The sequence below is a fragment of the Sulfurimonas marina genome (genome assembly GCF_014905095.1).
GTDB lineage: Bacteria > Campylobacterota > Campylobacteria > Campylobacterales > Sulfurimonadaceae > Sulfurimonas > Sulfurimonas marina.
The window spans coordinates 1,038,086-1,095,756 of sequence record NZ_CP041165.1 but is presented as its reverse complement, the minus strand read 5'-3'; the positions used below and the strand labels follow the sequence as shown (position 1 = coordinate 1,095,756).

Annotated in this window: 55 protein-coding genes (1 of these 55 cut by a window edge); 23 read left to right on the top strand and 32 right to left on the bottom strand. The window is 36.6% G+C overall.

Features of this window, described 5'->3' with window-relative positions:
* Positions 1-248: 248 nt before the first annotated feature.
* From FJR03_RS11745 to FJR03_RS05590, 9 genes are all read right to left on the bottom strand, one after another.
* Complete coding sequence (locus tag FJR03_RS11745) at positions 249-374, bottom strand: hypothetical protein (protein ID WP_255524258.1); 126 nt, start codon at positions 372-374, stop codon at positions 249-251.
* Between the two features lie 3 nt (positions 375-377).
* Complete coding sequence (locus tag FJR03_RS05625) at positions 378-848, bottom strand: tRNA (cytidine(34)-2'-O)-methyltransferase (RefSeq protein WP_193114665.1); 471 nt, start codon at positions 846-848, stop codon at positions 378-380.
* 2 nt (positions 849-850) lie between these two features.
* On the bottom strand, positions 851-1,684 hold the full coding sequence (purU, locus tag FJR03_RS05620; RefSeq protein ID WP_193114664.1) for a formyltetrahydrofolate deformylase: 834 nt from the start codon (positions 1,682-1,684) through the stop codon (positions 851-853).
* Between the two features lies 1 nt (position 1,685).
* Positions 1,686-2,036, bottom strand: a complete 351-nt coding sequence (locus FJR03_RS05615; RefSeq protein ID WP_193114663.1) for a CiaD-like domain-containing protein — start codon at positions 2,034-2,036, stop codon at positions 1,686-1,688.
* Positions 2,027-2,275, bottom strand: coding sequence for a tetratricopeptide repeat protein (locus FJR03_RS05610; RefSeq protein ID WP_193114662.1), 249 nt, complete (start codon positions 2,273-2,275; stop codon positions 2,027-2,029). The genes FJR03_RS05615 and FJR03_RS05610 overlap by 10 nt, the downstream gene beginning before the upstream one ends.
* Before the next feature lie 7 nt (positions 2,276-2,282).
* The gene (gene leuB / locus FJR03_RS05605; RefSeq protein WP_193114661.1) at positions 2,283-3,350 is read right to left on the bottom strand and encodes a 3-isopropylmalate dehydrogenase; all 1,068 of its coding nucleotides are present in this window, start codon (positions 3,348-3,350) and stop codon (positions 2,283-2,285) included.
* The gene (locus tag FJR03_RS05600) at positions 3,350-3,856 is read right to left on the bottom strand and encodes a 3-isopropylmalate dehydratase small subunit (RefSeq protein ID WP_193114660.1); all 507 of its coding nucleotides are present in this window, start codon (positions 3,854-3,856) and stop codon (positions 3,350-3,352) included. Before FJR03_RS05600 ends, leuB begins: the two co-directional genes overlap by 1 nt.
* 135 nt (positions 3,857-3,991) lie before the next feature.
* On the bottom strand, positions 3,992-4,780 hold the full coding sequence (flgG, locus tag FJR03_RS05595) for a flagellar basal-body rod protein FlgG (RefSeq protein ID WP_193114659.1): 789 nt from the start codon (positions 4,778-4,780) through the stop codon (positions 3,992-3,994).
* 23 nt (positions 4,781-4,803) lie between these two features.
* On the bottom strand, positions 4,804-5,625 hold the full coding sequence (locus FJR03_RS05590) for a flagellar hook-basal body protein (protein WP_193114658.1): 822 nt from the start codon (positions 5,623-5,625) through the stop codon (positions 4,804-4,806).
* Positions 5,626-5,787: 162 nt separating this feature from the next.
* On the opposite strand from FJR03_RS05590, the gene rpoD reads away from it, so the two are divergent.
* Complete coding sequence (gene rpoD / locus FJR03_RS05585; RefSeq protein WP_193114657.1) at positions 5,788-7,644, top strand: RNA polymerase sigma factor RpoD; 1,857 nt, start codon at positions 5,788-5,790, stop codon at positions 7,642-7,644.
* A 6-nt stretch (positions 7,645-7,650) separates the two neighbouring features.
* Complete coding sequence (locus FJR03_RS05580; RefSeq protein ID WP_193114656.1) at positions 7,651-8,337, top strand: hypothetical protein; 687 nt, start codon at positions 7,651-7,653, stop codon at positions 8,335-8,337.
* A 9-nt stretch (positions 8,338-8,346) separates the two neighbouring features.
* Here the strand turns inward: FJR03_RS05580 and FJR03_RS05575 are convergent, their stop codons facing one another.
* From FJR03_RS05575 to hemL, 4 genes are all read right to left on the bottom strand, one after another.
* Positions 8,347-11,043 carry an HAD-IC family P-type ATPase gene (locus FJR03_RS05575; RefSeq protein ID WP_193114655.1) on the bottom strand — a complete coding sequence of 899 codons (2,697 nt, stop codon included), beginning with the start codon at positions 11,041-11,043 and terminating at the stop codon, positions 8,347-8,349.
* Positions 11,044-11,134: 91 nt separating this feature from the next.
* Entirely contained in the window at positions 11,135-11,644 is a 510-nt protein-coding gene (locus FJR03_RS05570; protein ID WP_226962189.1) for a hypothetical protein, read from the bottom strand.
* Entirely contained in the window at positions 11,628-11,957 is a 330-nt protein-coding gene (locus FJR03_RS05565; RefSeq protein ID WP_193114654.1) for an AtpZ/AtpI family protein, read from the bottom strand. The genes FJR03_RS05570 and FJR03_RS05565 overlap by 17 nt, the downstream gene beginning before the upstream one ends.
* A complete protein-coding gene (gene hemL / locus FJR03_RS05560) occupies positions 11,950-13,242 on the bottom strand; it encodes a glutamate-1-semialdehyde 2,1-aminomutase (RefSeq protein ID WP_193114653.1) in 1,293 nt (430 codons plus the stop codon). Before hemL ends, FJR03_RS05565 begins: the two co-directional genes overlap by 8 nt.
* Before the next feature lie 99 nt (positions 13,243-13,341).
* Here hemL and FJR03_RS05555 point away from each other — a divergent pair, with 99 nt between their 5' ends.
* A complete protein-coding gene (locus tag FJR03_RS05555; protein WP_193114652.1) occupies positions 13,342-14,220 on the top strand; it encodes an energy transducer TonB family protein in 879 nt (292 codons plus the stop codon).
* On the opposite strand, the gene FJR03_RS05550 is transcribed toward FJR03_RS05555, so the two are convergent.
* The 5 genes from FJR03_RS05550 to FJR03_RS05530 form a co-directional block, all read right to left on the bottom strand.
* Positions 14,217-15,140, bottom strand: a complete 924-nt coding sequence (locus FJR03_RS05550; RefSeq protein ID WP_193114766.1) for a glutaminase — start codon at positions 15,138-15,140, stop codon at positions 14,217-14,219. The two genes, FJR03_RS05555 and FJR03_RS05550, sit on opposite strands and share 4 nt — an antisense overlap.
* A gap of 3 nt (positions 15,141-15,143) precedes the next feature.
* Positions 15,144-18,692, bottom strand: a complete 3,549-nt coding sequence (gene nifJ, locus FJR03_RS05545; RefSeq protein WP_193114651.1) for a pyruvate:ferredoxin (flavodoxin) oxidoreductase — start codon at positions 18,690-18,692, stop codon at positions 15,144-15,146.
* A gap of 18 nt (positions 18,693-18,710) precedes the next feature.
* Positions 18,711-19,529 (bottom strand): thioredoxin fold domain-containing protein, encoded by an 819-nt coding sequence (locus tag FJR03_RS05540; RefSeq protein WP_193114650.1) that lies wholly within the window; start codon positions 19,527-19,529, stop codon positions 18,711-18,713.
* Positions 19,526-20,449 (bottom strand): HpcH/HpaI aldolase/citrate lyase family protein, encoded by a 924-nt coding sequence (locus FJR03_RS05535; RefSeq protein WP_193114649.1) that lies wholly within the window; start codon positions 20,447-20,449, stop codon positions 19,526-19,528. Before FJR03_RS05535 ends, FJR03_RS05540 begins: the two co-directional genes overlap by 4 nt.
* Positions 20,450-20,579: 130 nt before the next feature.
* On the bottom strand, positions 20,580-20,924 hold the full coding sequence (locus tag FJR03_RS05530) for a c-type cytochrome (protein WP_193114648.1): 345 nt from the start codon (positions 20,922-20,924) through the stop codon (positions 20,580-20,582).
* A gap of 60 nt (positions 20,925-20,984) precedes the next feature.
* Between FJR03_RS05530 and folD the strand changes: the two genes are divergently transcribed.
* The 10 genes from folD (at position 20,985) to FJR03_RS05480 (ending at position 29,621) form a co-directional block, all read left to right on the top strand.
* Entirely contained in the window at positions 20,985-21,857 is an 873-nt protein-coding gene (gene folD, locus FJR03_RS05525) for a bifunctional methylenetetrahydrofolate dehydrogenase/methenyltetrahydrofolate cyclohydrolase FolD (RefSeq protein ID WP_193114647.1), read from the top strand.
* Positions 21,857-22,735 carry a signal peptidase I gene (lepB, locus tag FJR03_RS05520; protein WP_193114646.1) on the top strand — a complete coding sequence of 293 codons (879 nt, stop codon included), beginning with the start codon at positions 21,857-21,859 and terminating at the stop codon, positions 22,733-22,735. The genes folD and lepB overlap by 1 nt, the downstream gene beginning before the upstream one ends.
* Entirely contained in the window at positions 22,722-23,399 is a 678-nt protein-coding gene (locus FJR03_RS05515) for a site-2 protease family protein (protein WP_193114645.1), read from the top strand. The genes lepB and FJR03_RS05515 overlap by 14 nt, the downstream gene beginning before the upstream one ends.
* Positions 23,400-23,412: 13 nt before the next feature.
* On the top strand, positions 23,413-23,841 hold the full coding sequence (rpiB, locus tag FJR03_RS05510) for a ribose 5-phosphate isomerase B (RefSeq protein ID WP_193114644.1): 429 nt from the start codon (positions 23,413-23,415) through the stop codon (positions 23,839-23,841).
* 146 nt (positions 23,842-23,987) lie between these two features.
* Positions 23,988-24,320, top strand: coding sequence for a hypothetical protein (locus FJR03_RS05505; RefSeq protein WP_193114643.1), 333 nt, complete (start codon positions 23,988-23,990; stop codon positions 24,318-24,320).
* Positions 24,321-24,333: 13 nt separating this feature from the next.
* On the top strand, positions 24,334-24,882 hold the full coding sequence (locus FJR03_RS05500; protein ID WP_193114765.1) for an adenine phosphoribosyltransferase: 549 nt from the start codon (positions 24,334-24,336) through the stop codon (positions 24,880-24,882).
* The gene (trpB, locus tag FJR03_RS05495; RefSeq protein ID WP_193114642.1) at positions 24,882-26,078 is read left to right on the top strand and encodes a tryptophan synthase subunit beta; all 1,197 of its coding nucleotides are present in this window, start codon (positions 24,882-24,884) and stop codon (positions 26,076-26,078) included. The genes FJR03_RS05500 and trpB overlap by 1 nt, the downstream gene beginning before the upstream one ends.
* 19 nt (positions 26,079-26,097) lie before the next feature.
* The gene (locus FJR03_RS05490; RefSeq protein ID WP_193114641.1) at positions 26,098-27,345 is read left to right on the top strand and encodes an MgtC/SapB family protein; all 1,248 of its coding nucleotides are present in this window, start codon (positions 26,098-26,100) and stop codon (positions 27,343-27,345) included.
* Between the two features lie 28 nt (positions 27,346-27,373).
* Positions 27,374-28,771 carry a leucyl aminopeptidase gene (locus FJR03_RS05485; protein WP_193114640.1) on the top strand — a complete coding sequence of 466 codons (1,398 nt, stop codon included), beginning with the start codon at positions 27,374-27,376 and terminating at the stop codon, positions 28,769-28,771.
* A gap of 52 nt (positions 28,772-28,823) precedes the next feature.
* The gene (locus tag FJR03_RS05480; RefSeq protein ID WP_193114639.1) at positions 28,824-29,621 is read left to right on the top strand and encodes a sulfite exporter TauE/SafE family protein; all 798 of its coding nucleotides are present in this window, start codon (positions 28,824-28,826) and stop codon (positions 29,619-29,621) included.
* Here FJR03_RS05480 and FJR03_RS05475 read toward each other — a convergent pair.
* The 9 genes from FJR03_RS05475 to FJR03_RS05435 form a co-directional block, all read right to left on the bottom strand.
* Entirely contained in the window at positions 29,569-31,248 is a 1,680-nt protein-coding gene (locus FJR03_RS05475; protein WP_193114638.1) for a SulP family inorganic anion transporter, read from the bottom strand. The two genes, FJR03_RS05480 and FJR03_RS05475, sit on opposite strands and share 53 nt — an antisense overlap.
* Before the next feature lie 71 nt (positions 31,249-31,319).
* Positions 31,320-31,643 carry an MTH1187 family thiamine-binding protein gene (locus FJR03_RS05470; protein ID WP_193114637.1) on the bottom strand — a complete coding sequence of 108 codons (324 nt, stop codon included), beginning with the start codon at positions 31,641-31,643 and terminating at the stop codon, positions 31,320-31,322.
* Positions 31,644-31,715: 72 nt separating this feature from the next.
* Entirely contained in the window at positions 31,716-34,028 is a 2,313-nt protein-coding gene (locus FJR03_RS05465) for a sensor domain-containing protein (protein ID WP_193114636.1), read from the bottom strand.
* Between the two features lie 113 nt (positions 34,029-34,141).
* Positions 34,142-34,882: a transporter gene (locus FJR03_RS05460; protein WP_193114635.1), complete on the bottom strand. Its 741-nt coding sequence runs from the start codon at positions 34,880-34,882 to the stop codon at positions 34,142-34,144.
* A gap of 68 nt (positions 34,883-34,950) precedes the next feature.
* A complete protein-coding gene (locus FJR03_RS05455) occupies positions 34,951-37,797 on the bottom strand; it encodes an EAL domain-containing protein (protein ID WP_193114634.1) in 2,847 nt (948 codons plus the stop codon).
* Positions 37,798-38,712, bottom strand: coding sequence for a cytochrome-c peroxidase (locus tag FJR03_RS05450; RefSeq protein WP_193114633.1), 915 nt, complete (start codon positions 38,710-38,712; stop codon positions 37,798-37,800).
* A gap of 46 nt (positions 38,713-38,758) precedes the next feature.
* Entirely contained in the window at positions 38,759-41,131 is a 2,373-nt protein-coding gene (gene ppsA / locus FJR03_RS05445; protein WP_193114632.1) for a phosphoenolpyruvate synthase, read from the bottom strand.
* A gap of 48 nt (positions 41,132-41,179) precedes the next feature.
* Positions 41,180-42,607, bottom strand: coding sequence for an FAD-dependent oxidoreductase (locus FJR03_RS05440; protein ID WP_193114631.1), 1,428 nt, complete (start codon positions 42,605-42,607; stop codon positions 41,180-41,182).
* Positions 42,607-43,290, bottom strand: a complete 684-nt coding sequence (locus FJR03_RS05435; RefSeq protein ID WP_193114630.1) for a phosphoglycolate phosphatase — start codon at positions 43,288-43,290, stop codon at positions 42,607-42,609. Before FJR03_RS05435 ends, FJR03_RS05440 begins: the two co-directional genes overlap by 1 nt.
* Before the next feature lie 94 nt (positions 43,291-43,384).
* Between FJR03_RS05435 and ychF the strand changes: the two genes are divergently transcribed.
* Positions 43,385-44,485: a redox-regulated ATPase YchF gene (ychF, locus tag FJR03_RS05430; protein WP_193114629.1), complete on the top strand. Its 1,101-nt coding sequence runs from the start codon at positions 43,385-43,387 to the stop codon at positions 44,483-44,485.
* Positions 44,486-44,536: 51 nt separating this feature from the next.
* On the opposite strand, the gene FJR03_RS05425 is transcribed toward ychF, so the two are convergent.
* Both FJR03_RS05425 and FJR03_RS05420 read right to left on the bottom strand, forming a co-directional pair.
* Complete coding sequence (locus FJR03_RS05425; RefSeq protein WP_193114628.1) at positions 44,537-45,652, bottom strand: hypothetical protein; 1,116 nt, start codon at positions 45,650-45,652, stop codon at positions 44,537-44,539.
* Between the two features lie 42 nt (positions 45,653-45,694).
* Complete coding sequence (locus tag FJR03_RS05420; protein ID WP_193114627.1) at positions 45,695-46,237, bottom strand: hypothetical protein; 543 nt, start codon at positions 46,235-46,237, stop codon at positions 45,695-45,697.
* A gap of 67 nt (positions 46,238-46,304) precedes the next feature.
* Here FJR03_RS05420 and zupT point away from each other — a divergent pair, with 67 nt between their 5' ends.
* The gene (gene zupT, locus FJR03_RS05415) at positions 46,305-47,144 is read left to right on the top strand and encodes a zinc transporter ZupT (protein WP_193114626.1); all 840 of its coding nucleotides are present in this window, start codon (positions 46,305-46,307) and stop codon (positions 47,142-47,144) included.
* An 8-nt stretch (positions 47,145-47,152) separates the two neighbouring features.
* On the opposite strand, the gene FJR03_RS05410 is transcribed toward zupT, so the two are convergent.
* Entirely contained in the window at positions 47,153-47,977 is an 825-nt protein-coding gene (locus FJR03_RS05410) for a phosphatidylserine decarboxylase (protein WP_193114625.1), read from the bottom strand.
* Positions 47,978-48,177: 200 nt separating this feature from the next.
* Here FJR03_RS05410 and FJR03_RS05405 point away from each other — a divergent pair, with 200 nt between their 5' ends.
* Entirely contained in the window at positions 48,178-49,059 is an 882-nt protein-coding gene (locus FJR03_RS05405; RefSeq protein WP_193114624.1) for a sulfurtransferase, read from the top strand.
* Between the two features lie 32 nt (positions 49,060-49,091).
* Here the strand turns inward: FJR03_RS05405 and truD are convergent, their stop codons facing one another.
* Together truD and FJR03_RS05395 are read right to left on the bottom strand one after the other, a co-directional pair.
* Positions 49,092-50,165 carry a tRNA pseudouridine(13) synthase TruD gene (gene truD, locus FJR03_RS05400; RefSeq protein WP_193114623.1) on the bottom strand — a complete coding sequence of 358 codons (1,074 nt, stop codon included), beginning with the start codon at positions 50,163-50,165 and terminating at the stop codon, positions 49,092-49,094.
* A 7-nt stretch (positions 50,166-50,172) separates the two neighbouring features.
* Positions 50,173-50,991 (bottom strand): thiamine-phosphate kinase, encoded by an 819-nt coding sequence (locus FJR03_RS05395; RefSeq protein ID WP_193114622.1) that lies wholly within the window; start codon positions 50,989-50,991, stop codon positions 50,173-50,175.
* A gap of 86 nt (positions 50,992-51,077) precedes the next feature.
* On the opposite strand from FJR03_RS05395, the gene FJR03_RS05390 reads away from it, so the two are divergent.
* From FJR03_RS05390 to FJR03_RS05360, 7 genes are all read left to right on the top strand, one after another.
* Positions 51,078-52,325 carry a diguanylate cyclase domain-containing protein gene (locus FJR03_RS05390; RefSeq protein ID WP_193114621.1) on the top strand — a complete coding sequence of 416 codons (1,248 nt, stop codon included), beginning with the start codon at positions 51,078-51,080 and terminating at the stop codon, positions 52,323-52,325.
* 132 nt (positions 52,326-52,457) lie between these two features.
* On the top strand, positions 52,458-54,170 hold the full coding sequence (sdhA, locus tag FJR03_RS05385) for a succinate dehydrogenase flavoprotein subunit (RefSeq protein ID WP_193114620.1): 1,713 nt from the start codon (positions 52,458-52,460) through the stop codon (positions 54,168-54,170).
* Between the two features lie 9 nt (positions 54,171-54,179).
* Positions 54,180-55,154, top strand: a complete 975-nt coding sequence (locus FJR03_RS05380; RefSeq protein WP_193114619.1) for a succinate dehydrogenase/fumarate reductase iron-sulfur subunit — start codon at positions 54,180-54,182, stop codon at positions 55,152-55,154.
* Between the two features lie 11 nt (positions 55,155-55,165).
* Positions 55,166-56,047: a CoB--CoM heterodisulfide reductase iron-sulfur subunit B family protein gene (locus FJR03_RS05375; RefSeq protein WP_193114618.1), complete on the top strand. Its 882-nt coding sequence runs from the start codon at positions 55,166-55,168 to the stop codon at positions 56,045-56,047.
* 87 nt (positions 56,048-56,134) lie between these two features.
* Complete coding sequence (locus tag FJR03_RS05370; RefSeq protein WP_193114617.1) at positions 56,135-56,911, top strand: exodeoxyribonuclease III; 777 nt, start codon at positions 56,135-56,137, stop codon at positions 56,909-56,911.
* A 114-nt stretch (positions 56,912-57,025) separates the two neighbouring features.
* Positions 57,026-57,508, top strand: coding sequence for a hypothetical protein (locus FJR03_RS05365; protein WP_193114616.1), 483 nt, complete (start codon positions 57,026-57,028; stop codon positions 57,506-57,508).
* A 97-nt stretch (positions 57,509-57,605) separates the two neighbouring features.
* On the top strand, positions 57,606-57,671 hold the beginning of the coding sequence (locus FJR03_RS05360; protein ID WP_193114615.1) for a universal stress protein. The gene runs 729 nt beyond the window's last position; 66 of the gene's 795 nt are visible here — the first part of the coding sequence; it begins with the start codon at positions 57,606-57,608; its stop codon lies off the right edge, out of view.

Below are 57,671 nucleotides of genomic sequence, written 5' to 3'. Positions count from 1 at the left end.
GAAAAAATCAATATTTTTATGACAAATTGACATATTTTTATATTTTTATTTCTCAGTGATGTAATATTTTTTCAATTCAGATCAAAAAATAGAGTAAACATGATTTCTTTCCGGCTAAACATTAAGTGTTTGCTCGTCAAGAATGTTTACACCAAAAAGGGGTTGAAAATGTCTATTATTATAAAAAGAGCAGAAAGTTTTTTTGAGCGTTTTGAAAATAAAATGGAAGTATGGGCAGAGAAGATATTTTAAGAATCTTTCTTTTTTTTCTCTTGTTCTTCTCTTTGTTTAAATTTTGTTTTGTGGTAACCGCCAAATATAAATACCATAAAGCCGATAAAAGCTATAACCATTATAGTATCTAAAACAGTCATCTCTTAAGCCTTAGGGAATGTGTCGTATGTTTGTCTAATAGCATCATATAAAACGATACCGGTACTAATTGCAAGATTTAAACTTCTTCCATCTTTTGTCATAGGGATAGTTACACATTGCGTCTTGTACTTGTTCAATACATCTTCAGGAATTCCTGCTGTTTCACTACCAAAAAAGATATAATCACCATCTTTGAATGTTGCTTCAAAGTAAGGCTTATCTGTTTTTGTAGTTGCAAAGTATGCATTGTCCGTAATCTCATTATTTTCAAAAAAATGCTCTAATGACTCCCAAACATGCAGATCCAGCTTATCCCAGTAATCAAGTCCGGCACGACGTACCGCTTTTTCATCTATATCAAATCCAATCGGTTTAATAAGGTGCAGGCTTGCCCCTGCATTTACACAAAGACGACCTATTGCACCCGTATTATTTGGGATCTGAGGATGTACAAGAACTAAATTAAATGCCATGACTAAAAGATAACCGTTCTATTTGCATAAATAAAGATACGATCTTCTAATGCAAGTTTTAATGCACGAGAAAGTACTACTTTTTCAACATCTCTACCGTTTTTCTGCATATCTCTCCAACTATGTGCATGGTTTACATGAATAGTATCTTGAGCGATGATCGGCCCTTCATCAAGATTATTGTTTACAAAGTGTGCCGTAGCCCCGATGATCTTAACACCGCGATCGTACGCTTGTTTATATGGGTTTGCACCGATAAACGCAGGTAAGAAAGAGTGGTGAATATTGATAATCTTATCTTCAAACGCTTCTACAAATCTTGGAGTTAAAATTCTCATATATTTTGCTAAAACAATATAGTCAACATCTTCAAAGCTATTAATTGCTTCAATGATCTTAGTCTCATGCTCAGCACGCTCTAATCCCTCGTGAGAAACAGTGATATATGGGATATTAAACTTAGATACAAAAGGCTCTAAGGCATCATAGTTCGATACTACACCTAAAATATTTGCTTCTAACTCCCCTGCTTCATGACGAACTAAAATATCACCAAGTGCATGCAGCTCTTTTGTCGCCATAATAATGATGTTTTTTTTCTTAGGCTCGATCACTTTTACACTAGAGTTTTTAGGAAGTACTTCTGCTATTGCATTTGAAAGCTCATTTTTATCTACATCGCCGTCAACAACACTACGCATAAAAAACTTGTTGCTCTCTTTGTCAACAAATTCACTGTTTGATAAAATATTTAGATCGTAATTAAAAAAGACACTCGATACTTTATGTACCAAACCTTTTTCATCGTTTGCATCTATTAAAACGCGATATTTCATTTTATATTTTATCCTTTTCTAAAACTTTTACTCTTTCATCAATTGTTGCAAGAGTGTACTCTAAAAAGTTAAGTGTCATATCTATTTTTGCTTCTAAATTGGCATTGTTTGGAGCCTGAAACCCTTCAAAAAGCACTAATAGTCTTTCTCTAATCGATTTTAAAAATAACAGCTCATTATCTACAACATTCATCTTTGTAGAGTTTGCTTCCTCTGTTTCTTTAGTGGAAATTACGTTTTCTGTAGGTTCAAAAGTTTTATAAGCAGTTTCCTCTTTTTTTAGAGCATCGATAGGTGAAACTTCTTCCTCTATCTCCTCTAAAGTTGATAATATCATATCTTTTAGTTCCATGCTTTTAGTAACCACCTTTCAAACTCTTTAAACTCAACATCAGTATCCATCTTTACAAAAAACTCTTTCATTTGAGTATTTACTTTTAAAAATTTTTTTCTTACACCAGACAATCTTCTTATAGCAATTTTTGCTTCAGAGTTGGAAGGATCTTTTTTGAGAATCTCTTTATAGATCTCTAAAGCTTCCTCCTTTAAACCCTGTAGTTCATAGATATTTGCTAAAGTTAATGTCTGCATTTACTATTTACTTTACTATATAGTTAGCGATGATAGAACCCATCTCTGAAGTTGAACAAACCTCTTTTGCATCAAACTGAGCAAGATCGCCTGTTCTATACCCTTCACTAAGAGCTCTTTTAATAGCAGCATCAACTTTATCTGCCGCTTCTTGTTCATTAAGTGCATAACGCAACATCATAGATGCAGATGCAATTGTAGCGATTGGATTTGCAATCCCTTGACCTGCGATATCTGGAGCTGAACCGTGGATCGGCTCATATACACCGATTTTAGCACCAACTGAAGCTGACGGTAATAATCCAATTGAACCAGAAAGCATTGAAGCTTCATCAGATAAAATATCTCCAAAAATGTTTCCTGTAAGCATTACGTCGAACTGTTTTGGATCACGGATAAGTTGCATAGCAGCATTATCAACATACATATGAGAAAGTTCTACTTCTGGGTACTCTTTAGCCACTTCCTCTACAGTCTCTCTCCAAAGCTGAGAAACGTCAAGTACGTTTGCTTTATCGATTGAACATACTCTTTTTTGTCTTGTCATAGCGATTTTAAATGCTTGATGAGCGATACGTACGATTTCGTCTTTAGTGTACACCATAGTGTTCCACCCTTTGTTTTCGTCACGCCCTTTAGGCTCACCGAAGTAGATACCACCGATTAGCTCACGAACAACCATAAGATCAACACCTTTTACGATCTCAGGCTTTAATGATGATGCATTTGCAAGTTCATCATATACAACTGCCGGACGTAAGTTAGCATATACCCCAAGCTCTTTTCTAAAACGTAAAAGACCGCTTTCAGGACGTTTTTCACGAGGTAAAGAATCCCATTTTTCTCCACCGATTGCACCAAAAAGTACAGCATCAGAGTTTAATGAGCCTGAAATAGTCTCTTGTGGTAACGGATCACCAGTAATATCGTAAGCTACACCACCCATTAAAAGTTCATCGTATGTTAAACTGAACCCTGAACATGAAGCTACTGCATCTAAAACTTTAACAGCCTCGTCTACGATCTCAGGACCGATACCGTCACCTTTGATTAATGCTATTTTGTAAGATTTCATTATTTTCCTTCCTCAATCTCTTTTTGTGCAAAACTCATAAGTCCACCTGCATCGATTAGCTCTTGCATGAAAGGTGGGATTGGAGTGAAGTTATATGTTTTGTTTGTTGTTTCATTTGTGATTGTCCCTTTATCCATATCGATAGAGATTTTATCACCTTCATTAATTTCACTTGCTTCTGGTAATTCAAATATAGGAAGTCCCATATTAAAAGCATTACGGTAAAAAATTCTTGCAAATGTCGGAGCAACAACTGCAGCAACTCCAGCAGCTTTTAGTGCGATTGGTGCGTGTTCACGAGAACTACCACAACCAAAGTTTTCATCAGCTACTATAACGTCGCCAACACTCATTTTATTTACAAATTCTGGATCTGCATCTTCCATAACATGTTTTGCAAGTTCTTTCGGATCTGAAGTATTTAGATAACGCGCAGCGATAATTAAATCTGTATCGATATCTTTACCAAATCTCCAAACTTTTCCATTTATGTTTGCTTTTTGCATATAAATTCCTACTATTTTAGTTAAATAATTTCGCGATTATACCGAAAATGTGATTGTAAGTTCTTTAAACTTTTGTGTTAAATTTAGGCAAGAAGCATTGATATTAAAAAGTATCAATGCTATTTTAGGGGTTTATTAACGTTTTAAATTATTTACAGTTTGCAACATTTCATCACTAGTTGTGATGATTTTTGAGTTAGCATCGTACGCTCTTTGACCTGTAATTAAGTCCGTTAACTCAACTACAAGCTCAACATTACTCAGTTCTACAAAACCTTGACGGATTACACCCAGACCATTTTGTCCCGGCGTACCATCAACAGGCTGACCCGAAGCATCAGTTTCCACATAAAGGTTATCACCCATTGAGTGAAGACCTGCAGGGTTAATAAAAGCGGTAGTATTGATTTGTCCAACTATCGTAGCCTGTGTTTGGCCTGCTTGAACAACACTTACAGTACCATCCGTACCGATACTAACATCTGTAGCATCTTCCGGAATTACAATCTCAGGGATAAGTTTATATCCGTCAGAGTTTACGATAGTACCGTTTTGATCACGTTTGAACGCACCGTTTCTAGAGTATACTTCCGTTCCGTCTGGAAGTTCCATTTTAAAGAATCCGTTTCCAGTGATCGAAATATCTAAAGGATTGTCAGTTTGTTTTAGAGAACCCTCTGTAAAGATCTTGTTTACCGCAGTTGGACGAACACCAAGCCCCACTTCAATCCCTGTCGGGCTTTGTGTCGTATCACTTGTTGCAGTACCGGCATATTCCATTGTACGATACATAAGATCAGCAAACTCTGCACGAGACTTTTTAAAACCAATTGTGTTTACATTGGCAATGTTGTTCGCTGTTGTGTCTATTTGTAGTTGCATCCCCAGCATTCCTGTAGAAGCTGTATGTAATGATTGCATCATAATCTTTTTCCCCTTACCTTAAATTAAGCTCTTTTAGCAATTTTTTCAATTGCGTCTTTGTTCATATCATTCATCTGCGTATCCATAGCTTTTTGATACATCCCAATCAGTCTGTTTGTTTCAATCAATCCCGTCATCATTTTCACGGCATTTACATTACTTTTTTCAACAAATCCCTGTGCTACGGCACCACTGTTATTAATAACATCCAAACTCTCTAAATTATCTAATTTGTAAAGATTATCACCATCTTTTTTTAATTCTTTAATACTGTCAGGCTGTACTACTAAAAGTTTTTGTCCGGCAACCATATTTAAACTGCCAGGAACACTTGTGTATATTTGACCGTTTTTATCAGCTTTTATAACAGCATCATCTTGAGCAAATCTAATCCCTTCGTTTGAAGTTTGGTAATCTTCGCCTAAAACTTCATACCCCTGTTTATTGATAAGTTTTCCTTCAGGATTTAAAGAGAAAGAACCATCACGTGTAAGTCTGATCCCCTGAGGTGTTCTTACCGCAAAAAAGAGATCATCTTTAGAGAGTGCAAAATCAAGAGTATTTGAAGTTTTTGCCAAATCACCTACAGAAAAGTCTGTAAAACTATCTACAACCTGCGGTGCTTTTGTGAGTGTACGGTTTAAAAAAGCTGCACCCTCTTTTGTCTGATTTGCATTTGGCAGTTCATCTCGCGCTTCTTTAAGTACACGCATAAAATCACCAACTACCAAAGTTTCTTCTTTATAGCCTGCCGTATTTACATTTGCCAAGTTATTTGCGATCGTATCGAGTCTGTTAAACTGCGTGACCATTCCGGCAGCAGAACTGTAATACCCTGTTTGCATACACTTTCCTCATGATTTGTTCAATATTTTCTTGGTTAAAGCAAACGGTGTTCCAATAATAAAAAGTAAATTTTTCTTATATCTTAAAAAGGTTAGATTAAAGAAATTTCGGTATAATCCACCTTTCAAAATCCTTAAACTAAAAGTGGAGCATACTCCGACATGACGGCAAAAGAACTCAATCAAGCAATAGAAACCTTTTTTGAAGAGCATAAGTCAAAAGATTGTCTTACATACGAGTCTATTATTGACCTGTTTGAAAAACAACCTACTGCAGCTCAAGCAAAAAACATATACAAACTTTTAAACAAACACAACAAATGCATCTATACTTCAAGTGAACATGCAAAAAAACTAAACGATCAAGAAGCTGAAGCTCGTAGAGAAGCTCAAAGAAAAATGATCGAAGATAGCGATGGTGATGAATTCGATATCTTAAAAGAGCATGAACTACTAGAATGGTCTCGTTCAGATTCACCTGTACGTATGTACTTACGTGAAATGGGACAAATCCCACTTTTAACTAAAGAGGAAGAAATCGATATCTCAAAACAGATAGAGATGGGTGAAAGTATCATTATCGATGCTATCTGTTCAGTTCCATATCTAATCAACTTCATTTTAGATTATAAAGAACCACTTATTAATCGTGAACGTCGTGTTAAAGAACTTTTTAAAAGTTTTGAAGACGATAAGGATGACGGTGATGATGATAATGATGATGACAATGATGATGATAGTAATGAATCAAAAACATTATCTGCAAAAGACAAGTCTCGTGTAGATAAAGTTACTACCAGCTTTAAGGCTTTAGAAAAAGCAAAAAAAGAGTGGGTAAAACTAACAGAGAAAGCTCCTGAAGATTTAGATGGAGATACAACTGAAGAGATTGTACTTTACCAACTTTCAGTTACTTTCAAAAAAGCTGTTTTAAAAGAAAAACTTTTAGATTTAGGACCAACATCTAAACTTATCAATGAGCTTGTAAAAGCTATGGAAACTGCACTAAAATCTGATGAAGGATACGACAAAGAACTTAAACGTCTTGAGTATAAACTTCCTCTATTTAATGCAACACTTCGTGCAAACCATAAAGTTCTTGTAGATAAGATTCAAGACCTTACAAAAGAAGATATCGTAAATATGGTTCCAGAAGCTACTATGGTTTCTACATATATGGAGATTAAAAAACTTGTTCAAACAAAAGAAGCAAGTAAAAACAGTTTCGATATGGAACCTGAAAAACTTGCAGATATTTTAGAACAGATCAAACGTGGTAAAAATATCTCTGAAAAAGCAAAAACAAAAATGGCAAAATCGAATCTTCGTCTTGTTGTTTCAATCGCTAAACGTTATACAAACAGAGGTTTACCGTTCCTTGACCTTATCCAGGAAGGAAATATCGGTCTTATGAAAGCGGTTGATAAATTTGAATATCAAAAAGGATACAAATTTTCAACATACGCTACATGGTGGATTCGTCAGGCAATCTCTCGTGCGATCGCAGATCAGGCAAGAACTATCCGTATCCCTATCCATATGATTGAGACTATTAACCGTATTAATAAAATTATGCGTAAACATCTCCAAGAGAATGGTAAAGAGCCGGATGTTGATACAATCGCAGCAGAAGTTGGTCTTTCAGTTGAGAAAGTTAAAAACGTTATCAAGATCACAAAAGAGCCTATCTCTCTTGAAGCGCCAATCGGTAGTGAAGAGGATGGACGTTTCGGTGACTTTATCGAAGATAAAACTTCACTTTCACCTTCTGAGGCAATACTCAAAGATGACCTTAAAATTCAGATTGAGCAAGTTCTTGAACAACTTAACGAGCGTGAAAAAGCGGTTATCAAACTTCGTTTCGGTATTATGGATGATGAGAGTGACAGAACGTTAGAAGAGATTGGTAAAGAGTTAAGTGTAACACGTGAGCGTGTTCGTCAGATCGAATCAAGTGCGATCAAGAAACTTAAACACCCTAAAGTTGGTCGTAGACTGAAAAACTATATCGAAGAGTAAAGATAAATGACATTTGAGCAAAGTTGGATTGAGTATGATTACAATCCATTTATACTATTTAATGCAAATGGTAAAATAATCTCTTTAAATGCAGAAGCTCAGTTTCTGCTAGGGATTGCAAACCCGAATGAGCTTTTTGAGCTGGCACAAACTTATGCAAGCATAAGTTTTGGCTTTAAAACTACATTTGTGCAATTAGAGTACGGAAGATACAGATTTTTCGGTATCACTGTGGGTTATGAAGATGAAGAGCAGATAGGTATAAAACTTTATCAAGCACCATCATACAAACTTGATGCTAAAAAACCGGATGGTCAGTTAACAAATATCTATACTATTTTAGATTTATGTATCTCTTCTAACTCTATAAATAGCCCTATTAACTATACAAAAACTTACGATCCAACGATCCCTGAAGTTATTTTAGAGTCAAATTCAATCATCAAACTTCTCAATAAAACATACTCATATTTTTCTGAGAGTGAGACTATAGATACAAAAGTATTTTATAGAATCGGTGAACATATCAAATTTGACGGGAAAAAGTATAGTATCTTCTCTATCGAGATAACGGGAGATCAAACAAATCCAGCAAAAGAAGCAGAGTTAAAAGCAGTTGCCGAGAACTACAACTTCTATCTTGATGCAAGTAAAACAGCAATTACTATCAATATCCCTATGATAACATCATAAAACTCTTTTTTATGATGTTTTATAGAGAGTTTTCACTCGAATATATTTCTCCAACTCCAATAGAGCGTACATTATAAACCCTACTGCTAAAATTAAAGAAATTTCTGAAAATGAAAGTGCTTTGGTTGTAAAAACAGTTTGAAAAAACGGTACATATGTCACAATCGTCTGGGCAAGAACCACTACGCTTACTGCAACCCATGCAACTGGAGTATTGACAATATCTAAGAAGCTTTTTGTAAGTGTATTCATATTTCTGACATAAAACAGATAAAATATCTCCATAAAAATAAGTGTATTAAAGGCTAATGTTTGGGCATATTCGATCTCTACCCCACTGTTTATTGCATAACTATAAATGCCAAATATTGCACTCAAAAACAAAAGTGTCACATAGAAGATCTGCCAGATAACGATTTTATTTAAAATAGCATCACTCAGTGCACGCGGAGCTCTTTTCATAATATTTTTATCCTCTTTTTCAAATGCTAAAGCAATCCCTAACGTTACGGCAGTTATCATATTTGCCCAAAGTATTTGAATAGGAGTAATTGGCATTGCCATACCAAAAACTATAGCCATCACAATAACAGAAGCTTCAGAAGCATTTGTCGGAAGTGTCCAACTGATAACCTTTTTAATATTATCATAGACTTTTCTCCCCTCCCTTACCGCATCGACAATTGAAGCAAAATTATCATCAGTAAGGACAAATTCACTCGATTCTTTTGCCGCTTCGGTGCCTTTTTTACCCATAGCAATACCGATATTGGCACGCTTTAGTGCAGGAGCATCGTTTACGCCGTCACCCGTCATTGCAACAACTTTATTATGTTCTTGCAGTGCTTTTACCAAACGCAGTTTATGCTCAGGGGTTGTACGTGCAAAGATATTTGTCTTTAAAACTGCTTCTTGCAACTCCTCATCACTTAGGTGTTCAATATCTTTTCCGCTTAATACATTTTCAGAAGATCTAAGCCCTATAGCTTTACCAATAGCTGAAGCGGTTGTCGTATGATCACCTGTAATCATTTTAACCTCAATATGTCCGTTGTAACACTCCTGTATAGCTTCTATAGCTTCAGCTCTAGGAGGATCAATGATTCCTGTAAAACCAACTAAAATAAGTCCATCATCAAGATCACTGAAACTTAGTGATGATTGCTCCTGCGGAACATTTTTATACGCTATAGCAATAATTCTTTGCCCTTTTTTTGCCATATCTTCCGCCATCTCTTCCCAAAAAGTTTCATCTAAATCTTTTTTATGAAGATCATTGACATACTGAAATTTACACATCTTTAAAATGATCTCTGCCGCCCCTTTTACTACTATCAAAGATTCATTGTCATGACCGTGGTTCAAAGTTGCCATAAACTTGTGCTTGGAATCAAAAGGGATAAAATCAGCTCTGAGATATTCTAAACGAATCTTTTCTGCATCAAATCCAACTTTGTGGGAAAATGCGACTAATGCTCCCTCTGTCGGACTTCCATCAACACTCCATTGCCCGTTATTGTTAAATAGATTCGCATCGCTACAGAGTGCCGAACATTTTGCCATCATCTTGATAAAATGATCCTCGTTTAAATCTATCTCTTCATTTTTATCTGTATGTATAACACCTGTAGGATCATACCCTGAACCACTTACTACATACTGTATCTCTGAACTTTGAATCGTTTGTACCATCATCTCGTTTTGAGTAAGAGTCCCCGTCTTATCAGAACATATCACAGAAACCGAACCTATCGTTTCAATTGCCGGTAACTGACGTACAATGGCATTTCTTTTGGCCATCGCCTGAACACCTACAGCCAAAGTAATTGTCAAAACTGCCGGTAACCCTTCAGGAATTGCGGCAACAAACAAGCCTACAACGGCGATAAATATCTCATTAAACGGCATATCTTTTATATAGTAACCTATATATAAAATAGTGATAGAAAAGAGTAATATAAACAAAGTCAGCCATTTTGCCAACTTATCCATCTGCTCAACTAAAGGTGTTGTGAGTACCTGTACACTGCTAAGCATCTTGTTAATGCGTCCAAGTTCTGTTTTATTTGCCGTGGCGACTACAACTCCGCGCCCTATTCCGCTGGTGATTGTTGTCCCTGCAAAAACCATAGAGCTTCGATCGGCGATCATCACATCTTTGTCGACACTTTTTGGATTCTTTTCAACAGTATCGGATTCACCGGTCAAAATAGCTTCCCCGGCACTGAGTCCATGAGCCTGGGTAATGCGAATATCTGCTAATACTCGGTCTCCCGCTTCAAGCTGGACAATATCACCTACAACCAGATCTTCACTGCTGCATTTTTGCTTTTTTTCATCACGAAACACTACAGCGGTATACGCAAGCATTTTTCGAATAGACTCTAAAGCATTTTGAGCCCCTCTCTCTTGAATAAACCCAATGATTGCATTGATCAGTACTACAGTTATAATAACAATGGAGTCTATTGTATGATCAAGAAAGAATGTAAGGATTGCAGCACAAATAAGTACGTAAATTAAAACATTATGAAACTGTAAAATAAAGCGTACAAACGCACTTTGTTTCTTTTGTTCTTGAAGTTTATTAGGTCCATAGAGCTCTAGCCTGGCTTTTGCTTCAGAACTGCTCAAGCCGTTTTCAGTAGTATTTGTGCTAGCATACACCGACTCTATATCCATACTATGCCATAGTTTCTTTCCCATACTAGTCTCCCAAAAGTTAAACTAAATGTTAAAATCTAACTTAGTTCCTCTTAGTATAGTATTAAAATAACAAATTATGAAATAGAGAGAATTATTTAGCTATCATCTCCTTGGAGATCAAAGAGGCGATAACTATCCCAAATGCAAGGGCTGGAAGGTAGAAAGCGAGATTAAGTATCTCATTGTTTTTTAAGGCAATAAAACCTAAAACTAAAAATATATATGGCACAAGTCTGAGTAGAGAAAAGCCCCCCTTTGTACCGTACTTCATAGAACTGAGGCTAAAAGTTTTGATCTTTGCTTTCTCCTCTTTTACGATCTCTTTAAGGTCTAACTCTTCAACAGGTGCGTCATTGATCGGCTCATCATCGTAGAGTTCATACTTGTCATCGATCTCATCAAGCAGATCACGCTTCTCTTCATATTTACCAGAAGCGATATCTTTCTTTACCATATTTTTATAGGCAAGTGAAGAGCCGATAATGATCAAAAAAGAGCTAAAAAAAGCTACCTCTACATTTATAAATGCTTCGAAAGAGAATAAAAATGTTAGTAAAATAAGACCTTGAGCAATCAGAAAAAGACTAATAGTTTTTCTCACCATAGTCCTCATCATCTTCATCTTTGTCAAAATGAGGCTTCATACGCTCACTTCTCTCTTTTGCTAACTCTTCATACTCTTTATATTGTTTTGAGTATGCTTTATACACATTTAGAATTGCCGCAGCTATACCGATAAATACACCGATAAACATTGTCCATGCTACACCCGTCCAGCGTTGAATAAGCCATCCTATACCTACACCCATAAGTACGGCAACTACAATTGAGATCCCTAAAGAGAGATGATCAGCCGCTTCTATAAGCGGTTTAAAACGAGGCTCTTCCTCTGGAGTTTTATTTTCATTAGCCATTTGTAATCTCTTTTAAAACTTTTTTACTTGCAGCGATTGTATCTTCGATCATCTCATCCGTTACTGCAGTTGAGATAAATCCTGTCTCATATAATGAACATGCGAAGTAATACCCCTCTTTTAACATCCCTGCATGAAATTTTGCAAACAGTTCAGCATCCGTTTTTGTAGCGTCATTGAAGTTTTTTACAGGGTTTTCATTGAAGAAGAAACCAAACATGCTTCCGCGTGTGTCGATCTGCATAGTTACACCGCACTCTGCCGCTGCATCTCGCATACCCTCTACAAGTCTTACAGCTCTTGTATTTAGTACATCGATCACTCTGCCGTTTTGTTTAAGTTTTGAAAGTGCCGCATATCCGGCTGCCATAGCCACAGGATTTCCTGAGAGCGTTCCTGCTTGATATACAGGACCCTCAGGTGAAAGTTGTGCCATAATCTCAGCTCTTGCACCAAAAGCACCAACAGGCATACCGCCACCGATCACTTTTCCAAGTGTTACGATGTCAGGTGTTACACCTGTAATAGATTCTGCTCCGCGTAGAGTAGCTCTAAAGCCTGACATAACTTCATCAAAGATTAGAAGTGTTCCATGCTCGTCACACAGTTTGCGAAGCTCATGTAAAAACTCTTTATCAGCCGGAACAAGTCCCATATTCCCGGCAATTGGTTCAATGATTACACATGCAATATTGTCAGAGTCTGCAAAACATTTTTTTACACTCTCAATATTGTTATACTCAGCTAAAAGCGTATGTTTTGTAAAGTCAGCAGGTACACCCGGTGAACTAGGAGATCCAAAAGTTGCCGCACCGCTTCCCGCTTCAACTAAAAGTGAGTCACTGTGCCCGTGATAACAACCCGTAAATTTTACGATGTCATCTCTGTTTGTAAAACCGCGCGCTAAACGGATAGCACTCATAACTGCTTCTGTACCGCTGCTAACAAACCTTACTTTATCGATCGAATCAAAAAGACCTACAACAAGTTTTGCAAGTTCAGTCTCTGCTTGAGTAGGAGCTCCGAAGCTTAGTCCATGTTTTACCGCCTCAATTACAGCACTCTCAATGCTCTCGTCTCTATGACCGAAAATTAACGGCCCCCAGCTTTGTACATAATCAACATACTTATTTCCATCTACATCTTTAAGATACGCACCCTCACCTTCAGTGATAAAGATTGGAGTCCCTCCAACACTTTTAAATGCACGCACGGGAGAATTTACACCGCCTGGTATAAGTTCTTGTGCTTCCTCAAATGCTTGTTTAGATGTTTGTGTACCCATTTACAATCGCCTTCTATAAATATTTTTCTTATTATATCGAACTTGTATTAATATTGATTTGTTATAATCCTGCAATAAATAAACAACTATAGGATTTTCTTGAACAGGTCTACTTTTGCACTTTTCGTTGCTATTTTAGTGCATCTTCTTATATTATTGCTTTTTTGGTTATTAGCACTCTACTCTCCTGAGCTCAAAAAGACAAAACCTGTAGAAGAAAACAAGATCAAGATCTCCTTAAAAGAACTCCCTAAAAAACATAAGGACTCAGGACTTACAAAAAAGAAACTCCCTGAACCTAAAGAGGCTCCGCCGATGCCAAAAGGTTCACAACTTGAAAAGATTGTAAAACAACCGCCTGTAAAATACGAGCCGAAACAACCTGTTAAAAAGCCAGAATTAAACAAACCTAAAAAAGTGGAAAAAGCACCGGAGGTACAAAAGCCTAAAATTGAGCTATTACCGCCGAAAAAACCATATATTCCACTTTTAGCAAAGCAAGAGGATCGTAACCAGACAAAAGAGACTAAAAAGCCTAAAGAGACAATGGATTGGCTTTATGAAGACAAATCTAAAGAGGAATCAAAACAGAAGAAAAAAAGCTATGCAAACGGCGGAAATATCTCTCAAAACATTAAAGAGCTTTACGGCGAAGAGTTTGGTAAACTCACTCCCGGACAACAGCAGTATATCTTAGATAATCAAGAGATCATGAGACGTATTACTCAACAGGTACTTAACCGTGTAGCACGCGTAAACATCAAACGCAATCTCAATGTAAACAGAAGTAACGTTGTACAGTTTTACCTCCATCCAAATGGAGATATAAGCGACTTTAAATTTTTAAGCAAGAGTGGTTATTATATTTTAGATGACACGACTAAAGAGACGATCGAGTACGCATACAGTAAGTACCCGCGCCCGAAAGAGAAGACTCTTATCCGCTACAATGTTTACTATCATTTAGCGCATTATTAAAAGATAGAGAGTCCTGTTTTTGTCGTAAAAAGCTCCAAGGCTTTTGTCCCCACCAGAGAATTACCTTGAGCATTTAATCCCGGTGACCAAACAGCAATACCCATCACATCAGGTATTACAGCAACAATACCCCCTCCGACACCACTTTTCCCGGGAAGTCCAACATGAAAAGCAAAATCACCCGAAGCATCATAATGACCGCAAGTAAGCATCACGGCATTAACCCTTTTAACCTGTTGTGGAGTTATATATGTTTTCCCATTGATCGGATCTTTCCCATAGTTTGATAGAAAAAGCATAGCACGTGAGAGCATATCGGTATTCATCTCAATAGCGCAATGTTTAAAATATGTTTTTACAACCTCTTCGACACAGTTATCAAAGTTATTAAAACTTTTCATTAGGTTCGCTAAAGCCATGTTTCTAAATCCGTGCTCCATCTCTGAAGCAGCTACTCTATCACTAAAATCGATACTCTCATCATCCGCAATAGATCGGATAAACCTTAGTACCTCAGAAATTGTTATTTCGCAACTGCCGTAGTGACTTACAAGAGCATCTGTAACATTCACGGCACCTGCATTGATAAAAGGATTACGAGGCTTGCCGTGTTCATATTCAAGTTGCACCAGCGAATTAAACGGATTACCTGAGGGCTCAACTCCAATGCGATCATACATATGTGTACCGTAAGCCTTTAATGAGAGTATAAAAGTAAAAACTTTAGAGATACTCTGTATTGAAAATAGTGTTTGCGAATCTCCGACATGGTACTGCGTACCGTCAGAGAGTGTTATAGAAAATGCGAAATGTTCAGGATCTACTTCTGAAAGTGCCGGGATATAGTCAGCTACTTTCCCTTTATGTAACAGTGGTTTTACCTCCTCGGCTATCTCCTCTAATATCTTTTGATAATCCATCATCTAATCCTCAGCCAATTTTGAATACTTTTTAAATAGGTCTTGTGCATGTTGTTCTGCTGCATTTAGAAACTCATCTGCCGCCCCTACATCTGCTTGATGTACCATGGAAAAGCGTGTTTCGTTGTACATATAATCTTTTACAGGAATTTTCGGCCCCTTATAATCTAAATGCATAGGATTTTTCCCCTCTTTTATCAGCTCAGGGTTATATCTAAACATTGGCCATAGCCCACAGTCAACTGCCAGTTTTTGCTGATCCATTCCGTACTTTAGATCATATCCGTGCGCTATACAATGGGAGTATGCAATAATAATTGAAACCCCTTCATACGCTTCTGCTTCTGCAAACGCTTTTACAGTCTGTGAATAGTTAGCACCCATCGCTACACGACTTACATACACATTCTCATACGACATAGCCATCAGGGCTAAATCTTTTGCATTTGAAGGCTTCCCGCTGGCTGCAAACTTCGCTACTGCACCCTCAGGGGTTGCTTTAGATTGTTGCCCTCCCGTATTTGAGTACACTTGTGTATCCAGAACCAGTATATTGACATTTTTTCCGCTTGCGAGTACATGGTCCAAGCCTCCATAGCCTATATCGTATGCCCAACCGTCGCCACCGATAATCCAGACAGATTTTTTTACCAGATAATCGGCCAAACTAAAAAGACTCAGAGCCGTATCATTTTGTATATTTGCAAGTTTGCTTTTTAACTCTTTAACGCGCTCACGCTGTGCAAAGATCTCTGCTTCTTCAGTCTGTTTTGCATTTAAGATAGCATTGCTTAACTCTTCACCTATCTCACCTCGAAGTCTCTCTACAAGCTCTTTTGCCTGAACCTCATGCTTATCGATCGTCAAACGAAATCCAAGTCCGAACTCTGCATTATCTTCAAAAAGCGAGTTTGACCATGCAGGCCCGAGACCATCTTTGTTTGTTGCCCAAGGGGTTGTTGGAAGATTTCCTCCGTAGATTGAAGAACATCCCGTAGCATTTGCCACAATCATGCGATCACCAAAAAGCTGAGTTGCTAGTTTAATGTACGGCGTTTCACCACATCCCGGGCATGCTCCAGAGAACTCAAAAAGAGGCTGTAAAAACTGTGAGTCTTTTACTTTGGCATGGTTTAACTGGTCTCTGTCAAACTCCGGAAGCTCTAAAAAGTACTCCCATATTTTCTCCTCTTTATCTTTGTCTATCTGAGAAGTTGGAGTCATATTGATAGCTTTTAATTCTTCACTCTCCTTGTTAAGCCCTATACACACCTCTGTACAGAGTGAACACCCCGTACAATCCTCAGCCGAGATCTGAAGCGTGAAGTTGCCGTTTTCAAGATAGCTTTTCCCTTTTGTCTTAGCAGCTTTAAAACCTTCAGGTGCATTTTCTAAATGGGTATCGTCAACTAACTTTGAGCGGATTACCGCATGTGGACATACTAATACACACTCGTTACACTGTACACAACTGCCTGGATCCCAGACAGGAATCTCTAAAGCGATATTTCGTTTTTCAAACTGTGTCGTAGAGCTTGGCCAGGTACCATCAGCAGGTATCATACTCACAGGGATAGCATCCCCCTGACCCTCTATAATATTTGCCGTAACATCGGCGACAAATTTGCTGATTTTCCCTTTTACAGGAGAGATAAACTCCCTTTTTCCTGTTGCTTCTTTAGGGAGTGGCACTTCAAAAAGATGAGAAAGTGCACTGTCAACTGCTTTAAAGTTGAGCTCTACTAATTCCTTACTCTTTTTCCCGTATGTTTTTTCTATATACTTTTTGATCTGTGCAATAGCTTCATCGGCTTCTAACACTCCAGATATCGCAAAGAAACAGGTTTGCATCACGGTATTAATGCGTCGCTTCATCCCACTCTCTTGAGCGACTTTATAACCGTCTACAACATAAAATTTAATTTGTTTTTGTATCATCTCCTCTTGAATAGATCGTGGGAGATGCTCCCATACATGATCTTTATCAAACGGAGAGTTTAGTAAAAAAACAGCACCCTCTTTCGCATGCTGCAGAATGTCAAACTTCTCCATAAATACACTTTGATGACACGCAACAAAGTCCGCTTTTTCAATCAAATAAGTTGAATGGATCGGATGAGGTCCAAAACGCAGGTGAGATGTTGTCATTGAACCCGATTTTTTAGAATCGTATACAAAATAGCCTTGGGCATAATTATCTGTCTGAGTACCGATAATCTTGATCGAATTTTTATTTGCTCCCACCGTACCGTCAGATCCTAGACCAAAAAATATAGCTTCAAATGTACCATTTTTCGGCAATGCAAAGTCTGGATCGTACTCTAGTGATGTATGTGTTACATCATCGTTAATTCCGATCGTAAAGTGGATCTTCGGTTTTTCTTTGTTTAGCTCATCATAAATTGCTTTGATCATAGCAGGTGTAAACTCTTTTGAGGAGAGCCCGTAACGTCCACCGATGATAAATGGAGTCTCGTAAGTTAAACTCCCCTCCTCTTTGGCTTCGTTAAATGCACTCACTACATCAAGATAAAGCGGTTCACCAACAGAACCTGCTTCTTTGGTACGATCAAGCACGGCAATCGATTTTACTGTATTTGGCAAGGCTGATAAAAAGTGTTTGATCGAAAACGGTCTGTAAAGTCTTACTTTAAGCACCCCTACATTCTCTCCCATCTCGTTTAAATACTCTACAGTTTCGTGTACAGCTTCGGCACCTGAACCCATTAAAATAATTACACGCTCAGCATCCTCTGCACCTACATAATCAAAGAGATGATACTCTCTTCCTGTAAGCGTTTTAAACTCCTCCATACACTCCTGGACAATTTCAGGAGTAATCTCGTAGTATCTATTGACACTCTCACGCCCTTGAAAATAAACATCGGGATTTTGCGATGTACCACGAATAAAAGGGTGGTCAGGGGTAAGTGCTCTTTCTCTGTGTGCCTGTATAAGAGTATCGTCAAGCATATACCTGATCGTTGCATCATCAAGCAACTCTATCTTATCCACTTCATGAGAGGTTCTAAAACCGTCAAAAAAGTGTAAGAAAGGAATGCGCGATTTAAGGGTTGCAGATTGGGAGATCAAAGTCATGTCATGTGCTTCTTGAACGGAATTGGAGCAAAGCATTGCAAAACCGGTTTGACGAACACTCATAACATCACTATGATCACCGAAAATAGAGAGAGCCTGTGCAGCGATCGAGCGTGCCGCTATATGAAAAACAGTAGGTGTCAACTCCCCTGCTATTTTGTACATATTTGGCATCATTAAAAGTAACCCTTGAGAGGCCGTAAATGTAGTTGTAAGTGCCCCGCTTTGAAGAGCACCGTGAACCGCTCCGCTAGCACCCCCTTCACTTTGCATCTCTATAACATCGGGGACTGTACCTAGGATGTTCTTTTCTTGATGAGAAGCATAAAGATCACACAACTCTCCCATAACAGATGCAGGAGTGATCGGATAAATTGCGATAACTTCGTTTATCTTGTAAGCAACTCGTGCCACCGCCTCATTTGCATCTATAGTGTCGTTGTGATGTTTCATAGTAAAACTCCTTAGAGTTTATTTTGAAGTAAAGTTCCTTAAAGTATACAAAAATTCATCTTTATTGTTATAACCTGCGATCATTTTTTCACTTTTTAGTGTTTTGTAATTTATAAAGTGTGTAATAGGTGTGAAAGAGATATCTAACTCTTTTGGAAATCCGCCTTTTTCTTTATTTATAATTAGCGGAACATAATTGCTTTGTATAAGGTCATTTACATCTTTTTTACGAAGTACGTTCTCTTCAAATTTTCTACACCATGGGCAGTAGTTTGCTACAAGTACAAGTAAGATCGGCTTTTTTAACTTTTGTGCTTTTTTAACAGCTGCATTATAATCTGTTTCATATCCGAGTTTGGAAAAATCGTCATTTTTAAGATCTACTTTTACGATCTTCTTATTCTCTTCAATATACTGCTCGCTAAATCTGTCTAAAAGTACCATTAAACCATCTTCAAGTTGGTCTACAATCTCTTCTTTATTACGAATATACAAACTTTCTGCACTCTCATAAGTGATAGCAAATGTCTTTTGTTTTGAATCTGCTCTTACTACCTGCTCACCGATCTCAAGCTTCATAGTAACTACTAAAGTGTTTTCGATATATCTAGAACTAATTAAAAGTGCTAAAGCTCTTTGATCATACCCTTTATAACTGATACCGAGTTCATCAAGAATAGTTCTAATCTCTTCATGTGCAGTTGTTTTAAACTCTTTTGGAAGGTCTTTACCGCTTATCTCTACCACTGGATAAACTTTTTCAATACCGCTAAGGGTAAACATCGTGCTGGCACTCAAACCACTTACTAACATTAATATTACAAATAATTTTTTCAATTTTCTTCCTCTAATAATTTTAATGCACCTTTATATATCGGTTCATCTATAAAACCGTATTCTTCATCTACAAAGCCAGTAATACCCTCTTCTTGGTGCATCTCAAAAAGTTTTACGATCACTTTGGCACGTTTGATCTCCTCTTCTTTATCGACAAATATTTTATTTGCAAGTTGTACTTGATTTGGAGATATACACCCTTTTGCATCATACCCCATCGACTTTTCAAGCTCGATCCATTTTGAAAATGTATCAAGGTCTCTAAAATCCTGGAACACAAAACTCACCGGTTTTACTCTGATAGATTTACAAGTAATGAGAAAATGACTTAACATATAATGCATTGTAGGATTCTCCAGATCGATTAGACCTTGAGAGAGCCCCATATCTGCAAAGAGATCCAATATTCCGAGATAAAAAGTATTTACCCTCTCGTTAACTGAAAGCTGCGCTAAATTAGCCCATGCTTCGGCTGTCTCAATCGAGAGGTGCAACTCAATCTCATCTTTTAAAAGAGCATGTACAGCTTTAACCTCTTCGGGCGTTTTTATCTTCGGCACGCGAATAGCATCGGGCATAAACTGATTGAGATAGGTGATCTCTTCGTATCCGCCCTCATCCAAAGCATTAACACGTACGACAAGTTTTTTATCGCACTTTTGCAGACGTGATAAGAAGATAGCACACAGCGCAAGTGCAAAAGGTTTCTCCTCTTTACTTACTCCATCTTCAAGATTAAGCATAATACAATCAGCCTCAAGCGATTCTATCTTTGAGAGGTGCTTGATATTGTTACATGAAAGCATAAGTGCCGATCGGAACTTCTTTGTTTTGTTTAACTCCCTGTATCTCGGTACGGCTAAACGGTCTAAAGCTTCCAGATCTCTTTGTTCATAACTCTTTATTATTTCATCTATCATATTCTATGGTTTCCTAAACGGTTGAAGTATATAACTTACTATTTATTATATCCAATAACAAAATCGTAAAGTAATACTTAACGTTTTTAATTATATGGAAAAATACTTAATGAAGTATTAAGAGAATTTATTATTTTTTTTCACTTTTTTTATCGTTTCTATGAAGATAAAGATAAAGTGCTTCGATCTCATTGTCTGTCAAGAAATATCTCGGCATCCCTTTTTTTCTTTTGTTCAGTGCTTTATAAAATTTTTCATACGACAGATCTTTGATTATTGGACCGTCAAAAGATTTTTTCTTCCCTTTATGGACATAATTTGCAATTAGCTTTCCTTCGCCGTTTTCTCCATGACACCTGTGACATCCGATCCCTCTTGGATTTTTATACAGAGATGATGCATACTCCATAGGAGTGATAAAATTACTCTCAGAAAATAAGGAAATTGAAAGAATTAAAAAGAGTATATACTTCATTATTAGCCTAATATTATTTTAAAAAGGTATAATAACAAAAAATTTATTTATGGGGTTTAAATGCAGTTATTAGATGGTAGAGCTCTCTCAAAAAAAATAGAACAAAAAGTTAGTGATGAAGTAAAAGAACTGAAATCTACATGTGGATGTACACCAGGATTAGCTGTTGTACTTGTTGGACAAGACCCTGCTAGTGCAGCGTATGTTAATATGAAGAAAAAAGCGTGTGACAGAGTTGGTTTTTACTCTATTTCTCACGAAATGCCTGAAACAATCTCTCAAGAAGCGATTGAAAAAACTATAATTGGACTAAATAACGATTCTAATGTAGACGGTATCCTGATTCAACTTCCACTTCCTCCACATATAGACACTACTAAACTATTAGAGTTAGTTGATCCAGCAAAAGATGTAGATGGTTTCCATCCGTATAATGTTGGCCGTCTTGTTACAAACCTTGATGGTTTTGTACCATGTACACCCCTTGGAGTTATGGAACTTTTGCACGAGTACGACATAGATGTTAAAGGGAAAAACTGTTGTGTAGTAGGAGCTTCAAACATCGTTGGAAAACCGATGGCTGCTCTACTTTTAAATGCAGATGCTACTGTTGAAATTTGTCATATCTTTACAGATGATCTTAAAAAGCACACTTTAAACGCAGACATTATTCTGTGTGGAGTTGGTGTTATAAACCTTATTACAGAAGATATGGTAAAAGATGATGTTGTTATCGTAGATATCGGTGTAAGCAGAACAAAAGAGGGAAAACTTGTCGGTGATGTTGACTTTGAAAATGTAAGTAAAAAAAGTTCATACATTACACCAAGCCCAGGTGGTGTTGGACCGATGACTATTGCTATGCTTCTTAGCAATACTCTAAAAGCAGCAAAGATAAACGCTAAAAATATGGCTGAAACAAAAGAGTCTTAATGAAAAAAGCCCTTCATAAAGCATATAAGTTCTCAAACTCATGGACAGGAACGATAATAATCGTTCTTTTCGTGATCTTTTTTATTGCTCAAGCATTTAGAATCCCAAGCGGGAGTATGAAAGACTCTCTTTTAATCGGTGATCACTTATTTGGTAAAAAGTTTGCCTACGGTGTCCCTATGCCACACATCCCGTTTTTAGAGCTTTCTATCATGCCTTGGAGCGACGACCTTAAACTGATCGACGGAGATACTCCAAAACGTGGGGATATCGTAATCTTTCGTCCCCCTCATAAAATAAAAACACACTTCGTAAAACGTTGTTTCGGTTTACCTGGAGATGAAGTTCTTTACACAGATGCAAATGAGTTATATTTAAGACCTCATGAGGGTGATGATTACATCCTTAAAAACTACCCAAAAGAGAAAATAGTAACTCTTATGAATAGACTATGGGTTAAGAGTCCGATGTCACATCAACATCCTGGAATTCATAACGATCCTAACCATAATATCTATGAAGATTTTTTATATGCATATCAAAAAAGACAAGTAAGTATGAACCCTGTATACGTTGACACTATACCGACTCACTACAGACTCCCTTTTAATGCATTTTATACAAAAGTAGAAGCAGACAAATACTATATGATCGGTGACAATAGAGATCATTCAGGTGACAGCCGTTTTTGGGGTGCTGTACCATACGAGAATATTGAAGGGACTCCTTGGTTTATCTACTTTTCAATCGATGAAAACTGGCAAATCAGATGGGATCGTATAGGTAAAACACCTACCGACTTAGAACAGTCTCCTTATATAGACAGAGCAATTAAAGAAAGAGAAGAAGTAGACAAAGATTACCATGGAATTACTTGATTTTCTGAAAATCGGTGCTGCTGTTGTAGCCTTAGCGATTGCTATTATCGGACATGAGATTATGCATGGTTGGGTTGCTTATATGTATGGTGACACAACTGCAAAAAATGCAGGTCGCCTTACAATCAACCCTATAGCTCATGTTGATTTAGTGGGAACAATTTTAGTCCCGCTAATGATGTACTTTTTACCAATGCTTATGGGAGCTGAAAGTGGCTTTTTATTTGGTTGGGCAAAACCGGTACCAATCAACACTTTAACAGTTATTAGCCGTGGTGGATACAATGCGGCGATGCAGGTAGACCTTGCCGGAATTGTATATAACTTTACATTAGCAGCTTTTGCCGCGATCGCACTTACTGCAATGCATTCGCCGACAACAGCTGATGGTATTGTATATCTATTTACTTATCTGCTTGTTTTTCAACTGCTTGTTATCAATGTGGTTTTAGGGGTATTTAACATCCTCCCTATTCCACAATTTGACGGTGCACATTTTCTAGCACACTTAGCACTGAAGTTTAGAAAAAACGAGATCGCAGAATTTTTTTATAAAAATGAAAGATATGGCATAATTGTGGTACTTATTATTTTAATGACACCGCTAAGCCACTATCTCATACTTTTACCGGTGCAAACTATTATCGGTTTACTATTATCTTAAAGGAGAAAAATATATGAAATTTTACGTAGCAACAGACCACGCTGGAATAGATCTAAAAAACTGGACAGTTGAATTTTTAAAAGAGAAAGGTCATGAAGTGATCGACCTTGGTCCATTTTCAAAAGAGAGAGTTGATTACCCTGATTATGCTCACAAAGTAGCAACAAGTGTTTTAGAAGATACAGGGAGTCAAGGTATCCTTATCTGCGGTAGCGGGATCGGTATGAGTATGGCTGCAAACCGTCACGAAGGGATCCGTGCGGCACTTTGCCACGATGCTTACACAGCTATGGTTGCTCGTGGTCACAACGATGCAAACATACTATGTTTCGGAGAGAGAATCGTGGGTCTCGGTGTTGCAGAGTCTATCATCAACTCTTGGCTGGAAAGTGGTTTTGACGGTGGTAGACACTGCCAACGTGTTGAAAAAATAGAGCTATAAAACTTTAATTTAGAAGTTTTATAATTGAGCCTCCCGCTGAGGGAAACCTAGTGTTAACGTAGGAGATGGAATTACTTCCAACTCCGTCATAAATAGATGGGAGAAGGTCCCTTCAATTTATGAAATAAATTTAAGGAAGTTTTATTATGTTTTGGGAATGGTCACTTTTAACTGTACTTTCGTTAGCTTCAATATATCTTTTTGTGAAGATGTTTTACTTCAAAAGTATTACAAATAAAGAGCAGCGTAGTAATGATTTAATGAAGTTAACACTTCAAGAAGCAGAGATACTGATCAGAAAATATCAGATCCAATTACAACGTGCTTTAGGAAATGTAGATATTTTAACTGAAGAACTGTCGAAACTAAGAAATGAGTTAAAAGTACTTAAAACAAGAAACTCAAAACATAGACAAGAGGTTGATCGCCTAAACTCTAAAATTAAAGCCCTCGAGGGTCGTATTGATGCATTACTGTAAGGAGTAATATATGATTACACTTAGTCAAACAGAAAGAAAGATTATAGAAAACTCGATTAGAGATATTAAAGATTTTCCACAGCCTGGAATAGTCTTTAAAGATATTACTACTCTTTTAAACGACAAAGAAGCGTATGGTGTCTTAATGAATCATCTCTATCACAGATATAAAGAGTATAATCTCGATTATATAGCAGGGATAGATGCTCGCGGATTTATTTTTGGTGCAGCTCTTGCACAGATGTTAGGGATCGGCTTTGTACCTATTAGAAAAAAAGGGAAGCTCCCATATACCACTATCTCTGAGAAATACTCTTTGGAGTATGGTGTTGATGAGATAGAGGTACATATAGATGCTTTTAGTGCTCAAAAAGATGCTAAAGTACTTGTAATAGATGATCTGATCGCAACAGGTGGTACTGCAAATGCAGCAGCAACACTTGTAAATCAGTCAGGTGCACAATGTGTAGAGTGTTGTTTTATTATAGGGTTATCATTTTTAGACGGTGTCAAAAATCTAAAAGAGAAAACTCAAGTTTATAGTGTAATAGAGGTTAATTAATGTATATACCAACTGCGTCAAAATTTGATCCGGATGAAAATGGTCACTTCGGTATCTTTGGTGGAAGATATGTTCCAGAAACACTTATGCCCGCACTTTTAAAGCTGCGTAAAGAGTATGATGAAATTCGTTTCAATAAAGAGTTCTGGACAGAAGTTGACTACTATTTAAAAGATTATGTAGGTCGCCCTTCTCCACTTTACTTTGCAGAAAATATCTCTAACGAGCTCGGTGCAAAGGTTTACTTTAAACGTGAAGACCTAAACCATACTGGTGCGCATAAAGTAAACAATGTTATCGCACAAGGACTTATGGCTAAACGTCTTGGTTATAAGAAAGTTATTGCAGAAACAGGTGCAGGACAACACGGTGTAGCTACAGCTACGATTGCAGCACTATTAGGTTTAGAGTGTGAGATCTTTATGGGTGCTAAAGATGTTGAGCGTCAAGAGTTAAATGTTTTTCGTATGAAACTTCTGGGTGCAAAAGTAAATGCCGTTGAAAGTGGTAGCCGCACACTTAAAGATGCTATGAATGATGCTATCCGTCACTGGGTTACAAATGCTCGTGATACTTTCTACATCATCGGTACTGTTGCAGGCCCGCACCCGTATCCTTTAATGGTAAGAGATTTTCAAGCGATTATCGGTTGGGAAGCTCGTGCACAGATACTTGAAAAAGAGAACCGTTTACCTGATCATGTAATTGCATGTATCGGAGGCGGAAGTAACGCTATCGGTATGTTCCAACACTTTTTAGAAGATGAAGAGGTAGAATGTATCGGAATTGAAGCAGGTGGTCTTGGAATTGACAGTAAAAATGGATGTTCTCTTAAAAAAGGTCGTCCTGGCGTACTTCACGGTCAAATGTCTTACCTTCTTCAAGATGGGGATGGACAAATACTTGAAGCACACTCTATCTCAGCAGGGCTAGACTATCCTGGAATTGGTCCTGAACACGCTTTTCATAATGATAATAAAAGTGTTAGTTACGACTATGTAACTGACCAAGAAGCACTGGATGCTTTCGTATGGTTAAGTCAAAAAGAGGGAATTATTCCTGCATTTGAATCATCTCATGCAGTAGCGTACCTGAAAAAACTGCCAAATATTAAAGATAAACTTATCATTATCAACCTTTCTGGTCGAGGTGATAAAGATATGATCCAAGCCAAAGATTTACTTCATTTTGACTAAGGATTAAAACGGAAATATAATGCTGGAAAATCTCTTACACGCACCTTGGGTTGAACTTATTGTTGTTGTGATTGCAGGATTTTTAATAGGTCTTGAGATCAAAGCCCATAGGATACATACTGAATCTCATCGAGAGATAGGCAGTGTAAGAACTTTCGCATTTATATCACTTATAGGCTACATCTTTGCAAAGATGAATCTATACCTCTATATGGTAGGTTATGTAGCAATACTTACCCATCTCTCCCTCTTTTACTTTTTTAAACTCAAAAGTAACCGTAGCGGGATGATACTATTTCTTCTTTCCACTCTTGTTTACAGTTTCGGTATAGTAGTTGTCAACTTTAATATCTGGTTCTTACTTATTATTTTTGTTGCTGTTGTCTTTATCTCAAATCTAGATAAAAATCTGCAACACTTTTATACTATTTTCGATGAAAGAGAGATAGAAACTTTTGCAAAACTACTCCTTTTAAGCGGTGTAATCTTACCCTTGCTTCCACAAGAGCAAATATCTGAAATAATTCCTATCTCATACTTTAAAGTGTGGTTGGCAGTGGTTATCGTTTCTCTATTCTCTTATGTGGGGTATGTGCTAAAAAAATATATCTTTAACGACAAAGGCTACCTTGTAACAGGGATACTCGGAGGGATCTATTCAAGTACAGCGACAACATTAGTACTGGCAAAAAAAGCATCTTCAAATGCTACACCATATCTTTTTGCATCATCAATCGTAGTTGCAACTACTTTAATGTACTTAAGACTTTTAGGGATTGCATTTGCGTTTAATACAGAGGTTGCATACAAACTTCTTATTCCCTTTATAATTCTTACTATCATAAGTGGTATTATTGTACTGGTGTTGTATAATAAGTCTAAGTATGAAAAAGCAGATACCTTAGGGGAAAATGAAGATAAAAACCCTCTTGAACTCGGTACTGCATTTTTATTTGCATTTTTATTTATTGTAATGGCGATACTTACCCATTTTGTACTAAACCAGTATGGAGATTTAGGACTAAACATCTTGTCATTTATTGTCGGTTTTACAGACATTGACCCTTTTGTTTTATCACTTCTCTCTTCTAAATTCGGTGTAAGTATAGAGAGTGTTGCAACAGCCATTTTAATTGCGACGGGAAGTAACAATATTTTAAAAGCACTCTATGCATATATCTTTTCAAAGAACAAAGCGGGTATGCTCAGCGGTGCTTTTCTTTTAGTATTAGGGATCTTGACTATAACAGCCGGGTTTATAGCTTAAAAATAAAATTTTAAAAAGGATAAAAATTATGAAAATAGAATTAGTAAAAGATACAAAATGCGATGTTAGCGTTTCATTTATAACAAAAGATGAAATTGCTAAACATCCTTATAAAAAGACACTTAAAAAAGCTGCTTTTGAAGCTGCTCAAGACACTACTTGTTTTTTATACGGTAAAGATCTACTTACAGTTGGGATTGAAGATAACAGTAACGACAATATCAGAACTGCTGCTGCCAGTGCTATTAAAGCGCTTAAAGCTTCTAATGCCAAATCTGCTTCTTTCGATGTAAACAAAGAAACAATTAAAGCTGTTATTGAAGGTCTTATTTTAGGCGGTTATGAGTTTAACAGATATAAATCAGAGCAAAAAAAATCTACACTTAAAAGAATCGATCTGAAATGTGATGATATCAAAGCGTTAATGAAAGATTTTGAAGAGGCGGTGATCGTAGCTGAAGCGACTTGTTTTACACGTGATATTGTAAATACTATCCCTGAAGATATCCATCCTGAGACTTTAGCAAAACTTGCACGTAACCTTGCAAAAGAGAATGAACTAGAGTGCAATATCCTAGGAGAAAAAGGGCTTAAAAAAGAGAAATGTGGAGCTATGCTTGCAGTTGGTCGTGCATCTCGTCATGAATCACAACTTATCCACCTTGCTTATAAACCGAAGAAAAAACCTAAAAAAGTAGTAACACTTGTAGGGAAAGGTTTAACATACGATTCAGGTGGACTAAGTTTAAAACCTGGTACATCTATGGTAACTATGAAAATGGATAAAGCGGGGGCTTGTGCAGTTCTTGGTATTATCAAAGCTATCAGTGAGCTAAAACTAGATGTAGAGGTACACGCTTTTGTAGGTGCAGTTGAAAATATGATCGGCGGTGATGCGTATAAACCTGATGATGTTTTAGTGAGTAGAAGCGGTAAAACGATTGAAGTACGTAATACTGATGCAGAGGGTCGTTTAGTTCTTGTTGACGTTTTAGATTATGCTCAAGAGAAGGTAAAAGCAGACTACATCTTTGACTTTGCAACACTAACGGGTGCTTGTATGGTAGCTCTTGGTCAATACACTACTGGTGTAATGGGTAACTCACATGCACTTAAACACGCTTTTTATGATGCTGCAAACAATTCAGGGGAGTTAATCGGTTCTCTTCCGTTTAACAAACATCTCAAGAAACAACTCAAAAGCGAAATCGCAGATATCTGTAACATCTCAAACAAACCATACGGTGGTGCGATCACGGCCGGACTTTTCCTAGATAACTTCATTAAAGAGGAAAACAAAGATAAATGGCTTCACTTTGACATTGCAGGAAGTGCTTATACTGAATCTCCTTGGGACGTAAATACATACGGCGGAACAGGTGCAGGTGTAAGGATGATGAGCGAGTTTATCAAATCACTTTCATAGTGTAAGATACTCCCGTTAAAAAAGGGAAAAAGAACTTTTTACAAGGGCTAGGATGAAGCGTTTTTTACAAGGATTTAGTGCAGGTGGTGCTGTTGCAACTTTAGCAGGGCTTATCGGCCTAGGTGGGGCAGAATTCCGCCTCCCTATCCTTAAAGGTCTTTTTCAACTAGATACCTTAAAAGCTGTTATCTTAAATAAAGCAACATCCCTTGTAGTTGTCTTTTTTGCATTGTTTTTTCGATCGTACGAAGTCCCTTTAGAACAAATATGGGAATATAAAACTATCATCATTAATCTTTTAGCAGGCTCTTTAGTAGGTGCTTGGATCGCCGCCGGTTATGCTATGAAAATTGATGAGAAGATACTTGATCGCATCATTTTTATTATACTCTTATTGCTTGCTGCTGTACTTCTGTTTGAACATTGGTTTTTAAGTGACCAGCAAGAGGCTTTGTTTCATTCAATATTTTTAGAGATATTAGCGGGTATATTTGCAGGATTTATCATAGGTATCGTTGCTTCACTTCTTGGTGTTGCAGGTGGAGAGCTGCTTATCCCCACTATTGTAATCCTTTACGGTATCGACGTAAAACTTGCCGGAAGTTTATCTTTAGCCATTAGTCTTCCAACAATGATAGTCGGTTTTATACGCTACAGTAAAAGTCAAGCTTTTGTTATACTCAAAGAGGAGAAAAAACTATTTCTCTCTCTATCTATCGGCTCTATTGTCGGGGCTGCCATTGGTTCCGCATTACTCGGTTTCATAGCAAGTGATATACTGATCGTATTGTTAGCGCTTATTTTAATTCTTTCTGCGTATAAAATTTTTCATCACCAGAACCATCAATAATACTGTTTGCATGCTCCACTGCACGCGGGAAGGTTTTGTGCATATTTATCTCCCCTATCATCTCTACAACATTATGTTTTGATAGGTCTTTAAACACTTCATCATTTGTTCCGGAAGTTATAATTACAGTACCATTTTCTCGCAACATCCCAATAGCTTCTTTAAAGTTGTGTAGTGCCGTTGCATCTATAAAACTTACATACCTCATGCGGATAATTAAAACACTGCAGGCGATACCGCTCTCTTGTATCTGCTGCGCATACTGTTTTGCAGAAGCAAAAAAAAGCGGGCCCCCTATCTCATACACTGATACACAGGCCGGCAGCTTTTCATAATTGTCTATATCATCTATATCATCACTCTTTTCAAAAGAGTTCCCATCAACCCTTGCCATCCTTTTCATAAAAAGAAGTGAAGAGAGTACAATCCCAACTTCAATAGCAACAGTCAGGTCTATAACAACCGTCAAAATAAAGGTAGAAAGTAAAACGATATAATCGTAATATGAACCTTTTAGTATGGAGATAAACGCTTTATACTCACTCATATTAAAAGAGACTACGATCAGTATCCCGGCAAGTGTAGCCATAGGAATAAGCTTTGCAAAATCGATAAAAAAGAGCATTATAAACAGAAGCACAACTGCATGTGTTATTCCTGCTATCGGTGTACGTCCACCGTTTTTTACATTTGTTGCCGTTCTTGCGATCGCTCCCGTTGCAGCAATCCCGCCGAAAAAAGGTGTCACAATGTTTGCTACACCCTGAGCAATTAGTTCAGTGTTTGATCTGTGTTTCGTCCCTATCATACCGTCGGCCACAACTGCCGAGAGTAATGACTCCACACCGCCTAAAAGTGCGATAATAAATGCAGGAACAATGTAAGTACTCAAACTACTCCATTCAAAGTGCGGTAAAGAGAACTCTATCTTGCCGTTTATTTCACCGAAAAAAGTCTCAATCGTAGTGACCGGAAGATCAAAAAAAACCACAACAAAAGTAAGCACTACGATAGCTATAAAAGAACCCGGTATCTTTGTCGTAATATGTCTTGCATAGATAGTAATAAGTATGGTAGCTAACGTGATTGCTAGTGCATAGATATTGATAGTCTCCAGACTCTGAAAGTAGAGTGTCCATTTCTCAAAAAAGTCTGATGGAAGATTTTGAATATCTAATCCCAGAGCATCTTTAATCTGTGTAGAGAAAATAACAACGGCTATACCGCTTGTAAAACCGACAATTAAAGGTTGCGGAAAGTAGCGTAATAGCCCGCCAAACTGTAAAAGTCCGAAAAGGATCAATATAATACCGGCCATTATAGTTGAGATCAACAGACCGTCAAAGCCATACTCCTGAACTATTGCATAGAGTATAACAATAAACGCTCCCGTAGGACCGCCGATCTGTACCCTGCTTCCACCTAGAAAAGAGATAATAAATCCGGCAACTACTGCCGTAATAATCCCTTTTTCAGGAGAAACACCTGATGCTACAGCAAAAGCTATGGCAAGCGGTAAGGCTACAATACCTACAATAATACCCGCCATGATATCTGCAAAGATCTGCTCTTTTGATATACCCTGCTTTAAAAGTGTGAAGAGTTTTGGTGCGAAAAGGTTTGACACTATAGAGTTCCCTTAAAAAATATAAGTGGAATTATATAGTATCTTAGATAATTTTAAAATATTAAAAGTGATTATTTTTTAACATCTCTGTCTAAGTGGGTTTCAACAGATTTAATTTTTGTTGTAAGACGATCGTCACTGTTATGACGAATATCAAACTTTAACGAACTATATACACGCTCACAATCTTTTACCTGCTCATATGCAAGCTCAATTACATCCAAAGCTTCACGCATTGTTTGAGTCTCTACAATCGTCCCCATAGGTGTCAATTTATAAGTCACCCCGCTTTTATCTATAGCATCTATAATTTTTGCAACTTGTTTTGAAACTGATGAACCTTCACGACAGTTATCACTTGTCGGGAACATTGCAAACTCTAAAAGTACGCTCATATTTTTCCTTCTATTTTAAATTTTGTCACTATATCTAAAGAAAAATAAATATTTTTTCAAAAAAAGAGACTACTAATCTTTTTTAATTGTAGGGACACAAGTTTCTCTATTATTAAGCAAATCTATAAACGCTTCACCGTTAACCGCTTTTGAACAATAATATCCTTGAAAAAATTCACAATCTTTTTCTGCTAAAAAGAGAGCTTGCTCATATGTTTCCACACCCTCTGCAACTACCTCAAGATTAAATCTTTTTGCAATATTTAAGATAGTTTCAATTAACTCATCATCCTCTGCATCTATATTTATATCTTTTACAAAAGATTTATCGATTTTCAATGTTGTAAAAGGCAATTGCTTTAAGTATGACAATGAGGAGTAACCTGTACCAAAGTCATCAATAGAGAGCTTTATTCCTAAAGTGCGCAGCTCCTCCATTTTCTCTTTTGCTATTTTTACATCATCTATAACAATAGACTCAACAATTTCAAGTTCTACATTCTCGGGAGCGATCATACTGCTATCTATTAATTTCTTAATGTTTGCAATAAAATCTCCCCTGTTAAATTGACGTACACTTATATTTATTGCAATTTTTTGTAACGACTCTGAACCTTTAGATTCTTTTTTCCATCTTACAAACTGTTCAAAGGCTTTTTTCATTACAAAATCTCCAATTTGTACGATCAAACCGCTCTCCTCTGCCACAGGAATGAACTCTTCTGGAGAAACAGAACCAAACTCGTTTGAGTTCCATCTGAGCAGTGCTTCTGCACCAATAATTTCTCCACTTTTAAACTCTACAATAGGTTGAAAATAAACTTGAAGTTCATCGTTATATAAACTGTCTCTCAGACCGTTTTCAAGTTCCAGTCTTCGCTTGATCCAAAGGTCCATCTGTTGTTGATAAAAACGGCTCACGCCTCTTCCATCTTTTTTTGCCTGATACATCGCTATATCTGCATGTTTTAAAATATCATCTGCATTATCATTTTCGGAATTTGCTAAAGTGATCCCTATACTTGTAGAGATATTAAGGGAATGTCCTTCTACTACAATAGGTTTTATCAAGCTCTCATATACTTTTTTAGAAACATGTTCAGCTTTATTTGCAGCAGTTTTTTGTTCTAATGACAAATCCGGTAACAAGACAACAAATTCATCACCACCTAACCTTGCTACAATATCTTCATCACGTATAATTGATCTTAACCTATGTGCTATCTCAATTAACAATTTATCGCCAATGGCATGTCCAAGAGAATCGTTAATATTTTTAAAATGGTCAAGGTCTAAAAAAAGTACTGCAAAAATAATTCGATGACGTTTATAACGGATAATTTCATGTTCTATTTGTTCGATGAGTGTCAAACGGTTTGGAATATCTGTTAAGATATCATACTTCGCTTGTCTCTCTATCTTTCTTTGATCATGCATCTTTTCTGTAACATCATTTACAATCCCTACAGCCCCAATAACTTTGCCGGAATTATCGCGCACAGGAGATGTCTGCATATTTATAAACACATCTTTGTTGGCAAATTTTGTAATATACTTTCCATCGTATGTACCATTCTTATTTTTAATGGCATCTTTAAGTGCAGGTACAATTCTTTGGTCCGGAATAGTATGCAGATCTAGCCCGATTAATAACTCTCTTGGTGCCTCTAAAAAATCTACAAGTTTTTGATTAACCTCTCTGATGATCAAGTTTTTATCGTAGAATACAAAGCCAACCGGTGCACCTTGGAAAATGATTTCAAAACGTTCTTTAGATACACTAAACTTTTCTTTTTCATGCTCATACATCATGCTGACTTTAAAGATCTCTTTATAGTTTTGGTGAAATTTATTCCCTATTATCATTAAAAGCCCTAAGTATAAACTGACCAGAAATGCCATTGCCGTATGTAATTGAGTTTGCTGTAAAAAAAGTACTATAATCAGTGGCAGTAAAAACATAACCAAGAAGACATGAAGTGTTCTAGTGAGAGAGGAAAGAGAACTTATTGCACCTGCACTAAGCCCTGCATATACAATTATGATAGCAGCCTGAACCATATAATTGTCTTTTATAAAAAATAAAAATGGAACAACAATCCATATGAGTGTTGATATAATGAGTGTCTCTACAAAACGTTTTTTCCACTTTTTTATTGAGTATTTTTGCGGAGTAGATTGATAACGTTTTGCCATAATAAATCTATATAAAGAAATGGCTAAAACAAATTCAAACCAAAGCCCAAGGTATACACCATTGACATAGGGGAAGAGAATAAAACTAAGTACTGCAGCGTTTATGACATTTGCCAAAGAAGAAAATTTCAATTGCTTATAAGCGATATCAACTAATTGAGTATAAAACATTTGCGAAAAATTTAGCATTCTATCCTCCCTCTCTTCATGATGACTTTAGATGAAGCACTATATGTATTGTACCCTATTTAAATTTTTCTATAACCTCTTCTAATAAAATTGTACAAAAAATGTGTAATTATTTAGTCAAATTCACTAAAACGTATTTCAACCCCTAGTTCACCCCAGTATTCCGTAGTATCTGCATCGCCTCTGCCTTCTAGTTCAGGTTGGATTCCAAAAAGCATTTTATACTTGAAAGTATCACTATAGTCATAACTTAGTCCATACTCCTGACTTAAGGAAGGGACATCTATATCATATTGTGTTCCCGAGTAAAAATTTGTAAATATATTATAGTTGTCAATCATATTGGCTTCTACAAATACACCCCAATGCAAACGATTGATATCCTTGTCATCTTTTACTTGAACATAACGATGCCCTAATTGTGCTTCAAAGGCTACACGCTCATTAAAAAGTGTCATAGGAAACATTGCAATTGCCAGATACGCTCTATTTGGAGAACTTAAAAAATTATGCCCAGTTGGGAAAACACCTCCAGCCATCACTGAAAATCCCGGTACTCCATCCTTTGTAGACTCTATAAAATTATATTTTGGATAAAGTGCTAAATCTTTTGCCGTTGATTTTTTTTCACCGGTGCTCTCCTCTGTCTGCATACCTAATGCACTTGCCGTAACCAGAGAAAACTTTTTAGTCCACTCCAGTTCCATAATCAGTCCCTGCATTACAACATCAAACTCTGCACCGTTTGAATACTCCGACCAAGTATCTACTGTTATTTTTTCCATTGCTAAAAGGTTTGAAGTTGTCAAAAGAGCTACTACTCCGACAACTATTCGATCTAACATTTTTTTCATCCGTTATCCATTTTATTTTTAAGCGAAATTCTAACAAATGAAAACAAAGCTAAGCTTAAACTTCTATTTTAACGAAAGCGTGCTATTAGTTCCTCTACTAAAATAGGACGTGAGAAAAGGTAACCCTGACCAATATCACATTTGATAGATTCTAAAAACTGTTCTTGAGAACCTGTTTCTATCCCTTCAGCTACAATAGAATAATTTAATTTTTTTGAAAGTGCTACAATTGCCTCTATAATTGCATTATCTGAACTATTTTCACCTATATCATCAACAAACGATTTATCTATCTTGATTGTATCGATCGGAAGTTGTTTCAGGTAAGACATAGAGGAGTACCCCGTACCAAAATCATCTATAGATATTTTAAATCCGTAATCTCTAAAACTTTGTAATGTTTTTATATTCTTATCCGTATTTTCCATTAAAAAACGCTCAGTGATCTCTATCTCAATCTCTGAAGCTTCCAGTTCATGTCTTTTAACAATAGAGATTAGAGCTTCAAGAAGGTTCGGTTCTTTAAATTGAATACTAGAAACATTAATAGCTATTCTTTGTAACTCTAAACCGGAAGCTTTCATCTGTTTGAATGCTTTACACGACTCTTCAAAAATAAAATATCCAAGTTCAATGATAAAACCGTTATCTTCAGCAATTGGTATAAACTTATCAGGAGCTACAAAACCCAGTGTATCATTTTCCCATCGTACCAATGTCTCTACAGATACAATCTTTTTTGTCTCTAAATTATACTGCGGTTGAAATACAACATAGATCTCATTTTTTTCCAGAGCACTATGCAATGCAATATCAATATTAAGTCTCTCCTCCGTTTCTAAAGAGAGCTCTGATGTATAAAAACGGAAACTATTTTTACCACTCTCTTTTGCAAGGTACATAGCAGTATCTGCATATTTTATTAAAGTTTTAGTATCACTTCCATTATCAGGGAACATAGATATACCTATACTTGCAGTGATATTAAAATTATGATACCCAATATGGATCGGCTCTTTAATACTGTCAATAATTTTTCTAGCAACCGTTGCAATTAAAGTATCCGATGGCACATCCTGAAGGATAACGACAAACTCATCGCCGCCCCATCTTGAGACATAGTCACTTTCTCTTAAAATATGTTTCAATCTTTTTGTAACACTAATAAGTACTTCATCCCCGATATCATGTCCTAATGTATCGTTAATGATCTTAAACCTGTCAAGGTCTATAAATAAAATTGCCAACTTTTTATCTTGTCTTTTAACTACGGCTAATGTTTGTGTCAAGTACTCTTCAAAACTAACTCTGTTATACAGACCTGTCAATGGATCGTGGTATGCCAAATACTCCGCTTTTGCTTCTGAATTTTCTATAGCTCTTAAATCTGTCTGAACAGAAGTATAGTTACTGATCTTTCCTGTTTTATCTCTAATAGCCTTTATAGTGACCCATACAGGTATCTCTTCTCCGCTTTTTGTCTTATTGATAATTTTTCCGCGAAAAAAGTCGTTGTGAAGAATCTTGTCCCACATATGCAGGTAATAGTTTTTATCTTGAGCACCAGAGTGTAAAATACTAAGATTAGTTCCTTTTACATCATCTATCGTATATCCATAGATATCAGTAAAAGCCTTATTTACAGATACTACATTGGCATTTTCATCTGCAATAATAATAACCTCTTCGGTATTTTCAAAAACACTTGCAGCTTGTTGTAGTCGCATATTTTGTTCTATATATTCAGTGATATCAAGTTTTATAGCAAGATAGTTAATCAACTTATCATTTGAGAATATTGGAATAATAGAAGCTCTTTCGTAAAAGAGGCTGCCATCTTTTTTCTGGTTGATAAGTTCACCTTCCCAACTTTTTCCATTTGCCAGTCGTTTTTTCATATCTACATAAACTTGTTCATCTTGTTTATTCGATTTTAAAATGCGAGGATTTTCTCCAATAACCTCATCACTACAATAACCGGTCGTTTTTTCAAAAACTTCATTTACAAAAACTATGTTTTTATCAGGATCTGTCATCACGATAGCATTATCACTATGTTGTACCGCATAATTAAATGCCAATAACTCTTTTTTTGTTTTTAACGAGCGCATATAGAAAAAGATAAGTGCTACTAAAATAATAACTGTAGAGATAAAAAAGAATGTTGCGATTACTTGCTGTTCCACAAGGTAATAACTATACTTTTCATCAAGGTTTGTTTCTAGTTCTTTTAAAAGTGAACCAAGCTTATTGGCTCTAATATCGCTGGAAATATTTCTGTATGAAGTAAGTGTATCAAGTAATACCGTAGATTGATTATAAAAATTTGTTACTAAAATTATCTTCTTTTTATCAAGCGGTTGTTGAACTTTTGCAAGTTTACTTGAAACATACGACTTATCTATATAGTCACTCTTAGTAAACTGAAACAGGTAAAAGAGTGCTTCATTAACTATACTTTTAGTATCGCTTGAGATCTCTTTTGAGTCAGAGATACTTCTTTGAAGATCAAAAAGAAAATGTGAACCGCTTATTAAAGCTGAGTTTAGTGATTTGAAATACTCAATATCATCCTCTTTTTTTTCAAAATCTGCTTGAATAATTACTAACTTTTGAGCTAAAACTTTATCGTCTGGATAATCTACTTCTATATTGTTTTTTAACTCAATAAGCAGCTTGCTGAACTTCTCAAGTTCTGCATTTACCAGATTGTAGTTACTTAGTTCACTTGAACTTAATGAAAAATCATCAAACCCCTTATTTAAAAGTTGCATATCTATAAGTTTATTATGGTTTGTATGGTAATTTTCCACACTTTGTTCTATCTTATAAAGATAATAGAATACCAATGAAAGTAAAAAGATAAAGAGCGTTAATAATACGCTTACTGAATCTATGTTGTTTGTCTTTTTCATCTACGGCTCTATATCTTGTGGAAGTTCACCGTTTAAAGATTTTAAAAACGCAACAATTTTATCTATCTCCTCCTGGGTGATTTTACGGCCTAGCTGATACTTTGCCATTAGAAGAACTGCTCTTCTTAAATCATCTGTACGGCCATCGTGAAAATAAGGTGCCGTTTTTTCGATATTTCTAAGAGAAGGCACTTTAAAATAATACTTATCACGTTCTCTATGTGTGATATTGTAGCGCCCTAAATCAGAGCTGTTACTATCACTAAAAATACCAAATTTATTATAAGTGTTACCACCAATATTAACCCCGTGATGACATGCTATACACCCTTTTGCTTTAAAGATTTCATAACCATCTTTTTGCTTTTGGGTCAGCGCAGTTTGATCCCCTTTGAGATAACGATCAAATGGAGAATTTGGAGTGATTAATGTTTTTTCAAATTCAGCTATTGCATCAGCAATATTCTCTTTTGTAATCCCATCTTCATAAATTGCATCAAACTTTGCTTTATAGTTGGTTTGATTAAGCTCAGGAATTAAAGCTTCAAAATTGTGTCCCATCTCTATAGGATTTTCAACAGGACCCATTGCTTGTTCCTTTAAAGTTTTTGCCCTTCCGTCCCAAAACTGACGAAAATTAAAAACTGCATTATAAACTGTAGGTGCATTTATTGAACCTTGTGCACCGTTAATCCCTGTAGAGACAACTAAGTTATCATCACCACCGCTAAATAATTGATGACAGTTAGCACAGCTAACCGTATTGTTTTTAGAGAGTTTTGTTTCAAAAAACAACTCTTTGCCTAATGTCGCTTTTTCCTGATTAACATCTAAAGAAGTAGGTATTGGAGTAATTAGTTCTGCTGAAAATAGAAATTCTGAAACTAATAATGTGTATAATATAAGCTTATTCATAAACGGATTATATCAATTTTTGTTTAATTACAAGCTTATTAAGTGTTTAAATTCCAGCTTGCACCTCTATCTCTGCAACATTTTGTCGTGTTTTAATCACGCTGTCAGGATTTAGACTTATTGAGTCAATTCCAAGTTTCACTAAGTATTCTGCCATTTCCGGATAATCTGAAGGGGCTTGACCACATATACCACTATGGCGATTGTTTCTCTTTGCACCCTCTACGGCCATCTCGATCATCTTCAGTACACCTTCGTCTCTCTCATCATAATCAAAAGCGACAATTTCAGAATCACGATCAACTCCTAAAGTAAGTTGTGTTAAATCATTACTCCCTATGCTAAAGCCGTCAAAGCTTTTACTAAAGCCGTCTATACTTATCACATTATTAGGGATCTCACACATTACATAGATCTCAAGTCCATTCTCACCGCGCTTAAGTCCATACTTCTCCATTGTAGCTATTACTCTCTCACCCTCTTCTACTCGTCTGCAAAAAGGGATCATAAGAATCACATTTGTAAAGCCCATCTCATCACGCACGCGCTTCATCGCCTTACACTCTAAAGCAAATCCCTCTTCGTATGCAGGATGGGAATATCTTGCCGCACCACGGAAACCTATCATAGGGTTTGCATCTAAAGGCTCAAAAAATTGTCCCCCTAGAAGGTCTGCATACTCATTTGTTTTAAAGTCACTCATACGCACTACACAAGGTTTAGGGTATACACTCGAAGCAATTGTCGCAACCCCTTCACTTAAGTGACGGATAAAGAACTCTTGCCCATCTTCATCACCCTTGATTTTCTCAATCGCTTCTGTTGTAGTAGTATCAAGCTTTTCTGGATGGATAAGTGCCATAGGATGTATTTTAATAGCCTGGTTAATAATAAACTCCATTCTAGCTAGCCCTATCCCGTCTACCGGTAATGCAGAGAGTGAAAATGCGAGATCGGGATTACCCAGATTCATCATAATTTTTGTTTTTGTATCTTTAACGTCACTCAGATCACTCTCTTCAACCTCAAAATCAAGTAGCCCTTTATAGACAAAGCCAACTTCACCCTCTGCACAACTTACCGTCACCAAATCTCCATCTTGAAGTACCTCGGTAGCATTGTCACACCCTACAACAGCAGGGATACCAAGCTCACGTGAGATAATAGCAGCATGACATGTTCGCCCCCCTCTGTTTGTTACAATGGCAGAAGCTATCTTCATAACAGGTTCCCAGTCAGGTGTAGTGGTCTCAGCTACAAGAACATCCCCTGCTTCAAACGTTGTCAGTTCAGAGAGCTCTTTTACACGTCTCACTTTTCCGGAGGCTATCTTTCTTCCAACCGCACTACCGCTTACCAGTAACTCCCCGCTCTCTTTTAGTTTATAACTCTCATATGTAAGTTTATTGTGATGTGATTCTACTGTTTCAGGGCGGGCCTGTACTATATAAATTGCACCGTCGTCCCCATCTTTCGCCCACTCTATATCCATAGGCTTTTTATATCCCGCTTTGGCAGAGTAATGTTCCTCGATCTTAATAGCATAATCGGTAAGCTGTAATATATCTTCATCACTCACACAATAGCGTTTACGATCCTCCTGTGGTACATCAACATTCTCGGAGTGTCTATTCATCTTAATTTTCTTGCTTCCGAGGGTTCTTTGTAAAACAGCTCGAAAACCTTTTTGATATGTAGGTTTATGCACATAGAAGTTATCGGGATCGACACTCCCTTGCACCACATTCTCCCCTAGTCCGTATGCACCGTTGATCAGTACCACATCTTCAAAACCGCTCTCTGTATCTATACTAAACATTACACCGCTGGCAGATATATCACTGCGAACCATTTTCATAACCGTTACACTCAGATATACCTTTAAATACTCAAAGCCGTTATCGTACTTATAGTGGATCGATCTGTCTGTAAAGTTTGATGCTATACACTGTTTGTATGCATTTAGGAGTTCTTCATCATTTGAAATATTTAAAAAAGTTTCGTTTTGTCCTGCAAAAGAGGCTTCGGGTGAGTCTTCGGCCGTAGCAGAGGAACGCACAGCTAATGTTATAGAGGTGTCGTACCTTTGTTGAAGTGTTTTATACCCTTGAAGTATCTCGGCTTGAAGCTCATCGGGTATAGAAGCGTTTAGAATTAACTCCCGACATATTTTTGCCCGCTCTTGGAGTTGGGCTACATTATCAGGCTCTAGAGTGTCAAGCTGTTCATGAAGCTTGTCCAATAAAGCGTTTGCATCTAAAAAATAGTTATAGGCATCAACTGTAATAGCAAAACCATACGGAATTTTCACTCCGCTGTTTGAGAGGTTCTGATACATCTCTCCCAGTGAGGCATTTTTCCCGCCTACACTATCTACATCATCGATCCCTATCTGATCAAAATACTTAATATACTGCATAACAAGTCACTCCTATACACGGAAATAGTGACCTATTATACTACGAATTTAATAAGAGTTACTTACATATGCAAGTGAGCTTGGATACTCTCTATCTTTACAGGTAAGTTCGGCATATCGATCGACATCCTCTTTTTTGAGGGTTTGAGCCGTTGTAAAATCTCTTTGACCGTAAAACTCCTGATCGACAAAACCAAGTCCTATCAGTTTTTTTACGATCGCATCAGCCATAGTAAGAATAGAGGATGCTTTTACGATCTCACATCTTGCATATCTCTCCCCCTCAAAGGAAACTTCAGAAGCTCTAAGGTCTGCATCATCTCCGGGTATCTGTTGCGCACCGTAAAGAGGTTTTGAAGCCACCTTTGCATCTTTAAACGCAGGAATATACTGTGCTAAGTGTTCAATAGCCGCTTGTGTACGACTCTGTGTTACTGAAAAGCACCACCCCTGATCGATCTTTTTAATAAACTTTTCATCAAGTTTCGGCTGGGCACTTAAAGCGTTACTGCGAACTAAACCGTCATCAAAGAGTGTAATATCTTTTGTCATGCCGTGTAGTTGAAAATAGCCGTCAGGATATGGAGTAAACTGAGCCATCCCCTGAGGTGTTCCGCGCTTTCCGTGAAAAATAACCTCAGGCCACAGAGTATCGTACTTATTGCATTTTGTTACATATGCTGCTTTAAACTCAACAAGTCGATCACGCTTAATTCCAAGCATATCATCGATCTCCCCACTTCTAAATCCTGCGGCATTGATGAGGTAGTCAAAATCCTCTTTAAGCACTTCATCAGCGTGTTTATAAGTGATTTTAAAAGATTCTTCATATTTCTTAATATCAATAACTTCTGTCTCAGTTTTCAGATCTACATTCTCCTGCTTTTGTAAACCTAGTGTTACGCTTGACGAGATACGAAAAACATTTAGACCATATTCTTGAACCATGATAAGGGGATACTTTACTTTCTCAAGCTCTATGTTTTTTGCAACGGGGATCATCCACTCATCTAAAGTATGAGGATTTTGTACACTCTCTTTCTCTTTAAGTAGGAGCATCTCCTCTTTTGAAAAACATTTAAAATACTCTTCACTTTTTCCAAGTACTTCATTTTGAGGATCAAGCTCTATTAGATGCTGATACTCAGCCTGTAGCATCTTTAATCGTGGGAAAAGTTCACTAGGTTCTGATTCATCAGTGGTAGGTGTTGCTATTACCGTCGGGCGAAAGTCGATCGCATAAGGATAAAATCGCAATAGTTCGATCGATTGTTGCAAAAGCATTTTACACTGATTGTCATCTATCTCTCGGTAAAGATTCCCTCCTGCATGCAAGTGACACATAGGGGGACCACTTACAAGAGACTTCTCTTTATCAAAAAGTGTAATGCTAAGACCCGTTTTTGCCAAATAAAGGGCAACAGAAGCTCCTGCTATCCCACCCCCTACAATCGCTATCTTTTTTGTTCTATCCATTACACTTCCAAGTGTTTGATAATATCTGCAAAATTTTCGATAATAATACTCGGCTGATGTACTGAAATATCCTCACCATAGTTATACCCGTAACTAACAGCAATACTATGCATATTCGCATTATTTGCAGCAATAATATCGTTTTTAGAATCCCCTACCATTACACACTCTTTCTCATTACATTCAAAGTGGTTCATTGCATGCAATAACGGTTCCGCTGAGGGTTTTTTACTAGCAAGTGAATCAGCTCCGAGTAATAACTCAAAATACTCTTCAATCCCCAATGCTTCTAAGATTGGCAATATAAACTTATAAGGCTTATTTGTTACTATCGCCATCTTATACCCTCTTTGTTTGAGATCTTCTAGCGTCTCTTTTACACCTTCATAGAGATAAGTATGTTCACAAAGTTTCTCTTCATAGCTTTCAAGAAAAATAGGTAAACCCTGCTCGTAGAGATTTTTATTAACCTCCTCTTCTTGGAAATCTTTTTTCCCAGTCAAAGCTCGTTTTACAAGTGTTTGGGCACCGTTGCCTACCCACTCCCTAATCTCATCTATACTATATAGTTTTTTATTTAATTTTTTCAACATAAAGTTTACTGAAGCTGCAAGGTCAGGGACACTATCAATGAGTGTTCCATCAAAATCAAATATTATAAGTTTCTTCTCACTAAATTTCAAAATATACCTTATCTAATTTTTGATGCAATTCTAGCATGTATAATTTTAGCTTTTCTTAGATATAATTCCACAAAAAGTTTTTTAAAGGTAAGATATGGGATTAGCAATAGGCTTAGTAGGACTTCCAAACGTAGGTAAATCAACAACATTCAACGCTTTAACAAAAGCACAAAACGCAGAAGCGGCAAACTATCCGTTTTGTACAATTGAACCAAACAAAGCAGTTGTACCTGTACCTGACAAAAGATTGGCAGAACTGGCAAAAATTGTTAATCCTGAGAGAATCCAGCACTCAACTCTAGATTTCGTAGATATCGCAGGCCTTGTAAAAGGTGCATCTCAGGGTGAGGGTCTTGGGAATAAATTCCTTTCAAACATCCGTGAGACAGAAGTGATCTTACAAATTGTGAGATGTTTTGAAGATGAAAACATTGTTCACAACGAAGGAAGCATCGATCCGCTTCGTGATGTTGAGATCATTGAAGGTGAGCTAATACTCGCTGATATCGAAGTTCTTTCAAACAGAATCGATAGACTTAAAAAGCAGGCAAAAGCAGACAAGTCAGCTCAAGGTTTAGTTGATGTAGCAAATGAGCTTTTAGACTACCTTGGTGAAGGGAACCTAGCTCGTAACTTTGAAAAAGCAGACTCTGATGAGTATAAACAACTTGCACGTGAACTTCGTTTCTTAACTGACAAAGAGATCATGTACGGTGCAAACACTGATGAAGATGGTCTTTTAGAAGATAATGAGTATGTAACTGCACTAAAAGCTCATGCTGAGAAAAATAACTGTGAACTTATCAAACTATGTGCAAAAGTTGAAGAGGAACTCATCGGTCTCGAAGAAGAGGAAGCAAAAGAGTTCTTAGATGAGCTTGGTGTAACAGAATCGGGTCTTGATCAGATCATCCATAAAGGTTTTGACAAACTTGGACTTATGAGCTACTTTACAGCAGGTGTAAAAGAGGTTCGTTCTTGGACTATCCGTAAAAACTCAACAGCTCCGCGTGCAGCTGCAGCAATCCATAACGACTTTGAAAAAGGTTTTATCCGTGCCGAAGTTATCAGCTATGAAGACTTTATCGCTTGCGGTGGTGAAGCAGGTGCTAAAGAAGCAGGAAAAATGAGACTAGAGGGGAAAGAGTACATCGTTCAAGACGGCGATATTATGCACTTCAGATTTAACGTATAGCCTTTTTTAATAAAGGCTTACGTAGTAAAATCCCACTACACATACTTCGTCCTAACAATTAAACGGATCTACTCCAAAATCAAATAGATGTAATTCTAAACGTATCGGTTTAAAATGGAATACTTTTCCATTAATCATCATTGAAGGCAGTAATATATCAATATATTTTGGTTGCTCCTCCCCTATAGTTCCTTCAATATCAAGTTTAACTTCATCCTTCATACTTTGTATTAATGCATTTAATGGCGTTATATTTTCATTAGTACAATAAAGAGTCATAGGATCAATTTCTGTTGAATATTTTAATCTATTGTTTAAATCAACTATTTGAACTGTATTTGTTTTAAACTGCCATGGCATATTTGTCACAGCTTTAACATTGGTATGGAGATAAAACTGGTTGACTCCCCCTTGTTGATTCCAAACAACTCTACCTGTCAAATGAAACTCATTCGTAATATATTCAAAACTATTGTTTGCAGTTGTAAGTCCATATTTACATATCTTCTCAGAATTAGTTTTCAAACATTCATTATATCTCTCAAGCCTTTTATTCTGAAACTCTTCACTCAAATAATAAAAAAATGACCCACCAGAGAAACCTCTCATTGTAATAGAAGGGATTTCTTTTACCATATTATTTAGGATAATTGATGGAAGTTGTAACTCAATAACATCCGGATGTTCTTTAACATTCTTTTTTTCAGATATTGAAAAACTAACATTTACATTAGAAAGAACTTTATTATCAATTTCATGAGTTTCAACATGGGGACAAAAATTTCCAAACTGATAAGCAGATAGTGGTTTTGAACGTAAGAAAGTACTTATTCCCATCTTTTTTTGTTGAGTCTCTTTAGAGCCATTTGGAAATATAATTGTTAGTTCATCAGAAATGAATTGAATATTTGTGTTAGATGGAATTTTAAATGCAATTTTGAATCCACAATCATCTTTATTATATTGTTTTCTAGTTTTTACATTTACTTTTATGCCGTTTGGTATTTCAAAATTAATTCCAGAAGGTGGACCTGCATATCCATGACAATAAGCTGCGACTGATTGTGTTGAATTGTCATCATACGATGGCTTATAGTATGTATTATAAATTGTTGGAACACATCCACCAAAAAGGAATGTTGTTAAAATAATTACTATATATTTCATAATATTTTACCGCCTACTATGACACATTCTATACTAAAATACTTAATAAGTTACTTCTAAAACATTATAAAGTCTATTTGGAGGACCAAATATATCTTCCATTTGTTCAAATGTTAACGGCGTGGTATATAAAGATTTTCCATCAATTTTACCGATGCGTGGTCTAAAATTTTTTCCTCCACAAATGGTACAAATTCCTAAATAATCTACTTTTCCATCTTCATCAAAAGAAATATATATTCCATTTCCTTCAAAAGCTTGTTTTTTCATCGCTTCTTCTTTCCACTTTTTAGGCCACTGTTTAGGTGGTTGAAACTTTGGAAGATGCAAAGAAGTATTTTCTATCGTTAGTTCATTTAATTTAAAAGAACCTGTACCGGGTAATAGTTCAATTTCAAATTGTGGCAATCGATATTCTGGAAATTTTTTAAGATCTATCACAAACATATAATACAAAACTGTCTCATTACCATCTTCAGACTTCATTCCATATGCAACAAGAGGTTCTTTTACAAATTTTGTTAAGTTTGTACTACAACCATTAATAAAAATCATCAAAATTATCGAATAAAGAATTTTCAACATTACATATTATATACAAAATAAATCTAATTTTAAACTTTTCTAAGAAGATGCGTTGTATGATTTACAGATGGAAATAGCCGATACTACTCTGTTTTACTCAGCATTTTTTCTCACTTTATTAGCTGGTTTATCGACCGGAATCGGTGCTACCTTAGCTTTTTTTTCACACACAAACAACCATAAGTTTCTCTCTGTCGGAATGGGATTCTCAGCAGGTGTAATGATATATGTATCTTTCGGTGAGATACTTATAAAAGCGCAAAATAACTTTTCGACAATATACGGAGAGATTCAGGGTGAAGCATTAACTCTTCTTGCTTTTTTTGGCGGCTTTGCTCTTTCTGCTTTAATCGATTATCTAGTTCCAGACGATGTCAACCCGCATGAATTAAAAAGTGATACAGAGCTTAAAGAACTGCAACAATACGACAATAGATTTCAAAAACAGGCTTTAAAACGTACAGGTATCTTTACGGCTCTGGCAATTGGAATTCATAATTTTCCTGAAGGGTTTGCAACTTTTGTTTCCGCTTTGGACGGGTTGATGCTGGGGATTCCGATCGCACTTGCAATTGCTATTCATAATATTCCTGAGGGTATGGCAGTTTCGCTGCCTATCTACCATGCAACAGGTGATAAGAAAAAAGCTTTTTACTATGCACTTTTCAGCGGTATTGCTGAACCTGTAGGCGCGCTGCTTGGATTTTTCTTACTCCTGCCGCTTATGGGGGACATAACTTTGGGAGTAACATTTGGAATTGTTGCGGGGATTATGATCTATATATCGTTTGATGAACTCTTGCCGGCAGCAAGATTGTACGGAAATGCACATACAACCATTATAGGAATCGCCCTTGGAATGGGCGTAATCTCTTTTAGCTTGTTACTTTTTAAAGTAATCTTGTAAGGGGAGAACTATATTTTAGCTATAGTTTGCCCGTATCTTACATGTTCTCCTGCTTTAACACCTATCTCTTTAAAAAGATCTTTTTCAGAAAGTATTACGATCGTAGAACCCATTTCAAAACATCCAAAATCACTTGCTTTATCTAGGTACATATCGTTAAACTCATACACTCTTGGTTTTAAGTCTATCGTTGCATTTGTTTGGATAGCCGGTTCAAAGTTTACTTTCATAACACCAACATTTAAAGCACTTACAAGCACCATGTAAAACTTTTTACCATTTGTTGTTTCGCATAAAAGTACTACCCTCTCGTTCTCTATAAAAAGGTTCAAACGCTTTTTCAATGACGGCATATTTACAGGGTAAAATTTTCCAGGGATATGTACAGCCTTTAAAATCTTTAAATTTGTCGGTATATGGTAACGATGGTAATCTTTTGGTGAAAGATAAAAGTTTATGAAATCTCCATCATCCACTATCGCTTTTTCTTCATCACTAAACTCTGAACCTAAAAGCTCACTCGCTTTATAACGCATTCCCTTAATCTGAAGTGCATATTCGTTTTCAATTTTTCCACATTCAGAGATGAAAGAATCACACGGTGATATAAAATCATCCGCATCAAGTGAATACTCTCTATCTTCTCTGAGTGTTCTTGTAAAAAGTGCATTTAAACTTTTGTATGTTTCGGGTGCATGAAACTCACCCATATCAAGTCCCATCAGTTTTACGTATGAATTATTAACTATTTTTTGAAACCAATGTGGAAACTCTTTACCGGCGAATTTACCGAAATTTTGTGAAATTAAACTTGTTATATGTCTTTTTTCCATTTTACCCTCTATTTAATTAGTGAAATTGTATTTAATTATCGATGAAAAGTCTATTAACTTTTACAACTATATAGTTTTAAAAGAAAATTTTTTCCTTAAATAAATAATGTATAAAATAATAAAGCTAGTTTTTTTCCTCAATAATACCTCTTGATCCACTTGGTACAATCTATAAACAATTTTTAAATAAGGACATTATAATGAAACAACTACTCATCACTCTTTTATGTAGTTTATCTCTCTTTGCTTCTGAAGCACTTGTATCTCCTCAGTGGTTACACGATAATCTAAACAAAGAAGATTTACGTATTGTAGAGGTCTCTGATCAGGCTAGTTTTAAAAAACAACACATTAGTGGTGCCGTGCCAACATCTATAAATAAGTGGAGGCTCAACAACGGAACATTTCTTACAATTCGCTCGATCAAAGAGATCCAACAAGAGATCCAAAACCTAGGGATTACTAAAGATACACATGTTGTTCTTTATGCATCTGTAAAAACTCCTAAAGACTACCTAAAAGCTACTTATATCTACTGGGCTATGAACTATGTAGGGCTTACTAACATCTCTTTACTTGACGGTGGTGAAAACAACTGGAGTGCACAAGGTTACGATCTAACAGACAAAGTAGAAAAAGTTCAAAAAAGCAACTTCCAAGCTACTGTTAACCATTCTAAAATAGCAGATATCACATACGTTAAACAACATCTAGGAAAAATTCCTATGATCGATGCAAGACCGAGTGACAAGTATCTTGGAATCACACCGACGGCGACTGTAAAGCGTAACGGGCATATTCAAGGGGCAATGAGTTACTCATGGAACTATTCTGTAAATAAAGACTACACACTTAAATCACAAAAAGCGCTTGACAGACTTTTTAAAGAGGGATATAAACTCGATAAAAATAAAGAGGTTTTAGTATACTGTACAGGCGGGTTAGAGACTTCATACAACTACTTTTTACTCTCAGGTGTACTGGGTTATAAACAAGTTAGACTTTACGATGCTTCAATGAAACAATGGGGTAACCAAGAAGATACTCCTATGAATCAATATATGTACGAAGTTTTCAAATAAAATAGAAAGAGGGATAAACAAATCCCTCTGCATTAAACAAGCTTGCGCTTTGCGATCTCCTCAATGAGTACCGTTGCATAAGAACCCTTCGGCAACGTAAAATTCATCTCATACTGTGCTTCAACAGGATTAAATCTCCCCTCTATATCAGTCGGGTATACCCATGCATAACGGCGTGCACCATCCTCTTTGAGTTCATCATCAAAATCTTTCTCAATCTCACGTGCAAACTGGGATGCTACTTTTACCCTTTTACCAGGTAATAATCCCGTCACACTGATATCTTTTTCATTAAAACGATCTAAGTCATGCGATTCACCGCTAAACTCAAATACTCTTCCATGCGGATAATGTTCCATCAGATCACCGCTTATGAGTTTAAACGGATGTTTTTGTTCCTTCATTTTTTGAAGTTCCTGCTTTGGAAGGTTTAATAGAGTGGAGAGTTCATCCACGCTAAAACTCGATACTAAAGAGTTGATCTCCAGTCTTCTTGAGAGCCACAAGTTAAAAAGGTGTGACTGATATGCATTAATCAGAAGCTTTTTGACACGGGGATTGCGCTCTTTAGCTTCCCCTTTTGCAAGCTTTTCACCTAAAATATGGTTATCCCCGTCATTTCCAAAACGCTGGTAACCAAAGAAGTTAGGAAGACCTTGATTGTCTATATTTTTCAGAGCTTCATCGATCTTTGCCGCACTTGTGGGGTTCACTTTTTTCAAACGAATAAAGAATCTATTCCCTTTTAAGTGCCCTACTCTGATTTTATTGTTATGGTATGTTTTTGAGAGAATTTTAATTGAATCATGCGTGAAATTGTCTAAAGCCTCTTCATACTTCTTATGTAAAGAGATATACTGCTTTGTCATCGCATTTTTATCTTTAAGACCAGCGTAGCCTATCTCTTTGTTTTTTATTCCAAGATATCTTGCAATAATGCCAACCATTTCAGTGGTTGCAAGCCCTTTTTTACGAACATGAAGAACAAGGTGTTCACCCTCGCCGCTAAATTCGTAAAGGGGTATCTCATCAACCACGAAGTCTCGTGGTGACTGCTTAAAGTGAAAATCGATACTAGCGTGTGCCAGTGAATAAAATCTGTCCATATTTTTCCTAGAAATGATGTGCTTTACATCTGTTTGTATATCTGTTTCTTGTCGCTTTTGCAAAAATAGTAAGCTTTGTTCTTGAGAGTTGTGCTAGGCGAACCATCTTTTTTCTGTCTTGTGGAGCGAAACTTACCAACATCTCGTACTCTTCACCGCTACATCCTATACGTTTAGGGATCTGTTTAAAAAAATGTACACCGAGTTTATTGGTAGACGTTAGTTTTTCCAGATCACTGTAAAGTCCGTCAGAGATATCCATACCCGCTTTTAAAACTTTTGAAGATTTTTTTAAAAACTGTTCTCTTAAGTGTATATCTATAAATTTAGATTTTTGGTGAATTCTCCCAAGGTTGAGTAGTTTTTTCAGCTCTTTTGCCGAGTTGCCTAAAACACCCGTATAGGCAAAAAGATAATTGTTTTTTATCCCTTTTCTATATAAGGTACGCTCTACTTCAGATATGATCGTGATCGTAATATCCAGCTTAGTATTGCTGATAGTATCTCCACCTATAATCTCTATACCGTATTGTGCAGCTACCGCTTTAAATCCATCTGCAAGATTTTTCATATCGGCTCTAGTCATGTTTTTTGGCATCGCTATACTTAAAAGTGCATATTTTGGAGTTGCCCCCATTGCCAAAGCATCTGAAATATTTACAAGCATTGCGCGTTTTGCAATGTCATAAAAGCTTAACCATTCTCTTTTATAATGGATATTTTCGAAAAAAGCATCTTTTGAATATACATACTTACCAATTACTGCACCGTCATCTCCAATATGTCTATTGTGAAATTGCGCTATAAAATAATTTTCTAAATTCAAAAAAACTTCTTCATCTTAAGGATATATTAACGTCTGCCGATATAAAATAGGCACGTAGTGATATTATAACATTTTTAGGAAAAAGTATGAAAAGTTCAATTAAAAAAATCTTCAAAAGCTTAAAGACTTACCTTGTCTTTTTATTTTTAATGGTTACAGTCTTAGTTTTATTCGTTTTTGAGCATGATCTTTCAACGCAAAAGATAGATAATCTTCAAAAACAAAAGAGTATTGTTCATAAACTCGCACAGCTTGATAAAAATGATGTAGAGTTGGCACTCATTCAATTTAACGGTAAAAGTACACAACTGCATCAAGATATCGATAAACTGATGATGATCTATAAATATAATGTAACAGAACGTTACCTTCTGGGAAATGCAGGTGAATACAGTGCCGATGTAAACCATCTTTCTAGATTGATAGACAACTTTAACAATGCTGCACACGTATACTATGAAGATATTTTAAAAAATAAAAAGAGCTTAAAACATACAAAAGAGGAGATCGAAGCAAAAGAAACTTTAGACAGCTCTTTAACTGCTGTAACGCAGCATATCAACACAATGCTTTTAAAACATATTGATTACGATGAAACAAAATTTTATGTTATTAAAAATATATCGTTTGGACTTTTTGTTATCGTACTATTCTTCACATTCTTGTATAGAAGTAGACTTACAAAGATCTATAACGACATTGAGTTCTTATATCAAATAGATAAAGATAAAAAAGGATATGAAATCTTCTCAATAGAAGCAGATGCTATTGCCCTTAGAATGAATAGAAAATCTGTAAGCAGTGACAATCCTACTATGCTTGATAAAGTTACAGGTATTAACAACTATAAAGGGATGTTAAACTCATACTCTCATAAAAAAGGTTTAAAAGACAGTAACTTTACTTCTGTAACAGTTTTTGATGTAGATAACTTTTCAAAAACACACAGACCGTATCCACAAGATATTACACAATCTATTTTGAAGAAAGTTGCTTACACTATATCTTTATATGAGCAACCTGTTGATGTAATTGCAAGAACTGATTATAACCAGTACACAATTATCTTGTCTCGCCCGACAAAAGAGCAATGTTATAAAGATGCTGAACTTATCCGTGAAAGTATTGCTGATCTGAGATTTAATGTTCCTGATGTTGGTACGGAACGTATCACTGTTACTGGTGGACATGTAATTAAACCAAACAATACAAACCTTGAAGAAGCTATTAAACAAGCTAAAGAGGTATTAAACTACGCAAAAACAACAGGGAAAAATAAAACGTTCCAAACAAGGGACTTAGCACAAAAAGATGTACATAGAGAAATATCGTAACACATATTTCTTTTTGTGTCCAAAATTGTAACATTCTTCATCTTCTTCGCCATATATCCAACATTTAATCTAGCATAAGTCTTTTTGAGATATAATCAGCATTATTTTAGTTCTTTATACGAAGGAAATTTAATGAGTATTCCTATTTATACTTACGATGCAGTTGTTGTTGGTGCAGGTCTTGCGGGATGTGCAGCAGCGAGAGAACTGCAAAATGCAGGCAAAAAAGTTGCCGTAATTACAAAACTTCACCCTTTAAGAAGTCACTCAGGTGCTGCTCAAGGTGGTGTTAATGCCGCTTTTAGTGATGCAGATAGTGTTGAACTTCATGAGTTCGATACGGTTAAAGGTGCAGACTACTTAGCAGATCAAGATGCTGTTGAGTTTATGTGTAAAAATGCTCCAGAGACTATTCGCTGGGCTGAAAGAATGGGTGCAGCATTTAGCCGTACTGAAGACGGTAAAATTGCTCAAAGACCTTTTGGTGGACAATCTTCACCACGTGCATGTTTTGCAAAAGACAGAACTGGTCTTACATTATTGCAAACTATTTACGAGCAAGCTGACCGTTCAGGCGTTAAGTTCTGGGATGAGTGGTATGCTGCAGACATCATCTATAAAGATGGTAAAGTATCTGGTGTAGTTGCATTTAATATTCGTGATATGCAAATGGCTATCTTCAATGCGAAATCTGTAATGTTCGCAACAGGTGGATATGCTAGATGTTATAAAATCAACTCTAATGCTCATGCAAATACTGGTGACGGTCTTTCAATCGTAGCTCGTCACGGTATTCCTCTAGAAGATATGGAGTTCGTACAGTTCCACCCATCTGGTCTTTCTGGAAACGGTGTTTTAATCTCTGAAGCTGCTCGTGGTGAAGGTGGACGCCTTTTCAACTCTAAGGGTGAGCGTTTCATGGAGAAATATGCTCCAAACGCATTAGAACTTGCTTCACGTGATGTTGTATCTCGTGCTATCTTAAACGAGATTAGAGAAGGTCGCGGTGTTGGACCAAGAAAAGATGCTGTGTATCTAGATGTAACACACTTAGGTAAAGATCTTATTATGCAAAAACTTCCTGAGCTTCGTGAACTTGCTATCACATTCTTAGGTTTAGATATGATCAAAGAGCCTATCTTAATCTCTGCTACTGCTCACTATTCTATGGGTGGTATTCCGGTAAATATTGCTGGTAACGTTCGTAAAAACAATGATGAGCTTATCGAAGGTTTCTATGCAGCTGGTGAGTGTTCTTGTGTATCTGTTCACGGTGCAAACCGTCTTGGTGCAAACTCTGTTCTTGAAGCGTTACTATTTGGTCGTTTTGTTGGTAAAACAATGGTTGAAGAGATCGATAACATTGAACTTCGCCCAGCTTCTGAAGATGATGCTGCTACTGCATTAGCAGAAGTTGATTTCATCATTAACAATAACGGTGACGAAACAGTTACTCAAATTCGTGAAGAACTGCAACAAGCTATGACTGCAAATGCTGGTGCATTTAGAACTGAAGAGACTATCAAACTTGCTATTGAAAAAGTAAAAGAACTAAGAGCAAGATTTAAAAATATTCGTATAAAAGACAAATCAAAAGTATTCAACACTGAGCTTCAAGAAGCTATCGAGCTTGGTCACATGTTAGACTACTCACTATTTATCGTTGAATCTGCACTTCCTCGTAAAGAGAGCCGTGGTGCACACTATAGAGAAGATTTCCAAGAGCGTGATGATCAAGATTGGTTAAAACACACAATGGCATATATGGACAAAGATGGTAACATCTCATTAGACTATATGGATGTTGTTCTTGGCAAACATGAACTAAAAGCAAGAAACTACTAAGGATAACCTATGGAACATACAATTACTACACAAAAAGTAAAGTTTAAAGTATTCCGCTTCAATGCTGAAGAGGATTACCTTCCATATTATGATGATTATGAGATGGAAGTAACTTCTGAAGAGGTTGTTTTAGATATTTTAAACAGAATCAAATGGGATCATGACGGAAGTTTCTCTTATAGAAGATCTTGCCGTCACGGTATCTGTGGTGCTTGTGCTATTAAAGTAAACGGTCGCTCAACTCTTGCTTGTAAAGAAAGTATGAACGATATGGTAGAGCTTTTCGGTAACGAATTAGTTCTTGAGCCACTTAGCAAAAAACGTTCTGTAAAAGATATGATCATTGACAAGTCTGATTTCTGGGAGAAACATGCTGCTGTACAACCTTATGTTGTTACAGATGTAGATGAAGCTCCAGAGATGGAAAACCTTGTATCTCCAGAAGATGCAGAAGCTCTTGATGAAGCTGACCTTTGTATCCAATGTGGTGCATGTCACTACGCATGTCCTGCTGTTGAAGTAAATGATGACTTCTTTGGACCTGCTGCATTTGCTGCTGCATATAGATTTGAAGCTGATGTTCGTGATGAGTCTGAAACAAGACTTATGGATGTTAACCAAATGGGTCAAGGTGTTTGGGACTGTGTTAAATGTTTCGAATGTAGAGAGGTTTGTCCTAAAGAGATCGATCCAATCGGTAAAATCACTAAACTTCACCAAAAACTTTTCCAAGAAGGGAAAGCAGAGTCTAACGTTGCTACACGTCACGCTGTTGGATTTATCCACTCAATCGCAAAACGCGGTGTACTTGATGAAGGTGGCTTAGTACTTTACTCTGAAGGTCCGGCAATCGTTAAACATATGCCAGTAGCATTCAAAATGTTTACAAAAGGTAAAATCCCTATGCCGTGGCAATTACCGAAATCAGATAATATGGATGAGATTAAAACACTTGTGAAATCATCTACAACTGCGAAGTTTTAGGAGACAATAATATGGAAAAATTAAGATATGCACTTTTTACTGGTTGTACTGCTAAACAAAGTACGCCAGAGCAAATGATGTCAACTCTTGCTGTTGCAGACAAACTTGGAATAGAACTAGTTGAATTAACAGAAGCTTCTTGTTGTGGAGCTTCTCACTTACAAGATTACGATGAATTTTTATCTTTAGTATTAAACGCTAGAAATATCGCATATGCTGAAAAACACGGTCTTACAATGGTTACTATATGTAATACGTGTCAATTAAACACAGCTATGACAAAACATAAACTAGATAATGATGCTGATCTTAAAGCTAAAGTAAATGAGAAGCTTGCTGAAGTTGGTTTAGAGTACAAAGGTACATCTCAAATCACTCACTTCCTATATGCTATCATTGATGACTTTGGTCTAGATAAAATTAAAGAGATGGTTGTTACACCACTTAGCCAATTTAACATTGCACCTTTCTATGGATGTCACAATATCCGTCCATCAGAGCTTCAAAACGAGACTCACAAGTCTCCTGAATCAGCATACCGCCCTACTTCATTAGATGACTTAATCATCGCATGTGGTGGTCAAAATGTTGATTATGAAGAGAAAAACAAATGTTGTGGTTTCCACGTTGAGCTTCAAGCTCCAAAAACTGCAGCTATCTTAACTGGTAATGCAATTGCCGGTGCTATGGACAACGATGCTGACTGGATGGTAACTCCATGTCCATTATGTCACTTAAAACTAGATACTCAGACTCACCACGCTTCTGAAGCTATCGGTCGTGAAGTTCAACTTCCGGTACTTCATATGCAACAAATGGTAGGTCTTGCTCTTGGTTGTACTCCGGCTGAGCTTGGTTTAAAACACCACGTTGCTAAAGTAGACTTTGTATAGAAGTCCACTACTTTAATTACTAAAGGATTTTTCCTTTAGTAAACCCCTTTTCTTTTTTCTCTCTTACTTCAAACTCAAAGGTTATAAATGTCAGATTCAATCGAAATAATCTCATGGAATGTCAACGGTATTCGTGCTATAGCAAATAAAGAAGCATTCAAATGGATCGACGATCGTCATCCCGATATATTATGTCTGCAAGAGATCAAAGCACTTGAAGAACAAATACCTGAGAATCTGTTTGAAAAATCTTACTTAGAACGCCATATCAACTCTGCAGAGAAAAAAGGTTACAGCGGTACTGCAACGTTCTCTACACTTGCAAGTGAATCGACATCTACATGTCCGGATATCGATCTATTAAACGAAGGGCGTATTATTGAAAACCATTTTGGTGATATTGTCCTTTTTAACGTCTATTTTCCAAATGGGCAAAAAGATGAGGATCGTTTGAACTATAAAATGGAATTCTACGATCGTTTTTTAGAGCATTGTGAAACCCTAAGAGAAGAAGGGAAAAGCATTATTATCTGTGGGGATGTAAATACTGCCCACCGCGAGATAGATCTTAAAAATCCAAAAGCGAACTCAAAAACATCAGGTTTCCTGCCAATCGAACGTGCATGGATCGACAAACTGCTAGATCACGGCTATATAGATACATTTAGATATGTAAACGGCGATGAAGCCGATCGTTACAGCTGGTGGTCATACCGTTTCAGTGCAAGAGTTAAAAATGTCGGCTGGAGAATAGACTACTTTTTTATCTCTGAAGACCTAGCCGAAAACCTTGAGGATGCTTTTATACTCGATCATATAGAAGGCTCCGATCACTGCCCTGTCGGGATTAAAATAGCTCTTTAACACCTTCTATATCATTTAAATTAACATTTTTAGTGTTCATTTATTTAGCTAATGTCAAGCTAATCTATATATAATGTTTGTTGAATAAATAGTTAGAACTCAAGGGAGAAGCTAGTGACCAACATCGAAATATTTAGGGCTCTTTCCGGCCTCGTGTTTGCCAAAGCATATAACAGCTTCCCACTGAAGGTTTCTATTAACCCAAGTGAGCTTGCCCTACAACTTGGTGACAAGTATTGGGAAGAGTCGCAACATCAAATTTCCAAAAGCCAATTTGAATATATCCGTGAACGAAGCCCTGCAGGCTTAGCAAAACCAACTATTCAGTGGCTCATTGATGCCGGTTTTCTCGACTACGAAAGATTTGAGGATAACAAATTTATTGGTATTTGCCTCACTGCAAAAGGATTAGAGTCTATTGAATCAAATGAATCAGGTGGTGAGCGTCTGCTTAATGCCTTAACAGACCTTGCCAAGGACGAGTTAAAAGATCAAGCTCGGAGTCAGTTATCAAAGGTATTTTCTGAGGCACTTTCATGGAGTATTTCAAATGCACCTACCATCATCAGTAATCTATCAAGGATGAGTGCAAATTGATTTCTAACAAATCATTGGAGCTAATAAAAAACACACAATGCAAATTATCTAAAATTTGTGTACAATAAACAGATATGCTTTTAAAGGATATCTATCTATGCATGTTATCACTCTTATAAACGGTTCATTAAGTTCTCAAACCTCTTCTATATATGCCCTGCAC

Coding starts and splice junctions, on each gene's coding strand:
- FJR03_RS05615 (WP_193114663.1), bottom strand. CDS start 2,036: ATGGAACTAAAAGATATGATATTATCAACTTTAGAGGAGATAGAGGAA.
- FJR03_RS05370 (WP_193114617.1), top strand. CDS start 56,135: ATGTCAGATTCAATCGAAATAATCTCATGGAATGTCAACGGTATTCGT.
- FJR03_RS05465 (WP_193114636.1), bottom strand. CDS start 34,028: ATGCTAAATTTTTCGCAAATGTTTTATACTCAATTAGTTGATATCGCT.
- FJR03_RS05375 (WP_193114618.1), top strand. CDS start 55,166: ATGGAAAAATTAAGATATGCACTTTTTACTGGTTGTACTGCTAAACAA.
- leuB (WP_193114661.1), bottom strand. CDS start 3,350: ATGAAATCTTACAAAATAGCATTAATCAAAGGTGACGGTATCGGTCCT.
- FJR03_RS05440 (WP_193114631.1), bottom strand. CDS start 42,607: ATGGATAGAACAAAAAAGATAGCGATTGTAGGGGGTGGGATAGCAGGA.
- FJR03_RS05505 (WP_193114643.1), top strand. CDS start 23,988: ATGTTTTGGGAATGGTCACTTTTAACTGTACTTTCGTTAGCTTCAATA.
- FJR03_RS05535 (WP_193114649.1), bottom strand. CDS start 20,449: ATGATAGATGAAATAATAAAGAGTTATGAACAAAGAGATCTGGAAGCT.
- FJR03_RS05390 (WP_193114621.1), top strand. CDS start 51,078: ATGAAAAGTTCAATTAAAAAAATCTTCAAAAGCTTAAAGACTTACCTT.
- FJR03_RS05460 (WP_193114635.1), bottom strand. CDS start 34,882: ATGAAAAAAATGTTAGATCGAATAGTTGTCGGAGTAGTAGCTCTTTTG.
- FJR03_RS05580 (WP_193114656.1), top strand. CDS start 7,651: ATGACATTTGAGCAAAGTTGGATTGAGTATGATTACAATCCATTTATA.
- FJR03_RS11745 (WP_255524258.1), bottom strand. CDS start 374: ATGACTGTTTTAGATACTATAATGGTTATAGCTTTTATCGGCTTTATG.
- hemL (WP_193114653.1), bottom strand. CDS start 13,242: ATGGGTACACAAACATCTAAACAAGCATTTGAGGAAGCACAAGAACTT.
- FJR03_RS05490 (WP_193114641.1), top strand. CDS start 26,098: ATGCTGGAAAATCTCTTACACGCACCTTGGGTTGAACTTATTGTTGTT.
- purU (WP_193114664.1), bottom strand. CDS start 1,684: ATGAAATATCGCGTTTTAATAGATGCAAACGATGAAAAAGGTTTGGTA.
- FJR03_RS05565 (WP_193114654.1), bottom strand. CDS start 11,957: ATGGCTAATGAAAATAAAACTCCAGAGGAAGAGCCTCGTTTTAAACCG.
- FJR03_RS05410 (WP_193114625.1), bottom strand. CDS start 47,977: ATGGAAAAAAGACATATAACAAGTTTAATTTCACAAAATTTCGGTAAA.
- FJR03_RS05405 (WP_193114624.1), top strand. CDS start 48,178: ATGAAACAACTACTCATCACTCTTTTATGTAGTTTATCTCTCTTTGCT.
- rpoD (WP_193114657.1), top strand. CDS start 5,788: ATGACGGCAAAAGAACTCAATCAAGCAATAGAAACCTTTTTTGAAGAG.
- trpB (WP_193114642.1), top strand. CDS start 24,882: ATGTATATACCAACTGCGTCAAAATTTGATCCGGATGAAAATGGTCAC.
- ychF (WP_193114629.1), top strand. CDS start 43,385: ATGGGATTAGCAATAGGCTTAGTAGGACTTCCAAACGTAGGTAAATCA.
- FJR03_RS05550 (WP_193114766.1), bottom strand. CDS start 15,140: ATGGATTATCAAAAGATATTAGAGGAGATAGCCGAGGAGGTAAAACCA.
- FJR03_RS05455 (WP_193114634.1), bottom strand. CDS start 37,797: ATGAAAAAGACAAACAACATAGATTCAGTAAGCGTATTATTAACGCTC.
- folD (WP_193114647.1), top strand. CDS start 20,985: ATGCAGTTATTAGATGGTAGAGCTCTCTCAAAAAAAATAGAACAAAAA.
- nifJ (WP_193114651.1), bottom strand. CDS start 18,692: ATGAAACATCACAACGACACTATAGATGCAAATGAGGCGGTGGCACGA.
- FJR03_RS05530 (WP_193114648.1), bottom strand. CDS start 20,924: ATGAAGTATATACTCTTTTTAATTCTTTCAATTTCCTTATTTTCTGAG.
- flgG (WP_193114659.1), bottom strand. CDS start 4,780: ATGATGCAATCATTACATACAGCTTCTACAGGAATGCTGGGGATGCAA.
- FJR03_RS05600 (WP_193114660.1), bottom strand. CDS start 3,856: ATGCAAAAAGCAAACATAAATGGAAAAGTTTGGAGATTTGGTAAAGAT.
- FJR03_RS05450 (WP_193114633.1), bottom strand. CDS start 38,712: ATGAATAAGCTTATATTATACACATTATTAGTTTCAGAATTTCTATTT.
- lepB (WP_193114646.1), top strand. CDS start 21,857: ATGAAAAAAGCCCTTCATAAAGCATATAAGTTCTCAAACTCATGGACA.
- FJR03_RS05625 (WP_193114665.1), bottom strand. CDS start 848: ATGGCATTTAATTTAGTTCTTGTACATCCTCAGATCCCAAATAATACG.
- rpiB (WP_193114644.1), top strand. CDS start 23,413: ATGAAATTTTACGTAGCAACAGACCACGCTGGAATAGATCTAAAAAAC.
- zupT (WP_193114626.1), top strand. CDS start 46,305: ATGGAAATAGCCGATACTACTCTGTTTTACTCAGCATTTTTTCTCACT.
- FJR03_RS05380 (WP_193114619.1), top strand. CDS start 54,180: ATGGAACATACAATTACTACACAAAAAGTAAAGTTTAAAGTATTCCGC.
- FJR03_RS05420 (WP_193114627.1), bottom strand. CDS start 46,237: ATGTTGAAAATTCTTTATTCGATAATTTTGATGATTTTTATTAATGGT.
- FJR03_RS05575 (WP_193114655.1), bottom strand. CDS start 11,043: ATGGGAAAGAAACTATGGCATAGTATGGATATAGAGTCGGTGTATGCT.
- sdhA (WP_193114620.1), top strand. CDS start 52,458: ATGAGTATTCCTATTTATACTTACGATGCAGTTGTTGTTGGTGCAGGT.
- truD (WP_193114623.1), bottom strand. CDS start 50,165: ATGGACAGATTTTATTCACTGGCACACGCTAGTATCGATTTTCACTTT.
- FJR03_RS05610 (WP_193114662.1), bottom strand. CDS start 2,275: ATGCAGACATTAACTTTAGCAAATATCTATGAACTACAGGGTTTAAAG.
- FJR03_RS05480 (WP_193114639.1), top strand. CDS start 28,824: ATGAAGCGTTTTTTACAAGGATTTAGTGCAGGTGGTGCTGTTGCAACT.
- FJR03_RS05515 (WP_193114645.1), top strand. CDS start 22,722: ATGGAATTACTTGATTTTCTGAAAATCGGTGCTGCTGTTGTAGCCTTA.
- FJR03_RS05425 (WP_193114628.1), bottom strand. CDS start 45,652: ATGAAATATATAGTAATTATTTTAACAACATTCCTTTTTGGTGGATGT.
- ppsA (WP_193114632.1), bottom strand. CDS start 41,131: ATGCAGTATATTAAGTATTTTGATCAGATAGGGATCGATGATGTAGAT.
- FJR03_RS05590 (WP_193114658.1), bottom strand. CDS start 5,625: ATGCAAACAGGGTATTACAGTTCTGCTGCCGGAATGGTCACGCAGTTT.
- FJR03_RS05470 (WP_193114637.1), bottom strand. CDS start 31,643: ATGAGCGTACTTTTAGAGTTTGCAATGTTCCCGACAAGTGATAACTGT.
- FJR03_RS05485 (WP_193114640.1), top strand. CDS start 27,374: ATGAAAATAGAATTAGTAAAAGATACAAAATGCGATGTTAGCGTTTCA.